General features: G+C 71.2%; 57 protein-coding genes and 1 tRNA gene (2 of these 58 running past the window's edge). 18 read left to right on the top strand and 40 right to left on the bottom strand.

Features of this window, described 5'->3' with window-relative positions; all coding sequences use genetic code 11:
* Together kdpA and kdpF are read right to left on the bottom strand one after the other, a co-directional pair.
* Positions 1–25, bottom strand: the 5' end (the start) of a protein-coding gene (gene kdpA, locus ISP_RS10120) for a potassium-transporting ATPase subunit KdpA (protein WP_013223785.1). 1,637 nt of this gene lie to the left of the window's left edge; the window shows 25 of its 1,662 coding nt (coding positions 1–25); the start codon lies at positions 23–25; the stop codon falls past the left edge of the window.
* 37 nt (positions 26–62) lie between these two features.
* Entirely contained in the window at positions 63–164 is a 102-nt protein-coding gene (gene kdpF / locus ISP_RS10115; protein ID WP_014466724.1) for a K(+)-transporting ATPase subunit F, read from the bottom strand.
* A gap of 402 nt (positions 165–566) precedes the next feature.
* On the opposite strand from kdpF, the gene asnB reads away from it, so the two are divergent.
* Positions 567–2,408, top strand: a complete 1,842-nt coding sequence (asnB, locus tag ISP_RS10110) for an asparagine synthase (glutamine-hydrolyzing) (protein WP_013223784.1) — start codon at positions 567–569, stop codon at positions 2,406–2,408.
* A 22-nt stretch (positions 2,409–2,430) separates the two neighbouring features.
* On the opposite strand, the gene ISP_RS10105 is transcribed toward asnB, so the two are convergent.
* A complete protein-coding gene (locus tag ISP_RS10105; protein ID WP_176742135.1) occupies positions 2,431–3,429 on the bottom strand; it encodes a Gfo/Idh/MocA family protein in 999 nt (332 codons plus the stop codon).
* A gap of 81 nt (positions 3,430–3,510) precedes the next feature.
* Positions 3,511–4,548, bottom strand: a complete 1,038-nt coding sequence (locus tag ISP_RS10100; RefSeq protein WP_013223782.1) for a LacI family DNA-binding transcriptional regulator — start codon at positions 4,546–4,548, stop codon at positions 3,511–3,513.
* 111 nt (positions 4,549–4,659) lie between these two features.
* Here ISP_RS10100 and ISP_RS10095 point away from each other — a divergent pair, with 111 nt between their 5' ends.
* From ISP_RS10095 to iolD, 8 genes are read left to right on the top strand one after another with little or no spacing between them, the layout of a single operon-like run.
* Positions 4,660–5,538, top strand: a complete 879-nt coding sequence (locus ISP_RS10095; RefSeq protein ID WP_013223781.1) for a TIM barrel protein — start codon at positions 4,660–4,662, stop codon at positions 5,536–5,538.
* Between the two features lie 23 nt (positions 5,539–5,561).
* On the top strand, positions 5,562–6,560 hold the full coding sequence (locus ISP_RS10090) for a sugar ABC transporter substrate-binding protein (RefSeq protein ID WP_013223780.1): 999 nt from the start codon (positions 5,562–5,564) through the stop codon (positions 6,558–6,560).
* Positions 6,557–7,600, top strand: coding sequence for an ABC transporter permease (locus tag ISP_RS10085; RefSeq protein ID WP_013223779.1), 1,044 nt, complete (start codon positions 6,557–6,559; stop codon positions 7,598–7,600). The genes ISP_RS10090 and ISP_RS10085 overlap by 4 nt, the downstream gene beginning before the upstream one ends.
* Positions 7,597–8,376: an ATP-binding cassette domain-containing protein gene (locus tag ISP_RS10080; RefSeq protein ID WP_013223778.1), complete on the top strand. Its 780-nt coding sequence runs from the start codon at positions 7,597–7,599 to the stop codon at positions 8,374–8,376. Before ISP_RS10085 ends, ISP_RS10080 begins: the two co-directional genes overlap by 4 nt.
* A complete protein-coding gene (gene iolC, locus ISP_RS10075; protein ID WP_013223777.1) occupies positions 8,373–9,302 on the top strand; it encodes a 5-dehydro-2-deoxygluconokinase in 930 nt (309 codons plus the stop codon). Before ISP_RS10080 ends, iolC begins: the two co-directional genes overlap by 4 nt.
* Positions 9,299–10,195, top strand: coding sequence for a Cgl0159 family (beta/alpha)8-fold protein (locus tag ISP_RS10070; RefSeq protein WP_013223776.1), 897 nt, complete (start codon positions 9,299–9,301; stop codon positions 10,193–10,195). Before iolC ends, ISP_RS10070 begins: the two co-directional genes overlap by 4 nt.
* Positions 10,192–11,082, top strand: coding sequence for a 5-deoxy-glucuronate isomerase (gene iolB / locus ISP_RS10065; protein ID WP_013223775.1), 891 nt, complete (start codon positions 10,192–10,194; stop codon positions 11,080–11,082). The genes ISP_RS10070 and iolB overlap by 4 nt, the downstream gene beginning before the upstream one ends.
* Before the next feature lie 38 nt (positions 11,083–11,120).
* A complete protein-coding gene (gene iolD, locus ISP_RS10060) occupies positions 11,121–12,983 on the top strand; it encodes a 3D-(3,5/4)-trihydroxycyclohexane-1,2-dione acylhydrolase (decyclizing) (RefSeq protein WP_013223774.1) in 1,863 nt (620 codons plus the stop codon).
* Here iolD and ISP_RS10055 read toward each other — a convergent pair.
* From ISP_RS10055 to ISP_RS10040, 4 genes are all read right to left on the bottom strand, one after another.
* Positions 12,968–13,921, bottom strand: a complete 954-nt coding sequence (locus ISP_RS10055; RefSeq protein ID WP_013223773.1) for a TolB family protein — start codon at positions 13,919–13,921, stop codon at positions 12,968–12,970. The genes iolD and ISP_RS10055 overlap by 16 nt on opposite strands.
* Entirely contained in the window at positions 13,918–15,150 is a 1,233-nt protein-coding gene (locus ISP_RS10050; RefSeq protein ID WP_013223772.1) for an MFS transporter, read from the bottom strand. Before ISP_RS10050 ends, ISP_RS10055 begins: the two co-directional genes overlap by 4 nt.
* Before the next feature lie 8 nt (positions 15,151–15,158).
* Complete coding sequence (locus ISP_RS10045; protein ID WP_013223771.1) at positions 15,159–16,715, bottom strand: discoidin domain-containing protein; 1,557 nt, start codon at positions 16,713–16,715, stop codon at positions 15,159–15,161.
* A gap of 288 nt (positions 16,716–17,003) precedes the next feature.
* Entirely contained in the window at positions 17,004–17,579 is a 576-nt protein-coding gene (locus ISP_RS10040; RefSeq protein WP_013223770.1) for a TetR/AcrR family transcriptional regulator, read from the bottom strand.
* Positions 17,580–17,678: 99 nt separating this feature from the next.
* Between ISP_RS10040 and ISP_RS10035 the strand changes: the two genes are divergently transcribed.
* Positions 17,679–18,728 (top strand): aldo/keto reductase, encoded by a 1,050-nt coding sequence (locus ISP_RS10035; protein ID WP_013223769.1) that lies wholly within the window; start codon positions 17,679–17,681, stop codon positions 18,726–18,728.
* Positions 18,729–18,871: 143 nt separating this feature from the next.
* Here the strand turns inward: ISP_RS10035 and ISP_RS10030 are convergent, their stop codons facing one another.
* The 25 genes from ISP_RS10030 to ISP_RS09910 form a co-directional block, all read right to left on the bottom strand.
* Positions 18,872–19,939 (bottom strand): NAD(P)-binding domain-containing protein, encoded by a 1,068-nt coding sequence (locus tag ISP_RS10030; protein ID WP_013223768.1) that lies wholly within the window; start codon positions 19,937–19,939, stop codon positions 18,872–18,874.
* Between the two features lie 406 nt (positions 19,940–20,345).
* Complete coding sequence (locus ISP_RS10025) at positions 20,346–21,569, bottom strand: GGDEF domain-containing protein (protein ID WP_013223767.1); 1,224 nt, start codon at positions 21,567–21,569, stop codon at positions 20,346–20,348.
* Between the two features lie 516 nt (positions 21,570–22,085).
* Positions 22,086–23,000, bottom strand: a complete 915-nt coding sequence (locus ISP_RS10020) for an SRPBCC family protein (RefSeq protein ID WP_013223766.1) — start codon at positions 22,998–23,000, stop codon at positions 22,086–22,088.
* 98 nt (positions 23,001–23,098) lie between these two features.
* Positions 23,099–23,953, bottom strand: coding sequence for an FAD binding domain-containing protein (locus ISP_RS10015; RefSeq protein ID WP_013223765.1), 855 nt, complete (start codon positions 23,951–23,953; stop codon positions 23,099–23,101).
* Complete coding sequence (locus tag ISP_RS10010; protein WP_013223764.1) at positions 23,950–26,391, bottom strand: xanthine dehydrogenase family protein molybdopterin-binding subunit; 2,442 nt, start codon at positions 26,389–26,391, stop codon at positions 23,950–23,952. The genes ISP_RS10015 and ISP_RS10010 overlap by 4 nt, the downstream gene beginning before the upstream one ends.
* A complete protein-coding gene (locus ISP_RS10005) occupies positions 26,391–26,915 on the bottom strand; it encodes a (2Fe-2S)-binding protein (protein WP_013223763.1) in 525 nt (174 codons plus the stop codon). The genes ISP_RS10010 and ISP_RS10005 overlap by 1 nt, the downstream gene beginning before the upstream one ends.
* Positions 26,916–27,119: 204 nt before the next feature.
* The gene (locus ISP_RS10000) at positions 27,120–28,232 is read right to left on the bottom strand and encodes an XdhC family protein (RefSeq protein ID WP_013223762.1); all 1,113 of its coding nucleotides are present in this window, start codon (positions 28,230–28,232) and stop codon (positions 27,120–27,122) included.
* Positions 28,225–29,337 carry a vWA domain-containing protein gene (locus ISP_RS09995; RefSeq protein WP_013223761.1) on the bottom strand — a complete coding sequence of 371 codons (1,113 nt, stop codon included), beginning with the start codon at positions 29,335–29,337 and terminating at the stop codon, positions 28,225–28,227. The genes ISP_RS10000 and ISP_RS09995 overlap by 8 nt, the downstream gene beginning before the upstream one ends.
* Before the next feature lie 33 nt (positions 29,338–29,370).
* Positions 29,371–29,505 (bottom strand) — tRNA-OTHER (locus ISP_RS09990).
* 313 nt (positions 29,506–29,818) lie between these two features.
* Positions 29,819–31,588 (bottom strand): hypothetical protein, encoded by a 1,770-nt coding sequence (locus ISP_RS09985; protein ID WP_013223760.1) that lies wholly within the window; start codon positions 31,586–31,588, stop codon positions 29,819–29,821.
* Positions 31,589–31,636: 48 nt separating this feature from the next.
* Positions 31,637–32,506 (bottom strand): AAA family ATPase, encoded by an 870-nt coding sequence (locus tag ISP_RS09980; RefSeq protein ID WP_013223759.1) that lies wholly within the window; start codon positions 32,504–32,506, stop codon positions 31,637–31,639.
* A gap of 18 nt (positions 32,507–32,524) precedes the next feature.
* Entirely contained in the window at positions 32,525–33,106 is a 582-nt protein-coding gene (locus ISP_RS09975) for a nucleotidyltransferase family protein (protein ID WP_013223758.1), read from the bottom strand.
* An 87-nt stretch (positions 33,107–33,193) separates the two neighbouring features.
* Positions 33,194–34,027, bottom strand: a complete 834-nt coding sequence (locus tag ISP_RS09970; RefSeq protein WP_013223757.1) for an IclR family transcriptional regulator domain-containing protein — start codon at positions 34,025–34,027, stop codon at positions 33,194–33,196.
* Between the two features lie 9 nt (positions 34,028–34,036).
* Positions 34,037–34,438: a 4-carboxymuconolactone decarboxylase gene (pcaC, locus tag ISP_RS09965; RefSeq protein WP_013223756.1), complete on the bottom strand. Its 402-nt coding sequence runs from the start codon at positions 34,436–34,438 to the stop codon at positions 34,037–34,039.
* Positions 34,435–35,217, bottom strand: a complete 783-nt coding sequence (gene pcaD / locus ISP_RS09960; protein ID WP_013223755.1) for a 3-oxoadipate enol-lactonase — start codon at positions 35,215–35,217, stop codon at positions 34,435–34,437. Before pcaD ends, pcaC begins: the two co-directional genes overlap by 4 nt.
* Positions 35,217–35,771 (bottom strand): protocatechuate 3,4-dioxygenase subunit alpha, encoded by a 555-nt coding sequence (pcaG, locus tag ISP_RS09955; protein WP_013223754.1) that lies wholly within the window; start codon positions 35,769–35,771, stop codon positions 35,217–35,219. Before pcaG ends, pcaD begins: the two co-directional genes overlap by 1 nt.
* Positions 35,771–36,508: a protocatechuate 3,4-dioxygenase subunit beta gene (gene pcaH / locus ISP_RS09950; RefSeq protein WP_013223753.1), complete on the bottom strand. Its 738-nt coding sequence runs from the start codon at positions 36,506–36,508 to the stop codon at positions 35,771–35,773. Before pcaH ends, pcaG begins: the two co-directional genes overlap by 1 nt.
* 10 nt (positions 36,509–36,518) lie before the next feature.
* Entirely contained in the window at positions 36,519–37,700 is a 1,182-nt protein-coding gene (locus tag ISP_RS09945; RefSeq protein WP_013223752.1) for a thiolase family protein, read from the bottom strand.
* Positions 37,697–38,455 (bottom strand): CoA-transferase subunit beta, encoded by a 759-nt coding sequence (locus ISP_RS09940; protein WP_013223751.1) that lies wholly within the window; start codon positions 38,453–38,455, stop codon positions 37,697–37,699. The genes ISP_RS09945 and ISP_RS09940 overlap by 4 nt, the downstream gene beginning before the upstream one ends.
* On the bottom strand, positions 38,452–39,261 hold the full coding sequence (locus ISP_RS09935) for a CoA transferase subunit A (protein ID WP_013223750.1): 810 nt from the start codon (positions 39,259–39,261) through the stop codon (positions 38,452–38,454). Before ISP_RS09935 ends, ISP_RS09940 begins: the two co-directional genes overlap by 4 nt.
* A 173-nt stretch (positions 39,262–39,434) precedes the next feature.
* On the bottom strand, positions 39,435–40,589 hold the full coding sequence (locus ISP_RS09930) for a glycoside hydrolase family 27 protein (protein ID WP_013223749.1): 1,155 nt from the start codon (positions 40,587–40,589) through the stop codon (positions 39,435–39,437).
* 176 nt (positions 40,590–40,765) lie between these two features.
* Positions 40,766–41,599 (bottom strand): carbohydrate ABC transporter permease, encoded by an 834-nt coding sequence (locus ISP_RS09925; RefSeq protein WP_013223748.1) that lies wholly within the window; start codon positions 41,597–41,599, stop codon positions 40,766–40,768.
* On the bottom strand, positions 41,599–42,555 hold the full coding sequence (locus ISP_RS09920; protein WP_013223747.1) for a carbohydrate ABC transporter permease: 957 nt from the start codon (positions 42,553–42,555) through the stop codon (positions 41,599–41,601). The genes ISP_RS09925 and ISP_RS09920 overlap by 1 nt, the downstream gene beginning before the upstream one ends.
* Entirely contained in the window at positions 42,552–43,814 is a 1,263-nt protein-coding gene (locus ISP_RS09915) for an ABC transporter substrate-binding protein (protein WP_013223746.1), read from the bottom strand. Before ISP_RS09915 ends, ISP_RS09920 begins: the two co-directional genes overlap by 4 nt.
* Positions 43,815–43,833: 19 nt before the next feature.
* Positions 43,834–45,003, bottom strand: a complete 1,170-nt coding sequence (locus ISP_RS09910; protein WP_230468749.1) for an ROK family protein — start codon at positions 45,001–45,003, stop codon at positions 43,834–43,836.
* A 76-nt stretch (positions 45,004–45,079) separates the two neighbouring features.
* Between ISP_RS09910 and ISP_RS09905 the strand changes: the two genes are divergently transcribed.
* The 3 genes from ISP_RS09905 to ISP_RS09895 are packed head-to-tail and all read left to right on the top strand — an operon-like array spanning position 45,080 to position 49,269.
* Complete coding sequence (locus ISP_RS09905) at positions 45,080–47,176, top strand: alpha-galactosidase (RefSeq protein WP_013223744.1); 2,097 nt, start codon at positions 45,080–45,082, stop codon at positions 47,174–47,176.
* A gap of 30 nt (positions 47,177–47,206) precedes the next feature.
* Positions 47,207–48,151: a 2-hydroxyacid dehydrogenase gene (locus tag ISP_RS09900; RefSeq protein WP_013223743.1), complete on the top strand. Its 945-nt coding sequence runs from the start codon at positions 47,207–47,209 to the stop codon at positions 48,149–48,151.
* Positions 48,148–49,269, top strand: a complete 1,122-nt coding sequence (locus ISP_RS09895; protein WP_013223742.1) for a glycerate kinase — start codon at positions 48,148–48,150, stop codon at positions 49,267–49,269. The genes ISP_RS09900 and ISP_RS09895 overlap by 4 nt, the downstream gene beginning before the upstream one ends.
* Positions 49,270–49,579: 310 nt before the next feature.
* On the opposite strand, the gene ISP_RS09890 is transcribed toward ISP_RS09895, so the two are convergent.
* Both ISP_RS09890 and ISP_RS09885 read right to left on the bottom strand, forming a co-directional pair.
* Complete coding sequence (locus ISP_RS09890) at positions 49,580–49,873, bottom strand: iron-sulfur cluster biosynthesis family protein (protein WP_013223741.1); 294 nt, start codon at positions 49,871–49,873, stop codon at positions 49,580–49,582.
* Between the two features lie 76 nt (positions 49,874–49,949).
* On the bottom strand, positions 49,950–50,360 hold the full coding sequence (locus ISP_RS09885; protein WP_013223740.1) for a hypothetical protein: 411 nt from the start codon (positions 50,358–50,360) through the stop codon (positions 49,950–49,952).
* A 149-nt stretch (positions 50,361–50,509) separates the two neighbouring features.
* Here ISP_RS09885 and ISP_RS09880 point away from each other — a divergent pair, with 149 nt between their 5' ends.
* From ISP_RS09880 to shbA, 4 genes are all read left to right on the top strand, one after another.
* Positions 50,510–50,989, top strand: a complete 480-nt coding sequence (locus tag ISP_RS09880; protein ID WP_013223739.1) for a GtrA family protein — start codon at positions 50,510–50,512, stop codon at positions 50,987–50,989.
* A gap of 11 nt (positions 50,990–51,000) precedes the next feature.
* Positions 51,001–51,354, top strand: a complete 354-nt coding sequence (locus ISP_RS09875; protein ID WP_013223738.1) for a YidH family protein — start codon at positions 51,001–51,003, stop codon at positions 51,352–51,354.
* 171 nt (positions 51,355–51,525) lie between these two features.
* Entirely contained in the window at positions 51,526–51,822 is a 297-nt protein-coding gene (locus tag ISP_RS09870) for a DUF202 domain-containing protein (protein WP_013223737.1), read from the top strand.
* A 253-nt stretch (positions 51,823–52,075) separates the two neighbouring features.
* Complete coding sequence (gene shbA / locus ISP_RS09865; protein ID WP_049878092.1) at positions 52,076–52,732, top strand: RNA polymerase sigma factor ShbA; 657 nt, start codon at positions 52,076–52,078, stop codon at positions 52,730–52,732.
* 35 nt (positions 52,733–52,767) lie between these two features.
* Here shbA and ISP_RS09860 read toward each other — a convergent pair whose 3' ends face one another.
* The 3 genes from ISP_RS09860 to ISP_RS09850 are packed head-to-tail and all read right to left on the bottom strand — an operon-like array spanning position 52,768 to position 54,733.
* Positions 52,768–53,619 (bottom strand): amidohydrolase family protein, encoded by an 852-nt coding sequence (locus ISP_RS09860; protein WP_013223735.1) that lies wholly within the window; start codon positions 53,617–53,619, stop codon positions 52,768–52,770.
* On the bottom strand, positions 53,616–54,584 hold the full coding sequence (locus tag ISP_RS09855) for an aldo/keto reductase (protein ID WP_013223734.1): 969 nt from the start codon (positions 54,582–54,584) through the stop codon (positions 53,616–53,618). The genes ISP_RS09860 and ISP_RS09855 overlap by 4 nt, the downstream gene beginning before the upstream one ends.
* Before the next feature lie 5 nt (positions 54,585–54,589).
* Complete coding sequence (locus ISP_RS09850; RefSeq protein ID WP_155258923.1) at positions 54,590–54,733, bottom strand: hypothetical protein; 144 nt, start codon at positions 54,731–54,733, stop codon at positions 54,590–54,592.
* Between the two features lie 81 nt (positions 54,734–54,814).
* Here ISP_RS09850 and ISP_RS09845 point away from each other — a divergent pair, with 81 nt between their 5' ends.
* Complete coding sequence (locus ISP_RS09845; RefSeq protein ID WP_013223733.1) at positions 54,815–55,561, top strand: FadR/GntR family transcriptional regulator; 747 nt, start codon at positions 54,815–54,817, stop codon at positions 55,559–55,561.
* Between the two features lie 42 nt (positions 55,562–55,603).
* Here the strand turns inward: ISP_RS09845 and ISP_RS09840 are convergent, their stop codons facing one another.
* Together ISP_RS09840 and ISP_RS09835 are read right to left on the bottom strand one after the other, a co-directional pair.
* Positions 55,604–56,617, bottom strand: coding sequence for an ABC transporter permease (locus ISP_RS09840; protein ID WP_013223732.1), 1,014 nt, complete (start codon positions 56,615–56,617; stop codon positions 55,604–55,606).
* Positions 56,614–56,882, bottom strand: partial view of a sugar ABC transporter ATP-binding protein gene (locus ISP_RS09835; RefSeq protein ID WP_013223731.1) — the end only. The gene runs 1,255 nt beyond the window's last position; only the last 269 of its 1,524 coding nucleotides appear in the window; the start codon falls outside the window, past its right edge — the gene reads right to left on this strand; the stop codon is at positions 56,614–56,616. The genes ISP_RS09840 and ISP_RS09835 overlap by 4 nt, the downstream gene beginning before the upstream one ends.

Here is a 56,882-nt window from a genome sequence, read left to right as displayed (position 1 = left end):
TGAGCCCGGCCGCGGTGTCGGTCATTTCAGCCCCTCCGCGGGAAGAAGTACGTCGGGGCGCATCAGAATTTCTCCGGCCTGATCAAGGCGACGAACAGGTAGACGAGCAGGCCGAGCGCCAGCAGGCCGCCGACGACATCGGCCGGGGTTCCGGCGCCGCTCACAGCTTTTCCAAGCCGCGCAGCACCAGCGCCAGCACCACGAAAACGCCGATCAGCAGAACGGTGTAGAGCAAGTCGGCCACAGGCACCTCTCAGGACGGGTCACCGGGTTCGGTGACCGGGGACGACGTCACTGTGCGGTCCGGGGAGGCCGCCACCACGGCAGGCTGATGGCGCCTTGATGCGTTCCTGACGCGCATTTACGCCGCCTTGACGGCCGGTGGCGGCGGTCACGCGAGCGTTTGCCCACTTCTCACCGCAGGTAGTTGGTCAGTGACTCACACCACAAACGGTGACCAAACAGGTGCGGAACGTGCAATTCGGGCAGACAAGATCTTCAGGCCGTGTTACACCTGTGTTACCGATAGTTGTATCGGCTAAGCATTCTTCGGGAGGGGTTTCGTTATGTGCGGTATCGCCGGCTGGGTTTCCTACGACGCCGACCTCACCCGCCGCCAGGACGTCATCGACGCCATGACGGCCACGATGGCCTGCCGCGGACCGGACGACTCGGGGACGTGGGTGCGCCGGCACGTCGCGCTCGGCCACCGGCGGCTGGCCATCATCGACCTGCCCGGCGGCCGTCAGCCGATGACCGTCTCGACGCCGAACGGCGACATCGCGATGGTCTACAGCGGCGAGGCCTACAACTTCACCGAGCTGAAGGACGAGCTGACGAAGCTCGGTCACACCTGGGAAACCGACAGCGACACCGAAGTGGTGCTGCACGGCTACCTGCAGTGGGGCGACGCGGTCGTCGACCACCTCAACGGCATGTACGCCTTCGCGATCTGGGACGAGCGCGACGACCGGCTCGTGATGATCCGCGACCGGATGGGCATCAAGCCGTTCTACTACTACCCGACGCCCGACGGCGTGCTGTTCGGCTCCGAGCCGAAGGCGATCCTGGCGAACCCGCTGGCCGCGAAGGTCGTCGACACGGACGGGCTGCGCGAGCTGATGGCGTTCACCAAGCGGCCCGGCTGGTCGCTGTGGAAGGGCATGGAGGAGGTCCGGCCGGGCACGATCGTCACGGTGTCCCGCGAAGGCGTCCGGACCCGCACGTACTGGAAGCTGGACGCGAAGCAGCACACCGACGACCAGGAGACCACGGTCGCCCGCGTACGCGAGCTGATGACCGACATCGTGAACCGGCAGCTCGTCGCCGACGTCCCCCGCTGCGTGCTGCTGTCGGGCGGCTTGGACTCGAGCGCCGTCACCGGCCTGGCCGCGGCCCGGCTCGCTTCGCAAGGTGAGCAGCTGCGGACGTTCTCGGTCGACTTCCTCGGCCAGGAAGAGAACTTCAAGCCGGACGAGATGCGCGATACCGCGGACTCGCCGTTCGTGCGTGACGTCGCTTCGCTGGTGGGGTCCGCGCACCAGGACGTCGTGCTGAACCCGGCCGAGCTGACCGACCCGGAGGTCCGGCGCGCGGTGCTGCGGGCCCGGGACATCCCCGCGGGGCTCGGTGACATGGACACGTCGCTGTACCTGCTGTTCAAGGCGATCCGCGGCGAGTCGACGGTGGCCTTGTCGGGCGAGTCGGCCGACGAGGTGTTCGGCGGCTACCGCTGGTTCTTCGACGAGGCGTCGGTCAACGCGGACATGTTCCCGTGGATCGCCTTCCGCAGCGCGATGATGACCGACCGCACGTCCATCTACACGCCCGAGCTGATGCGCACGATGGATCTGGAGTCCTACCTGGGCGACCAGTACCGCTCGGCGGTCGACGAGGTCGAGCACCTGGACGGCGAGTCCGCGGTCGAGGCGCGGATGCGGACGATCTGCCACCTGCACCTGACCCGGTTCGTGCGGATGCTGCTGGACCGCAAGGACCGCGCGTCGATGGCGGTGGGCCTGGAGGTCCGGGTGCCGTTCTGCGACCACCGGCTGGTCGAGTACGTCTACAACACGCCGTGGTCGCTGAAGACGTTCGACGGCCGCGAGAAGAGCCTCCTGCGGCACGCGACCAAGCACGTGCTGCCTTCGTCGGTCGCGCAGCGGGTGAAGAGCCCGTACCCGTCGACACAGGACCCGGGCTACGCGGCGGCGTTGCAGCAGCAGGCCAAGGAGGTCCTGGCCGAGCCGGGCCACGCGGTGTTCGGGCTGGTCGACCGGTCGTGGGCGCACCGGGTGTCCGAAGTGGACTCGGCGACCATGGCCCCGGCGGACCGGATCGGCCTGGACCGGCTGCTCGACCTGTACCACTGGATCGAGATGTACTCCCCGGAGCTGCAGCTCGACTGACGGCCGCCGGCGTCCGGTGAAGCTAGCGGCGGACCTCCGCCAGCTTCACCGGACGCCGTTCCCGCCTCGACACCTCGCACGCCTCGGCGATGTAGAACGCCTCAAGCGCATCCGCCGCCCCACAGGGCGAAGGGGCCCGGCCCGCGACGACGTCCAGGAACGCTCGCAGCTCCGTCGTGTACGCCGGGCGGAACCGCTCCATGAAGCCCGGGTACGCCGGCCCGGGCAACGGTGCCACCCCCGGCTCCACCGACCGCAGCGGGGCCCGGTCGTCCAGGCCGACCACCACGCCCGACACCGAACCGAGCACGTCGAGGCGCACGTCGTACCCCGCGCCGTTGTAGCGGGTCAGCGACACCGTCGCCAGCGTGCCGTCGTCCAGGGTCAGCGTCGCCGCCGCCGTGTCGACGTCGCCCGCGTCGCGGAAGAACTGCTCGCCGCGGTTTGCCCCGATCGCGTACACCTCGTCGACCTCGCGGCCGCTCACCCAGCGGATGATGTCGAAGTCGTGCACGCCGCAGTCGCGGAACAAGCCACCCGAGTGGGCCACGTACTCCGCCGGCGGGGGCGCCGGGTCGAACGTCGTCGCGCGCAAGGTGTGCAACCAGCCCAGTTCGCCGGACGCGACCGCCGCCCGGGCCGCGGCGTAGCCCGCGTCGAAGCGGCGCTGGAAGCCGATCTGGACCGGGACGTCCGAGGCGCCGATGCGGTCGATCACCGCCAGGGTGCCCGGGATGTCCGCGGCCACCGGTTTCTCGCAGAACACCGGAAGGCCCGCGTCGACCGCCGCGATGATCAGGCCGGGGTGCGCGTCCGTCGCCGCCGTGACGACCAGCCCGTCGAGACCCGCGGCGAACAGCTCGTCGAGGGACGCCGATTCGACGCCGAGCTTCGCGGCGGCGGAGGCGGCTCGCGCGGTGTCGACGTCGGCCACGACGACCGATTCGACCTCGTCGAAGCCCTTCAGCGTCTCCGCGTGCGCGGTGCCGATCCGGCCGGTGCCCGCCAATCCCAACCTCATCGTGGTGTTCCTCCTGTCGCAGACTGTGCTGATGGTTTCCGATCCGGCCACAGTCACGGCCGAATGACTTCGCAGCAACGGTTACGTGCCGCTCGGGGGGCGGCCTGCTTTTGGCCGGATCAGAAACTCGGCGGTGGTCGCGCGGACCACCAGGGACGGGTGCAGCAGGTGCCGGACCGGCTCCGTGCGCTCCCCGCGGACGCGCTCGATCAGCGCTTCGAAGGCCAGCCGCCCCATTTCGGTGCGTGGCTGGTCCACAGTGGTCAGTGAGAGGTGCCGCAGCGCGGCGAGCGACGTGTTGTCGTAGCCGACGACCGAGACGTCTTCGGGCACGCGCAAACCCGCCTCTTCGAGGGCCGAAATCGCGCCGACGGCGTTGAAGTCGTTGCCCGCCACCAGCCCGGTCGGCAGGTCGAGCCGCGAATACGTCGCCAGCAGTTCGCGCACGGCCTTCTCGCCGCCGGTGTCGGTGTGCTCGCTGCGGACGACGATCGGCTCCAGCCCGTGCCGCCGCATCGCCGACTGGAACCCGCGGCGCCGCTGGGCCGCCCCGGCCGCGCCGCCGCCGTCGAGGTGGGCGATGCGCCGGTGGCCGAGGCCGACCAGGTGGTCGACGGCCAGCGCGGACCCCGCCTCGCCGTCGTCGTTCACCGTGTCCACTGTGGACGACCGAATCGTCCGCGAGACCAGCACGACCGGGCACTGCTTGGCCGCGAGCTGGATCGACGCCGCCGGGACGACCGGCGAAAGCAGGATGATCCCCGCCGGGCGGAAGGAAAGCAGGTTGTGCAGGGCGTTCCACTCGCGCGTGGGACTGCGGCCGCCCGTGTTGAGGATCAGGTCGAAGCCCGCCGCCTGGGCGGCCGCGTCGAGCCCCTCGACGACGTCGGCGAAGAAGGCGTTGCGCAGGTCGTTGACCATCACGCCGAGCACGGTGGACGTCCGGCTGGCCAGCGACCGCGCCATCACGTGCGGCTGGTAGCCGAGTTCTTCGGCCGCGCGCAGCACCGCCGCGCGCCGCGCGTCGGAGACCTTCGGCGAATTGTTCATCACCAGCGAGACCAGTGCGCGGGAAACTCCCGCCCGTGCGGCGACGTCCTCCATGGTCGGTCGCACCACGCGCACCTCCCCTGATCTCGGAAAACTCGGCCTTGACTTGCTGTGACGGACGCTACAAGATTAGAGCGCTCTAATCAATAGAGCGCTCCAACGGACCAACGGAGGCCCCTTGTGACAGCGACGATCCGCGTGGCCGCCGCCCCGATCTCGTGGGGCGTCTGCGAAGTGCCGGGCTGGGGCCGGGTGCTGGACGCGGCGACCGTGCTCGGCGAGATGGCGGCGCTCGGCGTCCAGGCCACCGAGCTGGGGCCGCCCGGGTACCTCCCCCGCGACCCCGCCGCGCTGCGCGAGCTGCTGGCCGGCTACGACCTGACCCTCGTCGGCGGCTTCCTGGCCGTCGTCCTCCACGAAAACCAGCAGCAAGCACTGCGCGAAGCCGGAGAATCGGCCGCGCTCTTCGCCGCCTGCGGGGGTGATGTCCTCGTCCTCGCCGCCGCGACCGGCCTCGAGGGCTACGACGACCGTCCGCGGCTCAGCGACGCCGAATGGGCGACGCTGATCGACACCGCCGGCAAGATCCGCCATGTCGCCGCCGCCCACGGCCTGCGCACGGTGCTGCACCCGCACGTCGGGACGCACGTGGAGCAGCAGGCCGAGGTCGAGCGCTTCCTCGCCGATTCCGATCTCGGGTTGTGCCTCGACACCGGGCACCTGATGATCGGCGGGACGGATCCGGTGGAGCTGGCGAAGCGGTATCCCGAACGGGTGGGGCACGTGCATCTCAAGGACGTCCGGGAAGATCTGGCGGGCGAGGTCCGCGCGGGCCGGCTCGCCTACACCGACGCGGTCGGGCGGGGCATGTACACCCCGCTCGGCGAGGGCGACGTGGACGTGGCGGCGATGGTGCGCTCCGTCCAGGCCGCCGGCTACGACGGCTGGTACGTCCTCGAACAGGACACCGCCCTCGGCGACGGCAGCCCCGACGACGTACCCCGGCGGGACACCGAGCGCAGCCTGGCCCACCTCGCGAAGATCACCGACTCCCTCTGAAACCTGGTCCCGAAGGAGTGACTGTGTTTACTTTCAAGAAGCTGGCCGGTGTGGCGGCGATCGCCGCCGCCGGGCTGATCCTCTCCGCCTGCAGCGGCCCGAGCGCCGACAACTCGAAGAGCAGCTCCGGCAGCAGCCCCTCGGCGGCGGCCCCCAGCACGGGCGGCCCGCTGAAGGTCGCCGTCGTCACCCACGGCAGCGCCGGCGACGCTTTCTGGAACGTGGTGAAGAACGGCGCCGAGCAGGCGAGCAAGGATCTGAACGTCGGCGTCGACTACTTCTCCGACGGCGACCCGGGCAACCAGGCCCGGCTGATCGACAACGCGGTCGCGCAGAAGGTCGGCGGCCTGGTCGTCTCGATGGCCAACCCGCAGGCGCTGCAGACGTCGATCCAGAACGCGGTGAAGGCCGGCATCCCGGTCGTCACCATCAACTCCGGCGAGGACTTCAGCGCCCAGTTCGGCGCGATCGCCCACGTCGGGCAGAGCGAAGGCCTCGCGGGCCAGGGCGCCGGCCAGCGGCTCAAGGCGGCCGGCAAGACGAAGCTGCTGTGCGTCATCCACGAGGCCGGCAACATCGGCCAGAACCAGCGCTGCGACGGCGCGAAGCAGACCTTCGGCAACGTCACGACGCTGCAGGTCGACATCTCCAACCCGACCGACGCGCAGGCCCGGATCCGCGGCGCGTTGCAGTCCGACCCGTCGATCGACGCCGTGCTGGCGCTGAACTCGCAGGTCGCGGCCCGCGCCGTCGCCGCGGCGAAGGAAGCGAGCTCCAAGGCCCAGGTGGCCACGTTCGACCTGAACGCCGACGTCGTCGCCGCGATCAAGGACGGCAGCATCCTCTTCGCCGTCGACCAGCAGCAGTACGAGCAGGGCTACCTGCCGATCGTGTTCCTGAAGCTGTACAAGGAGAACGGCAACACCATCGGCGGCGGCAAGCCGGTGCAGACCGGCCCGGGCTTCGTCGACAAGACCAACATCGACACCATCGCCCCGTACGCGCAGCGCGGCACGCGATGACCGCAGCCATCCAAGCGCAGCCCGACGAGCGCGTCGCGAAGAAGAGCCTGACCGACCGCCTGGTGGTGCGCCCCGAAATCGGCGCGCTCCTCGGCGCGGTGCTGGTGTTCGTCTTCTTCTCCGTCGTCACCGGCCAGTTCCTCAGCCCGCTGGGCGTGGCGACCTGGCTCGACGACTCCTCGACGCTGGGCATCATGGCCGTCGTGGTCGCGCTGCTCATGGTCGGCGGCGAGTTCGACCTGTCCGCGGGCGTGATGACGGCGTCGACGTCGCTGGTCACCGCGATCCTGGCGACGCAGGCGGGCTGGAACGTCTGGCTCGCGCTGCTGGCGTCGCTGGCGTTCGCGCTCGGCGTCGGCGCGTTCAACGGCTGGCTGGTGATGAAGACCGGGCTGCCCAGCTTCATCGTCACGCTGGGGTCGTTCCTGGCCCTGCAGGGGCTCAACCTCGGCGTGACGCGGCTGGTCACCAACACCGTCCAGGTGTCGGGCATGCGCTCGACCAGCGGCTACGAGTCGGCCGGCGGGCTGTTCGCGTCCACGTTCGACGTCGGCGGCACGGAGTTCCAGTCGTCGATCATCTGGTGGATCGTCGTCACGGCGATCGCCGCGTGGCTGCTGGTGCGGACCCGGTTCGGCAACTGGATCTTCGCGGTCGGCGGGTCGCAGGTGTCGGCCCGCTCGGTCGGCGTGCCGGTGGTGCGCACGAAGATCCTGCTGTTCATGGGCACCGCGCTCGGCGCGTGGCTGGTCGGCTCGATCAACATCCTGCGCTTCGCCAGCGTGCAGGCCAACCAGGGCATCGGGCTGGAGTTCCAGTACATCATCGCCGCGGTGATCGGCGGCTGCCTGCTCACCGGCGGGTTCGGCTCGGCGGTGGGCGCGGCGATCGGCGCGCTGATCTTCGGCATGGCCCGCCAGGGCATCGTGTTCGCGCAGTGGAACAGCGACTGGTTCATGCTGTTCCTCGGCGTCATGCTGCTGGCCGCGGTCCTGGTCAACAACGCCTTCCGGCGCCGCGCGGAGAGGGTACGCCGATGAGCTTGCTCGAAGTCAGGGACATCGGGAAGACCTACGGCAGCGTCATCGCGCTGCGTGAGGTGTCCACTGTGGTCAATGCGGGCGAAGTCACCTGCGTGCTCGGCGACAACGGCGCCGGGAAGTCGACGCTGATCAAGATCCTGGCCGGGGTGCACCAGCACGACCGGGGCGAGTTCCTCGTCGAAGGCGAGCCGGTGCGGTTCACCTCGCCGCGCGAGGCCCTCGATCGCGGCATCGCGACCGTGTACCAGGATCTCGCCGTCGTGCCGCTGATGAGCGTCTGGCGCAACTTCTTCCTCGGCTCCGAGCCGACGACCGGGTTCGGCCCGTTCAAGATGCTCGACCGCAAGAAGGGCCGGGAGACGACGAAGAAGGCGTTGTCCGACATGGGCATCGACCTGCGGGACGTCGAGCAGCCGGTCGGGACGCTCTCAGGTGGTGAACGCCAGTGCGTCGCCATCGCGCGTGCGGTGTACTTCGGCGCGAAGGTGCTGATCCTGGACGAGCCGACGGCCGCGTTGGGTGTCAAGCAGGCCGGGGTCGTGCTGAAGTACGTCGCCCAAGCGCGGGATCGCGGGCTCGGCGTCGTGCTGATCACGCACAACCCGCACCACGCCTACCCCGTCGCCGATCGGTTCCTGCTGCTCAAGCGGGGCGCGCCGCTCGGGTCGTACGAGAAGAAGGACATCGACATCAACGAGCTGACCCGGCAGATGGCGGGCGGCGCGGAACTCGAAGCCCTCGAACACGAGCTGCGGCAGGTGGAGAAGGCGTGACGCTCGAAGCGCTCACGATCGGCCGGGTCGGGGTCGACCTGTACCCGGAACAGAGCGGCGTGCCGCTGGCCGGGGTCAGCACGTTCGCCAAGTCGCTCGGCGGGACCGCGACCAACGTCGCGGTCGCCGCCGCGCGGCTCGGCCGGCGCACGGCCGTGCTCACCAAGGTCGGCCCGGACGGCTTCGGCGACTACGTGCGCCAAGCCCTCGACGGCTTCGGCGTCTCCCCGGACTTCGTGGGCACTTCGCCGGACCTGCAGACACCGGTGGTGTTCTGCGAGCTCAACCCACCCGCGGACCCGCCACTGTTGTTCTACCGCTCCCCCATCGCGCCCGACCTCACGCTCACCGACGACGACGTGCCCTGGGACGTCGTCGCGTCGGTGCCGCTGCTGTGGGTGACCGGCACCGGCGTCTCCGCGGAGCCGGCGCGGGCGACCCAGCGGAAGATCCTCGAAGCCCGGGGCCGCCGGGAGCACACCGTCCTGGACCTGGACTACCGGCCGATGTTCTGGCCGGACGTCGACAGCGCACGGACCGAGATCGGCGGGATGCTCGACCACGTCACGGTCGCGGTCGGGAACCGCGCCGAGGTGGAGGTCGCCGTCGGTGCCGCGGACCCGGACACCGCCGCGGACCGGATGCTGGACCGGGGACTGCACCTGGCGGTGATCAAGAAGGGTGCCGAAGGGGTGCTCGTGGCGACGCCGGAGGGCCGCTGGACGGTGTCGCCGCAGCGCATCGAGGTCGTCTGCGGGCTCGGCGCGGGCGACGGCTTCGGCGGGGCACTGATCCACGGCCTGCTGTCCGGCTGGGATCCGGTGCGGATCGCGGAGTACGCGAACGCGGCGGGCGCGCTCGTCGCGTCGCGGCTGGCCTGCGCCGACGCCATGCCGACCGCCGGGGAGATCGAGGAGCTGCTGTGACCGCGGTGCTGAGCGACGAGCGCTGGAAGGACCTGCTGCACACCCGCGCGACGAACCCGGGAGCGATCCGGCAGGCGTACGCGACCCGCAAACGACGTCCGCAGCTGCTGTCCGACCAGGGCACGCTGTTCCTGGTCGCCGCCGACCACCCGGCCCGCGGTGCGCTGGGGGTCGGCGAGGACCCCCTCGCCATGGCCGACCGGCGGACGCTGCTGGACCGGCTGCTCGTCGCGCTGGCGAACCCGGCCGTCGACGGCATCCTCGGCACTCCGGACATCATCGAGGAGCTGCTGCTGCTCGGCGCGCTGCACGAAAAGGTCGTCTTCGGGTCGATGAACCGCGGCGGCCTGGCCGGCGCGGACTGGGAGATCGACGACCGGTTCACCGGCTACGACGCCCGGACGCTGGTCGACTGCGGCCTCGACGGCGGCAAGATGCTGCTCCGGCTCGTCGCCTCCGACCCCGGCACGGTCCCGACGCTGCAGGCCTGCGCCGACGCCGTCACCGAGCTGGCCGCGTACGGCCTGGTCGCGATGATCGAGCCCCTCCCCTACGCCCGTTCCGAAGGCGAGCTCGTGCTGCAGACGGACCCGCTGTCGCTGGCGCGGGCCGTCACCGTCGCGTCCGGCCTCGGGACGACGTCGGCGCACACCTGGCTGAAGCTGCCGTCCACCGACTCGGCCGCCGTCCTGGGCGCCACGACGCTGCCGGTGGTGGTGCTCGGCGGCATGCCCTCGGGCGACCCGGCCGCCGACCTGGCCTCGTGGGGCCGGACGCTGCGCCACGACGTCGTGCGCGGCCTGGTCGTCGGCCGCACCCTGCTCTACCCGCCCGGCGGTGACGTCGAGGCCGCTGTGGAAGCCGCCGCAAAGGTACTGGAGGCCGCGAAGTGAGCAAGCTGCACCGTCCACTCGGGACACTGTCCGACGACGCCGACCCAGTCCGGCTGACCCCGGACACCGCGGGGTGGCGGTACTCCGGGCTGCGGGTGCTCTCGCTGGCCCCCGGCGAAGTGCGGATCCTGCACACCGGCGAGTTCGAGGCCTTCGTGCTGCCCCTTTCCGGTTCCGCGACCGTCCGGGTGGACGGGCAGGTCTTCGAGCTCCGCGGCCGCGACTCGGTCTTCACGCGCGTGACGGACTTCGCGTACGTGCCGCGGGAGGCCGAAGTCGAGTTGTCGACAACGGACGGTCTCGAGGTCGCGCTGCCGATGGCGCGCTGCACCCGCCGTCTCGACGCGAAGTACGGCCCGGCCGAAGACGTGCCGGTGGAGGTCCGCGGCGCCGGGCAGGCCACGCGGCAGGTGACCAACTTCGGCGTGCCCGGGGTGTGGGACCACGCCGACAAGCTCAACGCGTGCGAGCTGATCACGCCGGGTGGCAACTGGTCGTCGTACCCGCCGCACAAGCACGACGAAGCGACCGAGTGCGAGGTCGTCAACGAGGAGATCTACTACTTCCGCATCGCCGGCCGCGACGGCGTCACGCCGTCCCGCGAAGGCTTCGGCCTGCACCGGACGTACACCGCCGACGGCGAGCTGGACGAGGACGTCGCCGTGCGCGACCACGACGTCTTCCTCATCCCGCGCGGCTACCACGGGCCGTGCGTGGCCGCGCCGGGCTACCCGATGTACTACCTGAACGTCCTGGCCGGACCGGCCGAAGAGCGGTCCATGGCGTTCTGCGACGACCCCGCGCACAGCTGGGTCCGCGACACGTGGGCGGCGCAGGACCTCGACCCGCGGTGCCCCGTCACGAGTCACGAAGGGCTTGTTCAGTGAACAACTTCAGGGGTCCGGGGGCAGAGCCCCCGGCCGGGGTGCGGGGGCCGGGCCCCCGCAAAACACAGCAGCTGACGACGGCTCAAGCGCTGGTCCGCTGGCTCCTCGCCCAGCATTCGGAAACCCTCGACGGCGCGGAAGTCCCGCTGTTCCCCGGCGTGTTCGCGATCTTCGGGCACGGCAACGTCCTCGGCCTCGGCACCGCGCTGGAGGAGCACCGCGGAGACATCCCGGTCTGGCGCGGGCACACCGAACAGGGCATGGCGCTCGCGGCGGTCGGGTACGCGAAGGCCACGCACCGGCGGCAGGTCGGCGTCGTGACGTCGTCGATCGGGCCGGGCGCGCTGAACATGGTGACCGCGGCGGGCGTCGCCCACGCGAACCGGCTGCCGGTGCTGCTGCTGCCGGGCGACACGTTCACCAACCGGGCGCCGGACCCGGTGCTGCAGCAGATCGAGCCGTTCGGCGACGCGACCGCCACGGTGAACGACGCCTTCCGCGCGGTCTCGCGCTACTTCGACCGGATCAGCAGGCCCGAGCAGCTGATCTCGACGTTGCCGCAGGTCGCGCGGGTGCTCACGGACCCGGCCGACGCCGGGCCGGTGACCCTCGCGCTGCCGCAGGACGTCCAGGCCGAAACGTACGACTTCCCCGACGCGCTGTTCGAGCCGGTGACGCACCGGCCGCCGCGCCCGCGCCCGGACCGCCGTTCGGTCACCGAGGCGGCCGGGGTCCTGCGTGCCGCCCGCCGCCCGCTGCTGGTGCTCGGCGGGGGCGTCCGGTACTCCGGCGCGGGGCAGCGCGCGCTCGACTTCGCCGAGCGGCACGGGATCCCGCTCGTGGAGACCACGGCGGGCCGGACGCTGGTGCCGCACGGGCATCCGCTGCACGCGGGTCCGCTGGGCATCACCGGCTCGACGTCGGCGAACGTCGTCGCGGCTTCGGCCGACGTCGTGCTCGCGGTGGGGACGCGGCTGCAGGACTTCACGACGGCGTCCTGGACGGTCTTCTCCCCCGACGTCCGGCTGGTGTCGCTCAACGCGGCCCGGTTCGACGCGGTGAAGCGCGGCGCGCTGTCGGTCGTCGGGGACGCCGACGCGGGCCTGACGGACCTCGCCGCCCAGCTGGAGAGCTGGCGGGTGGACCCATCGTGGACGTCACGGGCCGCGGCCGAACGGGCTTCCTGGGACGCGCACATCGACTCGCTGCGCTCTCCTTCGGGTGAGCTGCCGTCGTACGCGCAGGTCGTCGGGGTGGTCAACGACCTTTCGGCGGCCGACGACTACGTCATGACGGCGTCGGGCGGGCTGCCCGGCGAGCTCATCGGCGGCTGGCGCGGGTCCGGCTCGGTCTCGATGGACGTCGAATACGGGTTCTCCTGCATGGGCTACGAGCTGTCGGGCGCGTGGGGTGCGGCGATCGCCCACCCGGGCCTGGTGACGACCCTGCTGGGTGACGGCTCGTACCTGATGCTGAACTCGGAGCTGTTCTCGGCCGCGTTCGCCGGCCACCCGTTCGTCGCCGTGGTCTGCGACAACGACGGGTACGCGGTGATCGCGCGGCTGCAGGAAGGTCAGGGCGGAAAGCCGTTCAACAACTTCTACGCCGACTGCACGACTTCGCACGTTTCGCCGCCGCGAGTCGACTTCGCTCGCCATGCCGAGTCACTGGGGTGCGTGGTGTTCACGGCGTCCGATGTGGACTCCCTTCGGGCAGCGTACGCCCAGGCGCGCGAAGCGGCCTTGTCGGAGCAGCGTCCGGCGGTGGTCGTGGTGAAGACGCAGCCGTCGAGCTGGACCGAAGCCGGGGCTTGGTGGGAGGTCGGCGTGCCCGAGCACTTGGCCGGGCGGGACGAGTACGAGCGTGGGAAGGGCGGGCAGGTGCGCTACCTCGGGTCCTGAGTGACGGCCGGCGACGCGGCGCCGTCTATCAGGCGCCGCGGCGCTCCGGAGCCGTTCGACGGAACCGCCCAGACTGCGTTCTCGCGCCCGTAGAGGATCGTGCGGTCGTCCTGCCAGAGCGCCTGGTCGTCGACGCTGCGGGTCTCGGCGAGCTCGGTCTCCCGCATGCTCGCGAGGTCGAGGACGAACAGCCGCCAGCCGCCGTCGCCGACCTTCTTCTTGAACGCGATCCGCTTGCCGTCCGGGGACAGTGAAGGGCATTCGACGTTCTCGCGCAGGGTTTTCCCGCGGTAACGCCGGTAGTCGGCTTCGACGAGGTACGTCTTGCCCTTGCTGCCGAGGGTGGCGTAGAAGCGGTTTCCGTCGGCGGCGAAGGTGATGCCCCAATAGTTGACGTCGGCCGCGAAGTAACGGTTGTCGCCGACGAACACCGGCAGCTCCTCGATCGTTTTGACCAGCCGTCCGGTGTCGACCTCGTAGAGCCCGGCGCGGGTCGAGAAGCCGGTCTGCGCGTAGGAATCGCCGGTGACGAACAGCGTCCAGTCGACGCGCTTGCCGTCCGGTGAGACGCGCGCGCGGCTCGGCGTGCCGGGGACGGTTTCGGTGTGGCGGACGGCGAGGTGGTCGTCGAGGACGAGGACGTCGGTGATCGCCGGGAGCGTCCCGGGCCGGGCCGCCAGGCACACCGCCGTCTGCTTCGCCACCGCGAACCGGTCGCACTTCAGGCCGCTGAGCTGCGGTTTCGCCGTTGTTTCGTCGAGCGGGACGGCGCCGACGCGACCGGTGGCGGTGTCGCGGAACAGCAGTTGCCCGGACGCCAGGGTCACCGCGGCGGCGGGTTCGGCGGCCGCGGTGCCGTGCCGCGCGCTGAGGGTGTACGTGACGGCCGCGGCGAGCAGGAGGGCCGTGCCGGTGAGGGCGAGGACGAGTTTCTTCACGGGCGCACCGGTTTCGCGAAGGCGGCGGCGAGGGCGACGGCGGCCAGGCAGACCGCGGCGACGAGCACCGCGGGCCGCAGGTCCCACAGGGTCCACGCCAGTCCGAAGAGGACGGAGGAGCACATCCGGGCCACGGCCTGGCCCGTCTGCACCACGGCCAGCCCGGTGGCGCGCAGGTCGGCCGGGATGAGCGGGCCGGCGGCGGCCATCAGGACGCCGTCGGTGGCCGCGTAGAACACCCCGTGCAGGCCGAGCGCGACGACGGCGAGCCAGAGCCCCGCCTGCGGGCCGCAGAGCAGCACCAGGGCCAGGCACAGTGCCGCGTGCCCGCCGAGGAAGACCGGCCAGCGGCCGGCGCGGTCGGCGAGCTTGCCGAGCGGCACGGCCAGCAGCAGGTAGACCCCGGCGGTGCCCAGTGGCAGCAGCGGGAAGTACGTCGCCGCGATCTCCCAGCGCCGCTGCAGGACGAGGTAGACGAACGAGTCGCCGACCGTCACCAGGCCCAGCAGCGCTGCCCAGAGCGTCACCCGCCGGAAGTCCTGCTGCCGGAGGAGACCGAGCGCGGCTCGGGCGGACACCGCCGCGCGATCGACGCTGCCGGGCCGCTCGCGCACGAACAGGGCCAGCAGCAGCACGGCGATGGCCGCGATGCAGAAGCTGGTGACGAACACGCTCGAGTAGCTGCCGAGGCTCACGGCGAGCACCGCCATCGCCACCAGCGGGCCGAGGAACGCGCCGACGGTGTCCATCGCCCGGTGCACCCCGAACGACCGGCCGAGGCTCGCCGGCTCGCTGCTGAGCGAGATCAGCGCGTCGCGGGGGCCGGTGCGCAGCCCTTTGCCGGTGCGGTCGGCGGCGAGGACCAGGCCGATGGCCGCGACCGATGAACCGGCCGCGACCAGGCCGAGCTTGCCCACCGCGGACAAGCCGTACCCGAACCCGGCGACGGCTTTGAGCCGCCGCCACCGGTCGGCGAGGTGCCCGCCGAGCACCCGCACGAGCGCGGTGGCGCCCGCGTAGAGCCCGTCGAGCAGCCCGAACTGCAGGGGGTTCAGGCCGAGGCCGAGCACCAGGTAGAGCGGGAGGACGGCGGTGACCATCTCCGACGAGACGTCGGTGACCAGGCTGACCATCCCCAGCGCCACCACGTTGGCGGACACCCGCTTGAGCGCCGGTTTGCGGTCGGTTCCGGAGGCCAGGTCCGAGGTACGGCTTGCCGCGATGTACATGCCCGCGCCTACCGGTGGCAGGTGTAGGCCGGGCTGCTGTCGAGGACCTTGCCGTCGACGCCGATGAGCTGCGTCTGGAACGAGGTGTCCGTCATCGACAGCTTCAGGACGCCGAAGGTCTTCAGCAGCTTGGCGGTCGTCGGGTGCGCCGGGCTCAGGTCGTAGAGGTCGGCGCCCCCGCTGCCGCCGACGATCTCGACCGGGCCGTTCGCGTCGGCCTTGCCGTCGGCGTTCTGCGGCACGAACCGCTCGTAGTCGTGGTCGTGCCCGTTGAGGACGAGGTCGACCTTGTCGGCCACCATCAAGTTCCACAGCTCGATGCTGTCCTTGTTGTCACCGTGGTCACCGGAGCTCCACCGCGGGTGGTGGTAGTACGCGGCGACGCAGCCCTTCGTGTTGTTGGCAAGATCCTGCTTGAGCCAGGTGATCTGGGGCGGCTCGGCGAATTCGTCATGGGTGACGAAGTCGTTGGAGTCGAGGGCGATGAAGTGCCAGTTGCCCATTTCCCAGCTGTAGTAGCGCTGGCCCTGCGGCTTGGCGATGGCGCCGAAGTACTGGTCGTAGCCGGTGAACTGCGAGTAGGACTCGTGGTTGCCCGGGCTCGGGTGGGTGATGTTCTTGAACTTGCCCCAGGTCTTGTCGTAGTAGTTCTTGAAGTCCGACAGGGTGGGCTCGTCGTACTGGTTGTCGCCCATGGTGATCACGGCCGCGGGGTTGAGGTTCTCGACGAGCTTCGCGGTCTTGGGGTGGACGCAGCTTGAGCTGCTCGCGGTGCACTTTTCGGCGATGTCACCGGCCGCGGCGAGGACGAATCCCGCGCTCCCGGCCGCGGTCGTGACCGTGATCGGCGTACTTGCGGGTGAGGTGTTCCCCGCGGTGTCGCGCGCGCGGACCGCGTAGGTGTAGCTCGTGTTCGGGGTGAGCCCGGTGTCGGTGTAGGACGTCGTCGCGCTGGTGGCGACGGCCGTGCCGTTGCGGAGGACGTCGTAGCCGGTGACGCCGACGTTGTCGGTGGCGGCACCCCAGCTCAGGGGGACGCTCGTGGCGGTCGCCGTGCCGGCGGTGAGGCCGGCCGGGGTGGTCGGGGCCTGCGTGTCGCCGGAAGAGTCGTTGGTGCCGAAGACCTGCATCTCCCAGAAGGAGTAGCCGTAGCTCGTGGCGCGGGTGAGGCCGACGAAGCGCACGAAGCGGCCGCGGGCGGTCAGGCCGCCGAGGTCGTCGATCTTGCCGTCCCCGGTGTCGACGGTGGCGGCCGTGGTGAACGACGTGCCGTCGTCGGAGACCTCGATGCGGTACTTCTTGGCGTAGGCGGCTTCCCAGTTCAGGACGACGCGGTGGATGCTCGCGGACTGGCCGAGGTCGATCCGCAGCCACTGCGGGTCGGCGCCTTCGGCGCTGGCCCAGCGGGTGGTGGTGCTGCCGTCGACGGCTTTGGCACCGGTGTACGACGAGCTTTCGGTCGTCGAGGTGGCCACGGGCTTTCCCTGCGACAGCAGGACATCGGCGGCCTGGGTGGTGGCGGCCGCGGCGATCGCGGACGGCAACAGCACCACGGCGGCGAGCACCGGGGTGAGTCGGGCTAAGGGACGTAGTCGGGTGGACGGCACGTCGCGCTCCTTACGGGCCTGGCGGTGGCTGGCGGGCTGCGGCGTCGGGTTAACGGAGGTCAAACAGTTAGGAAAGTTTCCTAACTAATCGGACCTTAACGAGGAGGTGATCCGGCTGACAAGACTTGTCTTGTCCTTGAATCGGTCAAGAGGGTGAGTTTTTCACGATCTTCGCTGATCAGCGCGCGTGCCGGTCAGCGGGCTACTGCCCCGCGCCCCGGGACCCCGCCGCTTTCGTCGCGCGGCTCAGCTCGACCGGGGCGGTGACTGCAGGCCTTCGAAGACGGCGGCGATCAACCGGCGTCCCTGAGCCGCGCCGTCTTCGTTGTTCGCGACCCGCCACAGGAAACTCATGAGCATGATGATGTCGGCGGGGTCGTGCCCGGGCGCGATGGTGCCCTCGGCCACGCAGGCGTCGACGAGCTTCTTGACCGCCGCGGTGGTCGGCGCCCACGAAGCGCTGATCAGCTCCTGGGCGGCCGCGCCGTGCAGCGCGTCCCCGAGGCCGTGCTTGATGCGGATGTAGGCCGAGAGCGTCTCGAACCACTCGATGAAGGCGGCCTTCGCGGACGAATGCCGGGCCAGCACCTCGTCGGCGGTGGTCGTCAGGCGTTCGATGTCGTGCTGATACGCCCCGAGGATGAGGTCTTCGCGGGTCGGGAAGTGGCGGTAGAGGGTGCCGGCGCCGACCCCGGCGCGCTTCGCGACCTCGCTCAGCGGGACCTGCGGGTTCTGCGCGAACAGCTCGTGCGCAGCCTCGATGATCGCAACCCGGTTGCGCGCGGCGGCCTTGCGCTGGGTGCCGTACGTGCCCTCGGTCATGCCCCGATCATGCCTCATCTTTGACATGCGGAGAATCCTCCGCTAGTTTTGTCGTCAGATCCGGAGAATCCTCCGTAAGTTACCCGTCAGGAGAATCCCATGCGTTACGTGAAGCTCGGCGCCACCGGCTTGGACGTCTCGCCCGTCGCGATCGGCGCGATGAGCTACGGCGAGCCCGACCGCGGCCACCCCGTCTGGTCCCTCGGCGAGGAACAGGCCCGGCCGCTGATCAAGCACGCGCTCGAGGCGGGCATCAACTTCTTCGACACCGCGAACATGTACTCGAACGGGTCCAGCGAGGAGATCCTCGGCCGCGCGCTCAAGGACTTCGCCGACCGCGACGACGTGGTGATCGCCACCAAGCTGCGCCACCCGATGCGCCCCGGCCCGAACGGGAAAGGGTTGTCCCGCAAGGCGATCATGGCCGAGATCGACCACAGCCTCCGGCGACTCGGCACCGACTACGTCGACCTCTACCAGATCCACCGCAACGACCACGCGACACCGCTGGAGGAGACTCTCGAAGCACTCAGCCACCTGGTGACGGCCGGCAAGGTGCGCTACCTGGGTGCGTCGTCGATGTTCGCCTGGGAGTTCGCCAAGGCCCTGCACCTGCAGAAGCAACACGGCTGGGCGCGGTTCGTGTCCATGCAGGACCACTACAACCTGCTGGCCCGCGAGGAAGAACGCGAGATGATCCCGCTGTGCCTGGACGAGGGCGTCGGCACGATCGTCTGGAGCCCCCTGGCCCGCGGCCGGCTGGCCCGCGCCTGGGACGACGCGAAGTCGACGGCGCGTTCCGGCACCGACGGTGCTTACGCGGACCTGCTGTATTCGCCGACGGAAGAGGCGTCGAACCGCGCGATCGTCGAGGCGGTCGGAAAGGTGGCGGCGGCCCACGGCGTGAGCCGCGCGGCCATCGCCCTGGCCTGGCTGCACCGGCAGCCGGTCGTCACGGCTCCGCTGGTCGGCGCCGGTTCCGTCCAGCAGATCGACGACGCGATTGCGTCTCTGGACGTCGAATTGACCGACGAGGACGTGCGCGCTCTTACGGCGCCGTACACGCCCAGGTACGACTGGCAGGGTGTCTCGAACGAGGCGACCATGGCGGCGATCCGGGCTCGCGTTCCAGGCATGGCCTTGGCGTGACACCGGCGTCCTTTTCGTTGTCCCGCAACGGAAAGGTTCCCTTCCGGAAGATCACCCGATTCAGCGATGGCATTCGAACGGATGTTCGGTAGCTTGGGTTCATGGCTCCTGCAACTCGAACCTTCGCCTCCCGGCGAAGACCCTCACCGCTCCGAAGTCAGCAGTTTCCGGATCTCCGTCACGGCGGCGCGGCCGGCCCGGTTGGCCCCGATCGTGCTCGCCGAGGGCCCGTACCCCACCAGGTGCAGGCGGGGCTCCGGCACCACCCGGGTGCCGTCCATCCGGATGCCGCCACCGGGTTCGCGGACGTGCAGCGGCGCGAGGTGGTCGATCGCCGCGCGGAAGCCGGTGGCCCAGAGGATCACGTCGGCGTCGAAGTGCGAGCCGTCCGCCCAGGCGACCCCGCCGGGCGTGATGCGCTCGAACATCGGCCGCCGGTCGAGGATCCCGGCGGCGCGGGCGGCCCGCACCTCCGGCGTCACGGCGAGGTCGGTGACGCTGACGACGCTTTCCGGCGGCAGGCCCGCGCGCACCCGCTCGTCGACCCTGGCGACGGCGTTGCGTCCCCAGTTCTCGCCGAAGGGCTCGTCCCGCCACACGGGCGGCCGGCGGGTGACCCACGCCGTGGCGCGGGCGAGCGGCGCGAACTCCATGAGCAGCTGGACGGCGGACGACCCACCCCCGACCACGACCACCCGCCGGTCGCGGAAGTCTTCGGGTCCGGTGTAGTCGGCGGTGTGCAGCTGCCGCCCGGCGAAGGTTTCCTGGCCGGGATAGTGCGGCCAGAAGGGACGGTCCCAGGTCCCGGTGGCACTGATGACGGCTCGCGCGGTCCAGGACTCGGCGGGGCTCGAGACGACCAGCCGCTCCCCGGCCCGCGTCACGAACTGAACGTCGACGGGCCGGAGCACGGGGAGATCGTAAACGCTTTCGAAGCGCGCAAAGTATTCGGAGACGACCTCGGAGGCGGGCCGCGTCACGTCCGGAGTGCCGAAGGCCATGCCGGGAAGGTCGTGGATGCCGTGCACCTTCCCGAGAACGAGCGACGGCCACCGGTACTGCCAGGCACCCCCGGCCCGCTTCCCGTGGTCGAGCACGACAAACCCGGTCCGGTTGGCGAACCCGGCCCGCCGCAGGTGGTAGGCAGCGGACAACCCGGCTTGCCCGGCCCCGACGACCACAACGTCCGTCTCGTGATCCGCGCCGCTCATAGGGGGTGCAACACTTCGCGCGAAGAGGTATTTCGCGTGCTGAATCACAGCGGCGCCCCGGCTGGGGCAGTTACTCGCCGCTCCCGTCACGAGCCGCTCTTCGGCTGGTCCCCGCCCCCAGCCAGACTTCTGCCAAGCTCCCACCCCGAGCCACTCTCCGACCGAGCCCCCACCCCGCGCCACTCTCCGGCCAAGCCGCCACCCGGCCGCTGTCCGGCCGCCCCCTACCCGCGCCACACTTCAGCCGACCCCAACCGGCCTACCCTCCGGCAAGCCCGCACCCCAGCCAGCCTCCGGCCGAGCCGCACTTACCTCGAGTGGCGCCCGCCTTCCGCCCCGCAAGGCACGGCGCCCGCCGACCCCACCGGCGGAAGCCGACCTCCGGCGCTTCCCGCGCCAGAACGCCTCAGACCGCGACCCGGTTCCGGCCGGCCTCCTTGGCCCGATACAGCGCCGCGTCGGCAGCGCGGAGCACGTCATCGAGGCTGGGCCCGGCGTCCGGGTGCCGCGCGACCCCGATCGATACCGAAAGGCCACTCACCCGGACCGTCCCCGTACCCGTCGAGATCACCACGTTCAGCTCGCCCACCGCCACCCGCACCCGCTCGGCGATCGCCAGCACGTCCGCGCGGCCGATGCCCGGCAGCAGCACCACGAACTCCTCACCGCCGAACCGGCCCACCGTGTCGCCCTGGCGCACCGATCCGGAGATCGCCACCGCGACCGCCGCCAGCACGTCGTCGCCGGTCAGGTGACCGTAGGTGTCGTTGATGCGCTTGAAGTGGTCCAGGTCGATCATCAGCACCGCGAAGCCGCCCGTGGCGCCGCGGCGCTGCACACGGGCGTGCTCGCGCGTCGCTGATTCGTGCCAGCCCGCGGTGTTGAGCAGCCCGGTCTTCTCGTCCGTGACGGCCGCGACCTGCAGCTGCTGCTTCAACAGCAGATACCGGTGCAGCAGCAGCAACGGCGCCACGACGAACACCACCAGCACCGGCTGCTCAACCAACGCGAGTGCGGCGAGCCCGCCCAGGCAGAGGGTCGCCAGCTCGAAGGCGTTGTCCTCCCACGTGCCGATCAGGTCGGCCACCGAGCGCTGGCTGGTGTACAGGTAGATGCCGGCCGCCACCAGGCCGACGTTCACCAGCTCGAACACCGCGGCCGCCAGGCAGAGCGCGAACAACCCGCGCGGCGTCTGCAGCGGCGTCGCGTGCAAACCGGACACCGCAAGAACGGAGGAAGCAGCGAAACAGGAGAGCATCGCCCACGCCGTGCTCGCCACGAAGCGGTGGGCAGGCCGCGTACGGACCTGTCGCCACACTCGCACCCACAGGTGTGTGTAGAGCACGACGGCGAGCAGCGCCACCCACGCCGGCGGGAGCAGGACGACACCGGCGAGGTACCAGACGGAGGTGACGTTGATGTGCATCTGCCCGCTCATCCACCGCCGCACCCGCTCGATGCGGCGCGACATCTCGGCCTGAGCCACGCCGAGGGCGACGAGCACGGCAAACCACCCCGGACGCACGGGGCCGCCGAATCCGCTGGCCAGCGCCGCCCCGGTCGCGGCGACGGCGAGCAGTTCGCAGCCGAGGGCGTAGGTGATCCAGCGGGTCTTCGCACCACCCCACATCGCCCATCGCGCGGGCCAGCCCGGCCAGGCGGAAAGCGCTTCCCGGCGCCCGGCGGCCTGGGCTCTCAAGAGCCGAGGCCACAGACGCGACGAACCGGCATCGTGACGTACCCCTTGCGCGAAGTTCGGCCGACCAGGTAGCCCAGCGTAGCCGTTCCGGCGACCGGCGTGGCCAATCCGGGGGAATTGCCGGCAACGCACCGGCGCAAAGACTTGCCTAAAGTAGATCAACGCAGGTCAGCGCCGCACCGGCAGCTCCCATCGGGGGCAAATCCACCCCGCCCGGCCCTGTGCGCAACGCGAACGCCAACCACCAGACCGCCCACCGCAGCGACGACACCACCGGCGGGAAATCGCGGCCCACACCCCTGCCGACAACCACACCGGCACAGTTCAGCGGCTCACCAACACGGCACTCCACCCGTACCGCCGTCGCTGGCTACTTGCGCCGAGCAGACCGGCGCAGCTCAACGGCTCAGCGGGGCCCGCCGACTCGTGCCGTCCACACGAGCCGGCTCACTTGCGGAGCGCTCGGACGATTGCCACCAGGCCGGCCACCGCCGCGATCGCGGCCAGTACCGGGGCCACCCGCTTGAGCACCGACTTGCCCGCGTAGTCGAGCAGGTCGATCGCTTCGGTCTCCGGGGGTGCCGGGACGCTGTGCAACGCCGGGCGGTCCGCCGGCTTGGGCTTCGGCTCCGTGTTGATCTCCGGGGTGGTCGGCGCCGGCTTGACCGCCGGCTGCGGCTTGGCCACCGGCTCGGACGTGGCCGTCGGCGCCCCCTGCTCGGCCACCGGCTTCGCGGCCGGCGCGGCCACCGGCTGGGCGGCCGCAGGCTGGGCGGCCGCCGCCGCGGCAGGGGCTGCCGCCGCACTCCCCGGCGCTGGGGCGTTCCCGGCTCGGGCACCCTGCGCCGCGGTCTCCGTCGCCGGCGCATCCCCCGCCGAAGCCCTCTGCGCGGCAGGGGCAGCCGACGCAGCGCCCTCCGGCGGGGCCAGCTTGCCCGACAAACAGCCCGCGAACGTGTCGAGGATCTTGCCACCCACCTCGCTGATCAACCCGCGGCCGAACTGGGCCGGCTTGCCCGTGATCGCCAGGTCGGTGGCCACCGATCCGTGGGTTCCGCCGTCCGCCTCCGTCAACGTCAGCGTCACCGTTGCCGCCGCCGTGCCGGCTCCGCGGGAATCCTTGCCCGAAGCCTTGATCGTCACCTTGCGGGCGGCTTCGTCCTTCTCGAGGAACTCACCGTTCCCCTTGTACAGCAAAGAAATCGGGCCCAGCTTGACCTTCACCGTTCCGCTGAACTTGTCGCCCTCGACCTTGGTCAGCGTCGCGCCCGGCATGCAGGGGGCGACGCGCTCGGGGTCGACGACCGCCTGCCAGACCTCGCCGATCGGAGCCGGGACGGTGAATTCGTGGTCGAGCCGCACGGGCCGACCTCCTTTCTGCCGAACCTGGGGTGTCCGCACCCCACCCTAGCCGCCCCGGGGCCGCGGCTCGCCGACCGAGCGCGGCCCCGGGGCGCGCGTCAGGAGCCGGCCGCCGCCGCGATCGCGCGGCCCGTCAGCACCTCCGCGAGGTGACGGCGGTATTCGACGTCGGCGTTGCTGTCGACCGGCGGATTCGTGCCCTCCGCCGCGTGCGATGCCGCCGCCGCGATCGAGTCCGCCGAGGCGTGGACGCCGACCAGCGCCGCCTCGACACCGGCTGCCCGGACCGGTGTCGAACCCATGTTCGTCAGCGCGACACGAGCTTCCTCGATGACGCCGGCCTCGGTGCGGACGGTGACCGCGACCGCGACCATCGACCACGCCTGGGCGACGCGGTTGAACTTCTCGTAGTGCACCCGCCACCCCGTTTGCTTGGGGATGCGGATCTCGACCAGCAGCTCGTCCGAGGCCAGCGCGGTGGTGAACAGGTCGCGGAAGAAGTCCGCGGCCGGCACCGTCCGGCGCCCCGACGGCCCGGCCACCACCAGCGAAGCCTCCAGCGCCAGCACCGGCGCCAGCAGGTCACCGGCCGGGTCGGCGTGGGCGATCGCGCCGCCGAGCGTGCCGCGGTGGCGGATCTGCGGGTCGGCCACCGTGTCCGTCGCCTCTTTGAGCAGCGCCGCGTGCGAAGCCACCAAGGCGTCCCGTTGGACGTCGTAGTGCGTCGTCATCGCGCCGATCACCAGTGTGTCGCCGTCCTCGCGGACGCCGCGCAGTTCGGCGATGCGCCCGAGGTCGATCAGCGTGGTCGGCGCCGCGAGCCGCATCCGCAGCACCGGCAGCAGGCTCTGCCCGCCGGCCAGCACCTTGGCGTCCTCGCCCGCCGAGGCCAGCGCCTGCACCGCTTCGTCCACTGTGGACGGGCGGACGTAGTCGAAGGGAGCCGGGATCACTGCGCACCTCCGGTGGCGTCGATGGAACCGAGACCGCCGCCCGCTTCGCCGCGGCCGGGGCCGCCCGCGTCGGTGGTGCCGTGCTGGATGGCGTGCCACACCCGCATCGGCGTCAACGGCATCTCGATGTCGTCGACGCCGAAGTGCCGGACGGCGTCGATCACCGCGTTGACCACCGCCGGGGTGGACGCGATGGTGCCCGCCTCGCCGACGCCCTTGGCGCCGAGCGGGTTCGTCGTCGACGGGGTTTCCGTGCGGTCGGTGGTGAACGACGGCAGGTCGGCCGCCGACGGCAGCAGGTAGTCGGCGAACGTGCCGGTGGTGAGCGTGCCGCTCTCATCGTGCTCGGTGCCCTCGAACAGCGCCTGCGCGATGCCCTGCGCGAGCCCGCCGTGCACCTGGCCCTCGACGATCAGCGGGTTCACCGCGACCCCGACGTCGTCGACGCAGACGTACGAGCGCAGCTTGATCCGGCCGGTCTCGGTGTCCACTTCGGCGGCGCACAGGTGCGTGCCGTGCGGGAACGAGAAGTTCTCCGGGTCGAACGTGGCGTCCGAGTCGAGCGACGGCTCGACCCCGTCCGGGAGGTTGTGCGCCGCGAACACCGCGAGCGCGACGTCGCCCATGGTCGTGGACGTCCCGGTGCCCTTCACCGTGAACTTGCCGCCGGCGAACTCGAGGTCGTCCTCGGCGCATTCGAGCAGGTGCGCCGCGATCGGCTTGGCCTTGGCGATCACCTTCTCCGCGGCCTTGATGACGGCGATCCCGCCGACCACCAGCGAGCGCGAGCCGTAGGTGTCCATGCCCTTGTGCGACGACTGCGTGTCGCCGTGCAGGATCTCGACGTCCTCGAACGCGACACCCAGCTGGTCGGCGACGATCTGGCTCCACGCCGTCTCGTGGCCCTGGCCGTGCGCGGACGCGCCGGTGGTGACCTCGACCTTGCCGGTGGGCAGCATCCGGATCGAGGCGTACTCCCAGCCGCCGGCGCCGTAGTCGAGCGAGCCGAGCACCCGGGACGGCGCGAGGCCGCACATCTCGGTGAACGTCGAGATGCCGATGCCGAGCTGGACCTTGTCCTTCGACGCGCGGCGCTTTTCCTGCTCGGCGCGCAGGCCGTCGTAGTCGAAGAGCTGCTTGGCCTTCTCGGTGGCGGCCTCGTAGTTGCCGGAGTCGTAGGTCAGCCCGCACACGGTCGTGAACGGGAATTCCTCGTGCTTGATCCAATTCTTTTCGCGCAGTTCCATCGGATCCATGCCGAGCTCGACGGCGAGCTCGTCCATGATCCGCTCGATCGCGAACGTCGCCTCCGGGCGGCCGGCGCCGCGGTAGGCGTCGGTCAGTGTCGTCGTCGTGTACACGTTGGTGCACGCGAAGTGGTACGCCGGGATCTTGTAGATCGCGTTGAACATGAACGCGCCGAGGATCGGGACGCCCGGCCCGACGAGGCCGTTGTACGCGCCGAGGTTGGCGAGCAGCTCGACCTTGAGGCCGGTGACCTGGCCGTCGCGGGTCGCGGAAATGGTGATGTCCTGGATCTGGTCGCGGCCGTGGTGCGCGGCCAGCATCGTCTCCGACCGCGTCTCGTTCCACTTGACCGGCTTGCCGAGCTTCTGCGCGACGAGCAGCGACATCATCTCTTCCGGCAGGACGCCGATCTTGCCGCCGAAGCCGCCGCCGACGTCCGGGGCGATCACGCGCAGCTTGTGCTCGGGGATGCCGAGCGTCAGCGCCGACATCACGCGCAGGATGTGCGGCACCTGCGTGGCCGACCACATGGTGATCTGCGTGCTGGTCGGATCGACGACGCAGGCACGCGGCTCCATGAACGCCGGGACGAGCCGCTGTTGGCGGAAGCGGCGCTTGAGCACGACCTCCGACGAGCTGATCGCGTCCTCGACGTTGCCGCCGGTGCCGGCCTCCGCGGAGTCGAACTTCCAGACCGCGCTCGTGTTGGTGCCCAGGTCCTCGTGGACCAGCGGGGCGCCGTCGGCGATGGCCGCTTCCATGTCGAGGACGACCGGCAGCTCGTCGTATTCGACGTCGATCTCCTCGAGCGCGTCGTGCGCTTCGGCCGACGACCGCGCGACGACGACCGCGACGCCTTCACCGGCGAAGTTGACCGTGTCGGAGGCGAGCACCGGACGGCGCGGCGCCTTCATGTCCGGCGTGATCGGCCACGCGCAGGGCATGCCGACCGAGCCGTCCGGGTCGAGGTCCTTCGCGGTGTAGACGGCGATGACGCCCGGCGCGCTCTTCGCCGCCGACGTGTCGATGGAGACGATCTTGGCGTGCGCGAACGGGCTGCGCAGGACCGCCATGTGCAGCAGGCCGGGCAGCGTGATGTTGTCGGTCCAGCGGGTGCGGCCGGTGATCAGCCGCTCGTCCTCCTTGCGGCGGCGGGACTTCCCGACCTCCGGTTCGATCGTGGCGGTCATCAGTCACCACCCACGCCGACGTGCTTGTTCTCGGCGATCCGCTCGGCTTCGGGCCCGGCTCCGGGGCTCATCTGCTGCGCGGCGTCGCGGACCGCGCGGACGATGTTCTGGTAGCCGGTGCAGCGGCAGAGGTTGCCTTCGAGGCCCTCGCGGACGGCCTGCTCGTCCGGGTCGGGGTTGTCGGCCAGCAGGTCGATCGACTGCATGATCATCCCCGGCGTGCAGAACCCGCACTGCAGGGCGTGGTTGTCGTGAAACGCCTGCTGGACCGGGTGCAGCTTGCCGTCGCGGGCGAGGCCCTCGACGGTGGTGACCTCGCAGCCGTCGGCCTGCACGGCCAGCACGGAGCAGGACTTCACGCTGTGCCCGTCGAGGTGGACGGTGCAGGCGCCGCAGTTGCTGGTGTCGCAGCCGACGACGGTGCCGACCTTGCCGAGCCGCTCTCGCAGGTGGTGCACGAGGAGGGTGCGGGGTTCGACTTCGTCGGTGTACTTCGTCCCGTCGACGGTGACGGTGATGCGCATCAGGCCTCCAAAAGCCGGTTCGGGAACGGCCCGCCCGACAGTGATCGGGCTCACAAACCCGAGCGTGCTACGCGACCTTCGCGCCGACAAGCCCTGATGTCACACGTTCAACTACCCGTTCCGCAGATGCGCGTCGATGCGCGGGCGCAACTCCGTAGGTGCGGAAGTCCGGATGGGTGAACTTTGTGCACCCGGTCGGGGTATTCAGCCGTGAATGCGTCCCGAGAGCTCGGCGAGGCGCTTACCGCCGCCGCCCCACCGCAGCGCGATGATCTCCGCCGCGATCGACACGGCCGTCTCCTCCGGCGTGCGCGCGCCCAGATCGAGCCCGATCGGCGACGACAGCCTTTCCAGCTCCGCCTCGGTGATCCCCGCTTCCCGCAGGCGCGCGAACCGGTCGTCGTGGGTCTTGCGGGACCCCATCGCGCCGACGTACCCGACGTCCAGGCGCAGCGCGACCTCCAGCAGCGGCACGTCGAACTTCGGGTCGTGGGTCAGCACCGCGATCGCCGTGCGCCGGTCGATCCGGCCGGCGTCCGCCTCGGCCTGCAGGTAGCGGTGCGGCCAGTCGACGACGACGTCGTGCGCGTCCGGGAACCGGCTGGTGGTGGCGAACACCGGCCGCGCGTCGCAGACCGTGACCTGGTAGCCGAGGTAGGCGCCCATGCGCGCCATCGCGGCGGCGAAGTCGATCGCGCCGAAGACCAGGAGCCTGGGCGGCGGCTCGAAGGAGTTGACGAACACCGCCATGCCCTCGCCGCGGCGCTGCCCGTCCGGGCCGTAGTGCAGCGTGCCGGTGCGGCCGCTGGCCAGCAGGCCGCGCGCGTCGTCGGCCACCGCGTCGTCCATCCGCGACGAGCCGAGCGAGCCCGCGATGCGATCCGGCCAGACGATCATGTGCTCGCCGACCAGGCCCTCGCGTTCGTGCTCGATGATCGTGACGACCGCGACCGGCTCGCCGCCGCGCACCGAGGCGACGACGTCGCCGAGCTCCGGCATCGAGTCGCGGTCGACGTGCTCGACGTAGATGTCGATGATCCCGCCGCAGGTCAGGCCGACCGCGAAGGCGTCGTCGTCGGTGACGCCGTAGCGCTGCAGCACCGGCTTGCGCTCGGCGACGACCTCCTGCGCGAGCTCGTAGACCGCGCCTTCGACGCAGCCGCCGGACACGCTGCCGGCGACCGTGCCGTCCGGCGCGACGACCATCGCGGCGCCCGGCGCGCGCGGCGCCGACGAGAAGGTGGCGACCACGGTGCCGAGCCCGACGGTCTCGCCGGCGGACCAGCGGCGGAACACGTCGTCCAGTACGTCACGCATCGGAAATCTCCCCGAGCAGTCGTTCCAAGGTGGCCAGGCTGTGCCCGGCCAGGAGCCGGTCGATGTGGGGCAGCGCGGCCACGATGCCCGACTGGACCGGAGCGTACCCCGCGCGGCCGGCGTGCGGATTCACCCAGAATACGGCGTGCGCGAGCCGCCGCAGCTGCGCGAGCTGCTCGCCGAGCAGGCCGGTGTCGCCGCGTTCCCAGCCGTCGGAGAACACGGTGACCACGGCGCGGCGCGCCACCCCGCGCCGGCCCCAGCGGTCGAGGAACGCCTGGAGCGTCTCGCCGAGCCGGGTCCCGCCGGCGAAGTCCGGCACGGCCGAGCCCGCCGCGAGCATCGCGCGTTCCGGGTCGCGCTGCCGCAGCTGGCGCGACACCCGGGTCAGCCGCGTGCCGAGCGTGAACACCTCGACGGACGGCGGCGCGGCCCGCGTCAGGACGTGGGCGAACCGCAGCAGGGCGTCGGCGTACGGGCTCATCGAACCGGAGACGTCGATGAGCAGCACCACCCGCCGCGGCCGGCTGCCGCGGCGGGCGTGCACGAGCTTGAGGGGTTCGCCGCCGCTGGCCAGCATGGCGCGCAGCGTGCGCGAGGGATCGAGGCGGCCACGCCGGGACGGCGTCCGCCGGGCGGCCGGGCGCCGCGGGAGCGCGGGCTTCAGGGTGGCCAGCAGCTCGCGGAGGTGCTCGCGTTCGGCGGTGGTCAGCTCGGCGAGGTCGCGATGGCGGAGGACTTCGTGGGCACTGGCGGCGACTTTCAGCTTGTCAGAGCCTTCGCCGCCCTCGGTATCCGTGCCTTCCGCGGCGGCCAGCGGGGCGATCCTGGCCTTCTTCGGCGCAGCGGACGTCGCACGCTTCGGAGTGCTGGTCTCGATGGAAAACCACTGGCTGAAGGCTTCTTCGTAGCACGGGAGGTCGTCGGGGCTCGAGCAGAGCGTCAGCCGTCCCGCCCAGTACAGCCGGGTGGGCTCGGCGACGTCGATCTCGGCGACGGCGGTGAGGTAGGCCTGCACGCGATGGGCGTCGCAGGCGACACCGGCTTCGCGCAACGCGGCGGCGAACCCGGCGTACCCGGCGACGGGATCGGCGGCAGTGGTCACCCGTCCATTGTGCGCTCGTTTGCCCAGCTGTTGTGTCCCGGCGAGGAGTCGAACCTCGGACCTCGGCGTGCTCGTCTGGCTGGGGCCCAGCCCCAGACCCCGGCCAGGGGGCGAGCCCCCTGGACCCCCGTGGCAATGCCGCGCTCTGTCCTGCTGAGCTACCGGGACAAGGGCGGTCTGCGCACGCACCCCTCCCCGGGCAGGCGCGCAGACCGCGCTCTTCGCCGCGGCCGACCCAAGGTAGCGGCGGGTGGGCGCGAAGAGCTCTTCGGAAAGAAAAGGGAATTTCAGCGAACGACGCGGGAGATCGCGCCGCGGGAGTTCCGGTCTTGCCGTCTGGTCACGATCTCCTCCTCTCGGTGGGGCGTGCTGTGCTGGTGAAAAGAAGGATGCCCGAGTCCGCCGGGAGCGGCAACGCAATTAAAAACGCCCGCCTCGCTGGTCCTTTGTGGACCATCGAGGCGGGCGCCGGGTGTCGCGGTCAGGCAGCGGCCTTGAAGCCGGGCTGGATGTTCGCGCAGCCCCGCAGCCCCGCCCCCTTGTTCAGCTCCAGGAGCGGCGGCAGGGTCTTCTGGGTGTAGGCCTTGAGTTCCGCGAGCTTCGCGTCGTCGATCAGGTCACGCCGGACGTGGTAGCTGACCCAGTTGCGCGAATCGACGGTCAGGTTGCCGATCGGCGGGTTGACGAAGATCGTCGCGTATTCGCGCTCGAACCGCGAGTCCTGGTCGAAGCCCAGCGTGGTGATCCACGAACCGATGAACGTGATCAGCTCGGGCTTGGCCTGGTTGAAGACGAGGTTGCGGACGCCGGTCACATCCGACTCGTGCAGGTAGTCGGCGACCTGCTTGTCGCCGAGGCCGGCCAGGTCGAGCACCCGGATGCGGCTGCCCAGCGACGTCCCGCCGAGGTCGATCAGGCCGACCCGGGCGGAGTCGGGCAGCTTCAGGATGTCCGCGAGGCCGTTGATGGTCCGGGCGTCGCGCTCGGCGACGATGCACATCGCCGTCTTGACGTTGGCGCGGTAGGAGGTGCCCTGGTCGTAGAGCCCGCTCACCGAGCTGACCAGCGCCACCACGAGCAGGCAGGCGAGCACGATCCGGCCGCGCAGGCGGGCCGCGGCCAGCGCCTCGACGACCACGATCGCGCCGCCGAACGCGCCGAGCGTCCAGACCGGGGTGGCGAACCGCAGCTGCCCCATCCAGTCGAACTCGAGCACGATGTAGGCGACCACGGTGAGGCCGAACGGCACCAGCAGGGCGATCAGCCCGGTGCGCAGGCGCGACGGGCGGACCAGCAGCAGCACCAGGCACGCGACCGCGACCGCGACGATCAGCCAGCCGACGTAGGAGACGATCTCGCCGGGCCGGGCGAGGTCCTCGACCGTCGGCGGCTCCTGCCCCTTCGCGACGGCGGTGTTGGGGACCAGGCGGCCGAATTCGACCCAGCGGAAGACCAGGTAGGCGCCGTACGGGACGGCGAAGCCGACAACGGAGAGAACGACCGCGCGGACGCTGCGGCCGAGCAGTTCCCGCTTGAGGAACAGCAGGACGACGATCGGGTACGCGCCGGCGTAGATGATCCCGTCGGGCCGGGTCAGCGCGGCGAGCATGGCGATCAGCCCGGTGCCGACGGCGACCTGGGTGTCGAGGAGCCGGCCGCTGTGGGAGGCGCGCAGGATCAGCACCGCGAGGGCCGCGACCGTGAGCGCGTAGAAGGAGTTCTCCAGCCCGGAGAAGCACCAGATGACGAACGACGGGATCGCGGCGAGCGCGGCCCCGGCGACGAAGGTGATCAGGGCCGGGCGGCGGCTGAGCACCTTCGCGCCGGCGTAGAACAGCACGAGGACGCCCAGGCAGCAGGCCAGTGCGAGCGCCTTCGGGAAGAGGATCTGGTCGGAGACGCCGAAGAGCGTGCCGTGGTCGAACAGGCCGACGAGCTTGCCGAGGGCGAGCAGGATCATCCAGGTCGGGTTGGAGTACCCCTCGACCGGCGCGGCGCCGGGCTGGAGCACCGGCCCGAAGCCGTCGGCGACGTTGCGCGAGTACGCGAACGTGATGGCCGAGTCGTCGATCAGCCAGTGACCGTAGAGCGAGGCGTGCACGGCGATCAGCGCGGTGCCACCGAGGACCGCGGCCACCGCGGCGAGCTTCCCCGGCCAGCCCCGCCCGGCGGTCGCCGGCCCGGCCGGCCCCGGCCGATCGGGCTCAGTTTCCGACGGCGGCCTGGTCTCCGTCGTCTCCGCCACGCTCATCCGCAGGTTCTCCCTCGCTTCGACCCACCCGGCCCCCGACCCGGGCGGTCAGGCGAACAAGGCGTCGAGTTTCGCCCTGACCCGGTCGAGGTCTTCGCTGTATTTCAGGACGGCTCCGAGCGTTCGTGCCGCCGTTGCCGCGTCCAGCTCGTCACGCTGAAGAGTCAATAGAGCGCGCGCCCAATCAAGCGACTCCGCTACTCCCGGCGGTTTCAGCAGGTCCATTTCCCGGAGCCGATGCACCGCTTCAGCGATTTGCCGAGCCAGAGCTTCACTTACCCGCGGGATCCTACGGCGGAGGATTTCCACCTCCCGCACCAGGTCCGGGTGTTCCAGCCAGTGGTAGAGGCAGCGGCGTTTGAGCGCGTCGTGCACCTCGCGGGTCCGGTTGGAGGTGAGGACCACCAGCGGCGGATGCTCGGCGCGGACCTCGCCGTACTCGGGGATGGTCACGGCGTGTTCGTCGAGCAGCTGCAGGAGAAAGGCTTCGAACTCGTCGTCGGCGCGGTCGATCTCGTCGATCAGCAGGACGCACGGGGTGGTGATCAGGGCCTGCAGCAGGGGCCGGGCCAGCAGGAACCGCTCGGTGTAGAGCGAGCGCTCCGCGGCCTCGACGTCGAGGCGCCCCTCGCCGGCCGCCTCGAGCGCGCGCAGGTGCAGGAGCTGGCGCGGGAAGTCCCATTCGTAGAGGGCCTGGGCGGCGTCGATGCCTTCGTGGCACTGGAGGCGGATGAGCGGCCGCTCCAGTGCGGTGGCCAGGGCCATGGCCAGTGACGTCTTGCCGGTGCCGGGCTCGCCCTCGCAGAAGAGCGGGCGGCCCATCCGCAGGGCGAGGAAGCCGGCGGTCGCAAGCCCGTCATCGGCGAGGTAACCGGTCGCATCGAGGGCGGCGGCGAGTTCTTCGGGCGAGTCCGTCACGCTGTCGATCGTAGGTCGTCACGCGGGGCCCGCCAGATCACCGGGGCGGTCGACGTCCCGGCCGATGCCGAGGTCACCGCACTCGATCAAGGTGAGATCGGCGCGGGTGGCGAGCCAGTCCCGGGCACCGCGGTCCCCCCGCGCGGTGTCGGCGATCTCCCCCCACCAGCGGCGGCCGAGCAGCACGGGGTGGCCGGGAACGCCGTCGTAGGCCGCCCGGGCGACGGTTTCGGCGGAGGCGCGGGCGGCGACCCGGGCGAGGATGTCGGGGCCCACCCACGGGAGATCGACGAGGTGCACGAGCGCGGCGACGGAGTGCTCGGTGCTGTCGAGGGCGGCCAGGCCGGCGCGCAGGGAGGCGCCCATGCCGGTCGCCCAATCTTCGGCTTCGACGGCTAGAGCGGGATCGGGCAGGAGGGCCCGCACTTCATCGGCGGAGGCCCCGACGACGACCCGAACGGGAGCACACCCGGCGGCGGTCAGCGTGCGGAGAGCACGGAGGACGAGCGGCTCCCCGTCGACTTCGACGAGGGCTTTCGGTCCCCCGAACCGGCGCCCGGCACCGGCGGCGAGCAGCAGCCCGGCAACCGGACTGGTCATGAGGACGCCCCTGCCGGGGCGACGGTCAGGACGGTGGCGGCCGCTGGTGCCGGTTGCTCGGCCATCGGCACCGTTCGGGGCGGCGGCTCAGCCACGGGCGTGGTCCGGGGCGCCGACCGCCAGGTCCGCTTCGATGGCCCGGGCCGTCTCCAGCAGGGACGGCAGCAGGTCCTTCTGCACCGACTCCGCCGTGGTGCGGCTTGCGTGGGTCGACAAGTTCACCGCTGCCACCACCCGGCCCGTGCGGCCGCGGATCGGGGCTGCCACCGACCGGAGGCCTTCCTCCAGCTCCTGGTCCACCATCGCCCAGCCCTGGGCGGCCACCTTGGCCAGCTCCGTGCGCAGCCGATCGGGGGCCGTCACCGTGTGGTCCGTCAGGCGGTCCAGGCTCGCCACCAGGAAGTACTCCTCCAGCTGCGCCTCGGTGAGCCCCGCGAGCAGGACGTGGCCCATCGATGTCGCGTGCGCCGGGAAGCGGGTGCCCACGTTGATGCTCACCGTCATGATCCGGGAGACCGCCACCCGCGCCACGTACACGATGTCGGTGCCCTCCAGTACCGAGACCGAGCTCGACTCGTGGACGCCCGCGGACAGGTGCTCCAGGTGCGGCTGGGCCACCTCCGGCAGCGTCATGCTCGACAAGTACGCGTAACCCAGCTCCAGCACCCGGGCCGTCAGCGAGAAGTACTTGCCGTCGGTGCGGACGTAGCCCAGGTCGGCCAGGGTCAGGAGGAACCGTCTCGCCGCCGCGCGGGTGAGGCCCGTCGCGCGGGCCACGTCGCTCAACGTCAGCTCGGACGCGCCCGCGTGGAATGCCTTGATCACGGCCAGCCCGCGCTCCAGCGACTGCACGTGGTGGGCACCGCGGTGCGCCGGTTCGCTGTCCAGCCGGACGTCCAACGGCGGCCTCGTCACGTCCATGCCGGCACCCTATCCGGCGTCGGCGGGCCGGGCGCTCGGCTCGCCGAGCTCGGCCAGGGTGCGCTGGGCGATGGCGAACGCCGCGTTCGCCGCCGGCGCTCCGGCGTAGACCGCCGTGTGCAGCAGGACCTCGCTGATCTCCGCCGCCGTCAGGCCGTTGCGGACCGCCGCCCGGACGTGCATCGCCAGCTCGTTGTGCGCCTGCAGCGCCGTCAGCGCCGCCAGCGTCACGCAGCTGCGCGTGCGGCGGTCCAGGCCGTCGCGGGCCCACACCGAACCCCACGCACCCTCGGTGATGTAGTCCTGGAACGGGCGGCTGAAGTCCGTGGTGCCCGCGACCGCGCCGTCGACGTGCTCGTCGCCGAGCACCTCGCGCCGCACCTTCATGCCCTGCTCGTGGCGGTCCGTCACGCTCGCTCCAAGTGGTCCAGGATCAGCCGGGTGAACTCCGCCGGCTGCTCGAAGCTGCCCAGGTGCGCGGCGTTCGCCACGACCTCCAGCCGCGCGCCGGGGATGCCCTCGGCGATCGGCCGGGCGTGCTCGTCCGGCGAAGTGGCCGGGTCGTCCGCCCCCGCGATGACCAGGGTGGGCGCGGTGATCTTCGGGAGCAGCTCCAGCAGGTCCATCCGCTCGATCACGCCGCAGCAGGCCGCGTAGCCCTCGGCCGGAACCGCCGCGATCATCGCCCGGAGGAATTCGGCGCGGTCCGGGTGCCGCTCGATGAACCCCGGGGTCAGCCAGCGTTTCACGGCCGCCTCGGCCACCGCCGCGGTGCCCTCGGCGCGGACCGTGCGGGCGCGCTCCGCCCACATCGACGGTGGACCGAGCTTCGCGGACGTGCAGCACAGGACCAGGCTCGCGATCCGGTCCGGCGCGTGGACGCCGAGCCACATCCCCGTCATGCCGCCGAGTGACAGGCCGACCAGGTGCGCCCGCTCGACGCCGAGCTCGTCGAGCAGCGCGAGGACGTCGGCGCCCAGGTCTTCGAGCTCGTACGGACCCGGCGGGACCGGCGACGCACCGTGCCCTCTCGCGTCGTAGCGGACGACCCGGAACCCGCGCTCCACCAGCGGCGCGACCTGGGGCTCCCACATCCGCAGGTCGCTGCCGAGCGACCCGCCGAACACGACCACCGGCCCGTCACCGGGTCCGTCCACAACGCGGTGCAGCTTCACGGCACTCACCGGCATCACACCCGGAAGAAGACGGTCTCGCCGTCCCCCTGCAGCCGCACGTCGAAGCGGTAGCCGTCGCCGGTCTTCGCCGCGATCAGCGTGCCGCGCCGCTCCTCCGGCACCGTCGCCAGCACCGGGTCGCCGGAGTTGTCCTGGTCCTCGAAGTAGATCCGCGTGACGACCCGGTGGAGCAGGCCGCGCGCGAACACCGAGACGTCGATGTGCCGGGCCTGTGTGGTGCCGCCCTCACCCGGCAGAACGCCCGGGAGAACGGTGAGGATCCCGTAGGTGCCGTCGGTCTCCGTCGGGCAGCGGCCGAAGCCGCGGAACTCGGTGTTCGCCGCGCCGCGCGGGTCGTCCGGGTGGCAGAAGCCGCCGTCCGGGTCGGCCTGCCACGTCTCGATCATGGCGTCCGGGACCGGGTCGCCGTTGCCGTCGTAGACGGTCCCGCGGATCCAGAACGCGCCCGGCGTGCCCTCGGGCACGACGTGCGGGCCGTCGGGCCAGGGCAGCCCGATCGACAGGTACGGGCCGACGGTCTGCGAAGGGGTGGGCAGCAGCCTGGTCATCAGTCTTCGTCCTCCTCTTCCTCTTCGAACACCGACGCGTCGCGCCCGCGCAACACGATGTCGAACTGGAACCCGAGCGCCCACTCGGCCTGCGTGATGTCGTGGTCGTAGCGCGAGACCATCCGCTGCCGGGCCTTCTCGTCCGGGATCGAGTTGAAGATCGGGTCCTGGGAGAACAGCGGGTCGTCCGGGAAGTACATCTGGGTGACCAGCCGCTGGGTGAACGCCGAGCCGAACACCGAGAAGTGGATGTGCGCCGGGCGCCAGGCGTTGTCGTGGTTCTTCCACGGGTAGGCGCCGGGCTTGATGGTGGTGAAGGTGTAGCGGCCGTCGCTGTCGGTCAGGGTGCGGCCGACGCCGTCGAAGTTCGGATCGAGCGGGGACGGCCAGCGGTCGCCGGTGTGCCGGTAGCGGCCGCCCGCGTTCGCCTGCCAGATCTCCACCAGGGAGTCACGCACCGGACGGCCTTCGCCGTCGAGGAGGCGCCCGGTGACGATGATGCGCTGGCCCTGCGGTTCGCCCGCGTGCTGCCGGGTGAGGTCGTTGTCGTGCTCACCGAGGCGGCCGGGCCCGAGCAGCGGGCCGGTGACCTCGGTCAGCATCTGTGGCAGCAGGACGAGGTCCTGCTTCGGGTGCCGCAGCGCCGTGGAGCCGTAGCCGCTGAAGTCGAGGGGCGGGTGGGTGCCTTCGGGGTCTTCCCCGTAGCGCGGCAGCCTGAATTCGGTCGGAGTAGCCACGTTCTCTCCCTTACCGGCCTTCGAGGACGACGGCCAGCCCCTGGCCGACGCCGATGCAGATGGCGGCGAGTCCCCAGCCCCCGCCGCGGCGGTGCAGGTCGTGCGCCAGGGTGCCGAGGATCCGGCCGCCGGACGCGCCGAGCGGGTGCCCGATGGCGATCGCGCCGCCGTGGGTGTTCACGATCTCCGGGTCGAGGTCCTTCCAGTCGCGCAGGCAGGCCAGGGACTGCGCGGCGAACGCCTCGTTGAGCTCGACCGCGGCCAGGTCTTCCCAGCCGATGCCGGCGCGTTCGAGGGCGATCTCCGCCGCGCGCACCGGGCCGATGCCGAAGACGTCCGGATCGACGCCCGCCGCGCCGCGGCCGGCGATCCGGGCGAGCGGGGCCTTGTCCAAGCGGCTCGCGGCGGCTTCGTCGCCGAGGAGCAGGGCCGAGGCGCCGTCGTTCAGCGGGGAGGCGTTGCCCGCGGTGACGGTGCCGTTCTCCTTGCGGAACACGGGCTTCAGCTTGGCGAGCTTCTCGGGGCTGGAGTCCGGGCGGATGCCTTCGTCGCGGGCCAGGTCGACGCCCTCGACCGGGACGACCAGGTCGTCGTAGAAGCCCTCCTCCCACGCCTTGGCGGCGTTGACGTGGCTGCGGGCGGCGAAGGCGTCCTGCTCGTCGCGGCCGATGCCGTAGCGCTCGGCGAGCTGTTCGGTGGACTCGCCGAGGGAGATCGTCCACTGCGACGGCATCGCCGGGTTGACCATGCGCCAGCCGAGCGCGGTGTTGTACAGCGTCTGGTTGCCCGTCGGGAAGGCCTTCTCCGGCTTCGGCATGACCAGCGGTGAGCGGGTCATGGACTCGACGCCGCCGGCGACGACGAGGGAGGCGTCGCCGACCTGGATCGCGCGGCTGGCCTGGATGGCCGCGTCGAGCCCGGAGCCGCAGAGGCGGTTGACCGTGCTGCCCGGGACGGTCGTGGGCCAGCCGGCGAGGAGGGCGGCCATCCGGGCGACGTTGCGGTTGTCCTCACCCGCGCCATTCGCGTCGCCGAGGGTGACCTCATCCACTGTGGACGGATCGAGATCGTTCCGCTGCTGCAGCGCGCGCAGGACTCCGGCGGCGAGGTCGTCCGGGCGGACGCCGGCCAGCGCGCCGCCGTAGCGGCCGAACGGGGTGCGGATCGCGTCGAGGATGTAGACGTCGGTCATGCGCTTGCCTTCTCCAGGTCTCGCAGGAGGGTCAGCTCCTGCTCCGTGGGGGCCGGGGTGGTCTCGAGGTCGTCGGACACCTTCAGTTTCCACCCCGTGGCCGCGATGGCGCTGTCGAGGTCCACGCCGGGGTGGAGCTGCGTCAACGTCAGCTCCGCCGTCTCCGGGTCGGGGCGCAGCAGGCCGAGATCCGTCACCACCAGCGTCGGGCCTCGGCCGGGGAGGCCCAGCTTCTCGCGGTCGCCCTTTCCGGTTCCGTGGCCGAACGACGTCACGAAGTCGACCTTCTCCACGAAGGCCCGCGGGTTCTGGCGCAGCACGATGAACACCTCGCCACACGATGCCGCGATCTCCGGGGCGCCGCCCGCTCCCGGCAGCCTGACCTTCGGGTCGTGGTAGTCCGAGCCGATCACCGTCGTGTTGATGTTGCCGAACTTGTCCAGCTGGGCCGCGCCCAGGAAGCCCACGTCGATGCGGCCGGGCTGGAGCCAGTAGTTGAACACCTCCGGCACGCTGATCACCGCGTCCGCCGTGTCGGCCAGCTCGCCATCACCGATCGACAGCGGCAGGCGGGACGGCTTCGCGCCCAGGCAACCGGATTCGTAGATCAGCGTCAGGTTCGGCGCGTGCGCGCGGCGGGCGAGGTTCGCCGCCTTGCTCGGCAGGCCGATGCCGACGAAGCAGGACATGCCGTCGCCGAGGGCGCGGGCCGCCGCGACGCTCATCATCTCGTCGGCGGAGTACCGGTTGCTCATGCCTTCACCCCGGTCAGCTCGTTCAGCCACTTCGTGAACTCTTCGCGGTCGCGCCCGATCTTGTCCCACGCCTGGTACGCCGCGTTGTCCCGCTCGTAGTACCCCGCCGCGTACGACGGCTTCGCGCCACCCGGGACCTCGGCCACCGCCGTGACCACCCACGCCGGGAGCACGACCGCGCCCGGGCGGGGTGCCAGCTCGTCGACGATCTCCTCGACCGTCACCAGAGACCGCTTAGCCGCCAGCACCGCTTCCTTCTGGACACCGGTGATGCCCCACATCTGGACGTTGCCGGAGCGGTCGGCGCGCTGGGCGTGGATGATCGAGACGTCCGGGTTCAGCGCCGGGACCGCCGTCAGCTTCTCGCCGGTGAACGGGCACGTGATCGGCTTGATCGTCTCGGTCTGCGCCGGGAGGTCGGTGCCCGTGTAGCCGCGCAGCACCGCGAACGGCAGGCCGGACGCGCCGGCGACGTAACGGTTCGCCATGCCCGCGTGGCTGTGTTCCTCGATCTCCAGCGGCACCGGCCACTCGTGCTGGACGGCGTCGCGGAAGCGGTGCAGCGAGCCGACGCCCGGGTTGCCACCCCAGGAAAAGATCAGCTTGCGCGCGCAGCCCGCACCGATGAGCTGGTCGTACACGATGTCCGGGGTCATCCGCACCAGCGTGAGATCCCGGCGGCGCTGCCGGATGATCTCCTGCCCGGCCGCGACCGGGATGAGGTGCGTGAACCCTTCGAGCGCGACGGTGTCGCCGTCGTGCACCAGCCGGGCCACGGCCTCCTCCAGCGACAGCAGCTCCGCCATCACACCCTCCACACCGTTCGGAGTGTTCGCATCACGCACACTCGTTCTGCACCCGAACATAGCACGCGACCGGTGGCCCGACCAGACGTCTTCCACCCAATGGATGACGCCCGCACGTCGAAGGGGACTTTTCTCGCGTGCGCAGCGAGAAAAGTCCCCTTCGGGCGGAAAAGTCAGCCGATCCGGATCAGCCGCGAGCCGTGGGGCGGCACGGCGGAAGCCGTCCACGAGCCCCGGAACCGCCCGAGGTCCCGGCGCGCGACGACGTCACGCACCAGTCGCGCCCCGGGCGTCCCGAGGTCCACCGTGATGTCCGCCGGCGTGGCACCCAGGTCGTAGACGGCGGCATACCACCGGCCGTCCGGCGCCTGCTTCCGCCACACCTGGAGGTTCCCGCCGGTCACCCGGGCCGGGTACGAACCGGTCTGGTCGACCACGATGACCTCGGGATTCGTCAGGATCGACACCGCGGAAGCGTCCAGAAACCAGATGTCTCCCCCGACGTACAGCGGTGACGACGCCATGGACCAAAACGTCATCACGCTCTGTCGCTCGACGTCGGAAATCCCGTCCTGGATGCCCGACCCGGTGTTGTTGCCGATCGGCATCGAGTCCAGGTCCGGCCGGTACTGCGGCCCGAACACCCCCAGCCAGTCCGGCAGGTCCGCCCACCGCGCCTTGACCGAGCTGTCCCAAGTGGACACCGTCTCGCAGTAGCACTCGACGTCGGTGTCGACGCGCACGCCGTTGGCGTAGGGAGCCAGCGCGGGCCCGATGGACCGAGGCACCGGCCACGCGCCGGCCGTCAGCCACATCGGCCGCCGCGAGTGGTCGATCGCCGCAGACCACGCCTTGATGTCGGCGACGTTGTCCGCGGTCGTGCCGTCGACCTTGACGAAGTCCACACCCCAGGACGCGAAGCGGGCGGCGATCGAGTCGTAGTACTTCTGCGCGCACGGGTTCGTGAAGTCCACCTTCCAGTTGCCGCCCCAGCCGTTCGACGGCGTCAGCGGCCGGTACGCGATGTCCTGCGCGTGGCACGACGTCCCCAGGATCGGTGCGTTCTTGTCGTAGACCTCCTTCTCGAGGCCCGTGACCGCGTACAGGCCGAGCTTCAGCCCGAGCCCGTGCACGTAAGAGGCCAACGCCGGAATCCCGGACGGGAACCGCACCGGATCCGGGTCGGGGATGCCGTTGACGTCGGTGTGGAACACCCAGGACAGCGAAGCGTTCCAGCCCGAGTCGATGTCGACGTAGGTGTAGCCCGCGGCCTTGAGCTTGCCCGCGAGAGCGGTCGCCGCGTCGCGATGTGCGACTCGTTCAGCCACGAAGTGCCGTAACCCGCGCGGGTCGACGACTCGAGGCTCCAGCTGCTCCAGCCCATGAACGGCTTCACGAACGACGTCCGCGCGTCGGCCGGTGGAACGACCAGCGAGGAAAGCCCGAGCACAACGAGGAAAACGGAAAGGAGGCGCTTCACTGAACACTCCTCGATAGGGGGGACCTACTCCTTGAGCCCGCTCGCCGCGATCCCGCGGACGATGAACCGCTGGGCGACCAGGAACATCGCGACCAGCGGCGCGATGGTGACCAGAGCGCCGGCGAACAGCGCCGGCAGGTTGACCGACTGGGCGGTCAGGAACGTCGAAAGCGCGATCTGCGCGGTCCACGACGACGGGTCCTGCCCGATCACCAGCGGCCACAGGAACGCGTTCCAGCTTTCGATGAACATCAACGCCCCGAGCGACGCGATCATGCTCCCCGAGTTCGGCAGGACCAGGCGCCGGTAGACGCCGAGGTAGCCGAGCCCGTCCAGCCGCCCGGCCTCCTCGAGCTCGACGGGGAACCGCAGGTAGAAGTTGCGGAACAGGATCACCGTGAACGCGCTGAACAGGTTCGGCGCGATGATGCCCCACTCCGTGTTCACCCCGCCCATCGAACCGACGACGACGAACGTCGGCACGAACGTCACCGACTGCGGGATCATCAGCGTGACCAGCACGTAGGTGAAGACGAAACGCCGCCCCGGCACGTTGATGCGGGCCAGCGCGTAGCCCGCCATCGATCCGAAGAGCGTGCCGACCGGCGCCGTGACGATCGCGACCAGGAACGAGTTCCCGAGCGAGTGCGCCATCGGCACCGAGGTGTCGGCGAACAGGTCGCCGAAGTTGACCCACGACAGCGGGTCCGGCAGCCACGACCAGTCCGGCGAGCCGACCTGTTGCCGCGTCATCAGCGCGTTGCGCAGCATGATGTAGAACGGCAGCAGGAAGATCACCGAAAGCACCGACGCGAAGACGTACTTCGGCGCTTTCCGGTAACCCGGCAGGACGGCCATCAGTCCTTCTTCCCGAAGCCGACGAACCGGCCCTGCAGCAGCGTGATCACGACGATGAGCACGGTCAGCAGGAACGCGCCCGCCGAACCGACGCCGTAGTTCTGGTCGCCGAGCGCGGAGTCGTAGAGGTAGACGAGCGGCGGCTTCACCGGCGCGGTCGCCGTGCCGGAAAGCCCGGTGCCGAACAGGTTGTAGAACTCGTCGAACGCCTGGAACGCGGCGATCAGGATCAGCAGCAGCACCGCCACGGACGTGTTCCGCAGCTGCGGCAACGTGAGGTAGCGGAAGGCCTGCCACTTCGTCGTGCCGTCGAGTTCGCCCGCTTCGTACAAGGACGGCGAGATCGCCTGCAGCCCCGCGAGGAACAGGATCATGTACAGCCCGACCTGCAGCCACAGCCGCAGCGACACGACCGCGACCCAGTACACCGGCGGGCTCGTCGTCGACAGCCACGGCACGGGGTCGGCGCCGAACAGGCCGCCGACGACGTTCGCGACGCCGGACGGCAGCCCGTTGAACAGCGCCATCTTCCACACCAGCGCCGCGACGACGTAGGACACCGCGGCCGGGATGAGGAACACCGTCCGGAAGAACGCCCGGCCGCGGCGGATGCTGTTGATCAGCACCGCGAGACCGAGCGACGCGATGAAGGTGATCGGCACGATGAAGACCGTGAAGATCGCGATCGTCGACAGCGACGTCAGGAAGGCGTCGTCGCCGAGCAGGAACGCGTAGTTGCCGAAGCCGATCCAGTTCCCGAGCGTGATGGTGCCGCGGGCGTCGTTGAAGCTGAGCAGGAAGCTCCAGCCGATGGCGACGTACTTGAACAGCCCCAGCCCGAGCACGACCGGTCCGGTGAGCACCGCGAACGCGCCGATCGCGCGCCAGTCGCGACGCCGGCGCCGCTTCTTCGCCGGCGTCACCGGGACCGCCGGGGCCGCCACCACGGCCGTCATGCCAGCTGCTTGTCGACTTCGGCCTGTGCCTTCTTCGCCGCGTCGCCGAGTTCGGCGGCCGGGTCGGCCTGCCCGTTCGCGATCTTCGTCGCGGCCTGCAGGAACAGCGTCGCCGACGCCTTGTTCCACAGGCCCGCGTAGGACTTGCCGAACTGCTGCGAGATCGTCACGGCGTCCTTCGCCGGCCCGCTGGAGAACTCGGTCGTCCGCGCCGCGACCTGTTTGCGGGCCGGGATGTGGAAGCCGTACTTGACGCACCAGTCCTGCTGCAGACCGGCGTTCTTGATCCACAGCCAGTCGATGTACTTCTTGACGGCATCGAGGTTCTGGGACTTCGCATTCGCCAGCTGGTACCAGCCGCCGACGCGGGCGACCTGCTTGCCCGCGTCCCCGAACTTCGGCCACGCCACGACGCCGAAGTCGTCACCCAGCGCCTTCTTGATGTCCGGCAGCGACCACAGGCCGCCCCACTGCATCGCGGTCGCGCCGTTGGCGAACGCGCCCGGGTCGGACCAATCGGTCGGGTAGCCCTGGAGCAGGCCGCCGGTGTCGTGCAGCTGCTTGAGCCCGCCGATCGCGGCGATCGCCTCGGGCGAGGCGAACGCGACCTTCTTGCCGCTCGAGTCGAAGAAGTCGCCGCCGGACGACCAGAGCAGGAGCGTCGCCGCTTCGCCGACACCGTCGGTGCCGACGTACAGGCCCTTCTGCTTGCCGGTGGTCAGCTTCCGGGTCGCCTCGAGGAGCTCGGCGAACGTCCGCGGCGGCTGGACGCCCGCCGCCTGCAGTGCGCTTTTGCGGTAGTACAGCATCATGACGTCGTCGATCATCTTGACGCCGTAGACCTTGCCCTCGACGGTCGCGGTGTCCAGCGCGGCCGGGCTGAAGTCGGCCTTGACCGGGCCGACGACGTCGTCGAGCGGCGCGAGCAGGCCGTTCTTGACGTTCTGGTACCGGAAGTCGCCCAGCTCGAACAGGTCCGGGGCCTGCGCGGTGAGCATCGCCGAGTTCAGCTTGGTCTCGTAGTCGCCGGCGATCCAGCTGACGTTGACCGCGATATCCGGGTTGGCCTTGGTGAACTCCTGCGCGTACCGCTGGACCGCTTGCTGCGTCCCGGATTCGCCGTACGCGTGGTACCACTGCTGCAGCGTGGTCTTCGCCCCCGAAGCGGCGTTCTTGTTCAGCGGGTCCGAAGTGCAGCCCGCGAGGGCCGCTCCCCCGGCGAAGAGGACGGAACCCACCAGGAAGCTTCTGCGATTCATGGGGCTCACGAGGTTCTCCTTAGACGCTGTCGGACACGAACAGGCTTTGCACGGCGACGGCGGCGGCACCACGGGCCCACTCCTCGAACGGCAGCGGCCGGATGACCAGGCCGCAGCGGGCGGCGCTGGCGAACGCCTGGACCGCGAAGGTCCGGCGGATCTGCTCCTCGAACAGGTCGTAGGTGGCGACGCCCTCCCCCGAGACCACCACCCGTTCCGGGCCGAACAGGTTGACCAGCGCGGCCAGCCCGAGGCCGATCGCGTGGCCCGCGGCGGCGAAGACCTCCCGCAGCGGCTCATCGCCGCCCCGGGCGCGCATCACGGCGTCGTCCATCGACAGCGCGGGTTCGCCGGTGACCTGCCGGGCGCGCGTCAGAATCGCTTCGGTGGACGCGATCGCCTCGACGCAGCCCCGCCCGCCGCAGTGGCACGACGGCCCGCCGTCGGCGACCGGGACGTGCCCGATTTCGCCGGCGACGCCGTGGGCGCCGCGGACCAGACCGCCGTTGACCACGAGTGCGCTGCCGATCCCCGTCCCCACGGTGACCAGCGCGAACGACGACGCCCCGACCCCTTCGCCGAACCACTGCTCGGCGACGGCGAGGGCCTTGACGTCGTTTTCGAGGGTCACGGTCAGCCCGGTGGCCTCCTCGAGGAGTTCGGCCAGGGGAACGTCCCGCCAGCCGAGGAACGGGGAGTACCGGACGACGCCGGAGGCGCGGTCGACGTCGCCCGACACCGCGACGCCCAGGCAGTAGGCGCGCTCGCGGAGGTCGCCGGACAGCAGCTCCCCGGCGAGATCGGCCAGTGCGCGGACGACGTGATCGACGTCATGGCTGGTCAGCGCGTGGTGGGCGCTGGCCCGGACGTCGGCGCGCAGGTCGGTGACCACGCCGATCAGGTCGTCACCGGTGATCTTGACGCCGACGAAGTACTCGCGGTCCGGGCGGATGGCCAGGGGGTTCGCCGGGCGGCCGGCGCCGGGGGCGGTGCGACCTCCGGAGGCGAGTTCTTCGAGGTAGCCGGCCTCGATGAAGGGCCGGGCGGCCTTGGTGACCGCGGCGGAGGAGAGCCCGGTGCGGCGGGCGACGTCGACCCGCGAAACCGGCCCTTCGGTCAGGACCGTGGTGAACACGGTCGCGGCCGCGGGGCTGGTGATCGGCGCCCTTGCCGGTGCACTGCGAGGCATGGCCGGAAGGGTAGAGAGATTTAATTAACTTCGTCAAGAATTTATTTCTGCGCTGGTCAGCTCTACGCTGTCGGGCATGTCGCTCGTCGAACACGCCCCCGCGCACCGGCTCTGGCTGCTGCGCACCCCCGAGAGCTCGTACGCCTTCCGGCTGGACGCCGACGACCGCCCGCGGCACGTCCACTGGGGCCCGCCGCTGACGCTGGCCCAGGCCACGCAGGTCGCCGCGCGCCGCAACCCGGCCGACAGCAGCTTCGACGAGCCCGGCGACGAGCGGCAGGAACTCCCGGCCGAGGGCGGCGCGTTCTTCGGCGTCGCGGCACTGGCCGTCCGGTACTCCGACGGCACTTCGGCGCTCGAGTGGTGCTACGACGGCTTCGCGCTCGAAGACGACACGCTCGTCGTGCGGCTCGCCGACCGGTACTACCCGCTGGAGCTGTCCCTGCACTACCGCGTCCGCGGCGACGTCGTCGAACGCTGGACATCGCTGCGGCACACCGGTTCGGAAGAGCCGATTGCGTTGCTGCGCACGGATTCCGCGTCGTGGACGCTCCCCCGGCGCGACGACGTGCGGCTGAGCCGGACGTCCGGCGCGTGGAGCGCCGAATACGGCGTGCTGCGGGAACCGCTGCCGGTCGGCGAAACCACGCTCACCAGCCGTCGCGGCGCCTCCAGCCACCAGGTCAACCCGTGGGTGATGCTCGACGCGGGCGACGCGACGGAGACCGACGGCGAGGTGTGGAGCAGTGCGCTGGCGTGGAGCGGGAGCTGGCGGATCACCGTGGAGCGCACGCACACCGGCCGCGTCACGTGGACCGGCGGGTTCGGGCACGAGCACGTCGCCTGGCGGCTGCAGCCGGGCGAAACGTGGGAGACGCCGGTGTTCGCCGGGCTCTACGCGGCGGACGGCTTCGGCGGCACGAGCCGGCGCTGGCACGCCTACGTCCGCGAGTTCGTCCAGCCGCACCCGGGCGAGCTGCGGCCGGTCGTCTACAACTCCTGGGAAGCGACCGGCTGGGACGTCGACGAGCGAACCGAATCCGAGCTGGCGGCCGCGGCGGCTCGCGTCGGAGCCGAGCTGTTCGTCATGGACGACGGCTGGTTCGGCGCGCGCACCGGCGACTCGGCCGGGCTCGGCGACTGGATCGCCAACGAGCAGCGCTTCCCGGACGGACTGGGGCCGCTGGTCGACGCGGTCCACGCACACGGGATGCGGTTCGGGTTGTGGGTCGAGCCGGAGATGGTCAACCCGGACAGCGACCTCTACCGCGCGCACCCGGACTGGGTGCTGCACATGGCGAACCGCTCCCGGACGACGTTGCGCAACCAGCTGGTGCTGAACTTCGCCCGGCCGGACGTGGCGGACTGGGCGCACAAGTGGCTCGACCGCCTGGTCGGCGAGCACGGCATCGACTACCTCAAGTGGGACATGAACCGCGCGTTCACCGAGGCGGGCTGGCCCGAGGCGGGCCCGGACGCGCAGCGGCTGTGGGTCGGCCACGTGCGGGCGGTGTACGCGATCCTGGACCGGCTGCGCACCGACCACCCGGACCTGCGGATCCAGGGGTGCGCGGGCGGCGGCGGGCGCACCGACCTGGGGATTCTCGCGCGTACCGACGAAATCTGGGCCTCGGACAACACCGATGCCGCCGACCGGATCACGATCCAGCACGGCTACGGCCAGCTCTATCCTGCGGGCACGATGTCGGCCTGGGTGACCGACAGCCCGAACCCGGCCACGCAGCGGGAGGCGCCGCTGAGCTTCCGGTTCCACGTGGCGATGGCGGGCGTGCTCGGCCTGGGCGGTGACCTGCCGCGCTGGACGCCGGACGAACTCGCCGAAGCGGCGTCGCTCGTGGCGCTGTACAAGGAGATCCGGCCCGTCGTGCAGCACGGCACGCTGTATCGCCTGGCGGATCCGGCGACCTCGGCGTTGACGGCGGTGCAGTACGTGCTCGGCGGCTCCGTCGTCGTCATCTTCTGGCGGCGGCCGACGGAGTTCGCGCGGCCGTTCACCCCGCCGCGGCCGGCGGCCCTGGATCCTGCCGGGCTCTATCGCGACCAGGACGGCGTCGTGCACCACGGGGCGGTGTTGCTGAGCCACGGGTTGGCCGTCGATCTTCCCGGCAGCGGGTACGCGAGCGCGGTGGTGCGGCTGACGCGTGTCGACTGAATTGTCGGTGCCGTGACCTAGGCTGTCGACGTGGCCAAGATCGCGGTGACCCGATGGATACCCGACGACGCGGTGAAGCTCCTCGCCGAGGCAGGCGAGGTGGAGGTGTCACCCGCCGATCGGCCGTTGACACGCGCCGAACTGCACGAGTTCGTCGGCGGTGCGTCGGCCGTGGTCGGGATGCTGCACGACCGGCTCGACGGCGCGCTGGCCGACGCCGCCGGTCCCGGGCTGAAGGTGGTCGCGAACGTCGCCGTGGGGTACGACAACGTCGACGTCCCGGCGCTGGCTTCCCGTGGGGTGGTCGTCACGAACACGCCGGGCGTGCTCACCGACGCCACCGCCGACCTCGCCTTCGGGCTGCTGCTCGCCGTCACGCGGCGCCTCGGCGAAGGGGAACGGCTGCTGCGCTCGCGCACGCCGTGGTCGTTCCACCTCGGCTTCCTGCTCGGCTCCGGGCTGCAGGGCAAGACGCTGGGCATCGTCGGGTTCGGGCAGATCGGGCGGGCGATGGCGAAGCGGGCGTCGGCGTTCGGGATGCCGATCGTCTACTCAGGACGGTCGAAGCAGGACACCGACGCCGAGTTCGTTTCGTTCGAAGAACTGCTGGCACGCGCGGACGTCGTCTCGCTGCACTGCCCGCTGACGCCCGAGACGCGGCACCTCATCGACGCCGCCGCGTTGCGGGCCATGAAACCCGGCGCGTACCTGGTGAACACGACCCGCGGCCCGGTCGTCGACGAAGCCGCGCTGGCCGACGCGCTGGAAGCCGGCGAGATCGCCGGGGCCGCGCTCGACGTGTTCGAAAAGGAACCCGAGGTCGAACCGCGGCTGCTCGGCCGGGACGACGTCGTGCTCAGCCCGCACCTGGGCTCGGCGACGGTCGAGACCCGCACCGCGATGGCCGTGCTGGCCGCGCGCAACGTCGCGGCGGTGCTCGCCGGGCGTCCCCCGCTGACGGAGGTGAAGCCGTGACCCGTGTCGTCATCGCGCCCGACAAGTTCAAGGGCAGTCTCACCGCGGTCGAGGCCGCGGAGGCGATCGCGCTCGGCGTGCGCGATGCCTTGCCGGACGCGGAAATCGTCACCTGCCCGGTCGCCGACGGCGGCGAAGGCACCCTGGACGTCTTGGAGGCCGCGGGCGCGCGGATCGTGCGGATGGCGGTCCGCGGGCCGCTCGAGGAGCCGGTTCAGGCGCGGTACGCGGTGCTGGACGGCACGGCGTACATCGAATCGGCGCGCGCGTGCGGCATCGAATTCGTCGAACCTTCGCCGGCGACCGCACTGGCCGCGCACACGTGGGGTGTCGGCGAGCTGCTGGCGGACGCGCTGATCCACGGCGCGAAGCGGCTCGTGCTCACGGTCGGCGGCACGGCCAGCACCGACGGCGGGGCCGGGATGCTGGGAGCGCTGGGCGCCGGCGTGCTCGACGCGTTCGGCGCGCCGGTCGGCCTGGGCGGCGGGACGCTGACGCGGGTGGCGTCGACGGAGCTGACGCCGGCGCGGGAACGGCTGGGCGGCGTGCACGTGGCGGTCGCGACCGACGTGACGAACCCGCTGCTGGGCCCGGACGGCGCGGCGGCGGTGTTCGGGCCGCAGAAGGGGGCCGGGCCTTCGGAGGTGGCGCTACTCGACGAGGGTTTGGGGCGGTGGGCCCACGCACTGCAGGTGGGCGGCGCGCCGGACGTCTCGCGGGTGCCGGGATCGGGCGCCGGGGGCGGGGTGGCGGCGGCGGCGATCGCGCTCGGGGCGGGTGTCGAGTCCGGGTTCGACCTCATCGCCGGGCTGACCGGGGTCGATCAGGCGCTGGACGGCGCGGACCTCGTGATCACCGGCGAGGGATCGCTGGACGAGCAGAGCTTGAACGGCAAGGCCCCGGCGGGCATCGCCGACCGGGCGCGGGCGCGCGGGGTGCCGCTGCTGGCGCTGGCGGGCCGGATCCAGCTCGACGCGGCGGGACTGGCGCGGCTGGGGGTGGTGGGGAGCAGCGCGCTGATCGATCACGCACCTTCGCTGGACCACGCTCGGGAGCATGCGGCGGAGTTGCTGCGGGGCCGGGCTGCGGAGCTGGTTCGCGCTTGGCGGAAGGAGTAGCGAGGGGGCTTCGGGAGGCAAATGGGGCGCGAGGAAGGCCGCACGCGAAAGTGACTGCCGCCTGGCCCGGCGGCGGGCGAGACGCGGGTCAGGGGCATCGCGAGGTTGTTTCGCGCATCGCGCGGAAATTGCTGCCGCTCGGCTGGCCGAAGCGCATCTCGCGGGGCTGGTTGGCGAATGGCGGGCTCGGCAGCCGCGGATGATTCGCTCCGGGCCGAAGCGGGTGGCCGCGCACAAAAGCACACCGGCGTCGAGGCCGCGAGCGGACGGGCCTTCCGCATCCGAGGGGCGAAAGGCCCGTCCGCCCCGGTCAGCTCGTGTGCTGGGGCAGCACGGCGAACGCCACGCCGCCCGCGTCGTCCTCCTGGACGTCGAGCACCTTGTCGTCCAGCAGCGCGGCCGCCTGGGGCTCGAGGAACACCTTCGGGCCTTCCTCCTCCCCCAGCACGCTGTCGCCCTCGGCCGGCTCGGGAGCCACCGACAGCGCCAGCTGGGCGCTTTCGCCGTCTGCGTTCTGGACCGCCAGGCGGAGCCCGGCCTCGCCCTCCCCCTGGCTCGTCAGGGCGGTGATCGCCTCGGCGGCGGCTTCGGTCACGGTCAGCATTTTTCTGCCTTCCCTTCGTCGCGGTCGATGCAGCCCCACGCTAGGGGCGGCCGAACGGGCGTGCAGTCTGAGCGGATCAGCCCTGCCGCGCCGCGCGAATGGCGTCCGCCACCGATTCGCCGGCGTAGTCCGGCCGAGCGTCCACCCCCGGGCTGGAATGGCGACGCGCCACGGCCTCCTCCGGGGCCACCGGCTCGAAGTCCGGCGGTGCGTCCTCGATCGTCTCGTCGAGCTCCGCCGCCGGCGTCGCCGCGAGCGGGCGCTCCGGGACCTGCTCCGGCTCGGCGTCCGGCACCTCTTCGGCCAGGCGCTGGTCCATCGGCTCGCCTTCGCGCATCTCCCGGGGCGTGGTGCCGTAGCGGTTCGCGGCACTCCAGTGCTCGGGCGGCTCGATGCCCTCTTCGAGCGAGTCCACGCGCAGTTCGTCCTCGTCCAGCGCCTCGCTGGGGCTCAAGCTCTGCGGTTCGGCCGGGTCACGGTCACTCACTGGCCCTCCTGGCGCATCGGAAAGTTGTCGTCGGCAAGTGACCTACCCCGGCCGGCGGGGCGGCGAAACCCGGCGGTGTCACCGGGATCACATTTCTTCAACCGGTTTAACACATTCACAAGTTTGTGAACGCGGGGTAGGTTGGGATCATGGCCACCACCAGGTGCGCACCGGGGCACCGGCTGCTCGCCACCGATCCGGACCGGCACCACGAGCTCGGCACCCACGCCGCGTGGTACGTCGTGGCCGGCGTAGTGACAACCGGCGTCCAGGCCGCTCTGTTCCTCCTGCTGCGCGACGAGCTCGGCTCCCAGGTGGCGAACCTGGTCGCGATCGCGCTCACCACGGTCGGGAACACCGAATTCCACCGCCGCGTCACCTTCGCCGGCCGCCCGAGCAACGCCGGGAAGCGGCACCTGCAGGACCTGCTCACCTTCGCCTTCTACGCCCTGTACGGCTCGGCCGTGCTGGCCGTCCTCGACGCCTTCGTCGACCGGCCGACGTCGTGGGAGGAAACCGGCACGCTGCTGCTGGCCAGCGTGGTCGGCGGGTTCGTGCGCTTCGCCGTGCTGCGCTGGTGGGTCTTCGCGCACCGCACCGGACCGGCCGCGGCCGCGCACACCGGCTAGCGTCTGGGGGCGTGGCCTCGGACGACATCAAGCCCCACTCGGGCGGCACCGAACCGGACTACCGCTTCACGCTGGCCAACGAACGCACCTTCCTCGCCTGGCTCCGCACGGCCCTCGGCCTGCTCGCGGGCGGCGTCGCCGTGCACCAGCTGGTGCCGGCGCCGGCCGCGGCGAGCGCGGTGCTCGCCGGGCTGTGCGTCGCGCTGGCCGCCGTCCTCGCCGCGACCGCGTACCCGCGGTGGCGGCGGGTGCAGATCGCGATGCGGGCCGGGGAACCCCTGCCGCGCAGCTGGATGACCCTGGCGCTGACGGGCGGCCTGCTGGCGCTCATCGTCGCCGCGGCCGTGCTGCTGGTGGTCTCGTGAGTGACACGGAAGGCTGCGGACGGTGACGGCCGCGAAAACCGGTCCGTCCGCCCGGCCGGCCCGCCGAGCCGGACGATCCGCCGCGGAGGACCGGCGCCGCCGGACGCGAATACCGCCGGTTCGCGATTATCGTGACGTCAAAAGTACCGCCAAGCAGCGGGAGCTCCGGCCGTGACCACCCCCGGAGGCGCTCAGGCGGAGCGTACCGGGCTCGCCTGGCGGCGGACCGCACTCTCGTCCGCCGCCTGCACGGTACTGCTGCTGCACGCCGCCGCCCAGCGCCATTGGGGTGGCTCCCTGGTCCCCGCGTTGCTCGCCGCGGGGACATCTGCCCTGCTGGCGGCCATCGGGATGCACCGCGAACGGGCCTTGCGCGCCGCCGAACCGGGGCCGCCGAGCCGCGTCCTGCCCGCGATCGCGTCGCTGGCCGTGACCGTGACCGCCGCTTCCGTGGTCGTCTTCCACTGACGGGTGAAGTCGGCACATCCTGAAACCGATTAATCGCAATGTGCGGGTCCGGGTCGCGGGAACATCACGGTCCCTACTGCTAACGGGGTATTGGTCGTTGAAATCTGGACTGACCCGCCTGGAGGTGCTTACGATTACCCTGCGTCGCACGGACCGCAGATGCGCCTCGATCATCCGGAGCGTCTGCGATGGATCAGTTACGGAGTGTTGAACCCCCGGCAGCGACGGTCGAGGGTCGGCCGGGGAGACGACCATGACAGCACCGCCGAGGACCACCGAACAATCCGCTTCCAGTGATCGCGATTATCGCACCCCCGAGTCATTGCCCCGCCCGGGCGGACGGCTCACCAAGGAGGACCTCGACCCCCTCGTCAAGGACGCGGGCGAGGGCAACCCGGCCGCGATCCACTCGCTGCTGCAGATGATCGAGCCGGTGGTGGTCCGCTACTGCCGCGCGCGCATGGGCGGCCGTGACCTGTCCTACCTCTCGGCCGACGACGTCGCCCAGGAAGTCTGCCTGGCCGTGCTCAAGGCGCTGCCCGACTACCAGGACCGCGGCGGCTCTTTCCTGTACCTGGTCCACGCGATCGCGGCCAACAAGGTCGCCGACGCCTACCGCGCCGTCGCCCGCGACCGCTCCGAGCCCGTCCCCGAGCTCCCGGAGCGCCCGCTGGTGGCCGGCAACGAGCCGGAGAGCCACGCGCTGCACCTCGACCTGGGCGCCCGTCTCGGCCGGCTGCTCGCCTCCCTGCCCCGGGTGCAGCAGGAGATCCTGACCCTGCGCATCGCCGTCGGTTTCTCGGCGACCGAAACCGCCGAAGCCCTGGGGATCTCCGCGGGCAACGTCCGGGTGACGCAGCACCGGGCGCTGACCCGGCTGCGCGGCATGATCCGCGACGAGGAGTTCTGACAGACCACTTGAGCGGCGGGCGGGGGAACCTCCGTTTACCCCCTGGAGGAGGTGACCCCGCCCGCATCCAGCCCGTAGGTCGTGCGGGCGTTGTGCTCGAAGACGGCCAGGCGCTCGGCGTCCGACAGCGAGCCCGTCAGGGCGATCGCCGCGTCGAGGACCACCTCGTAGGACGCCGCCAGTTCGCAGACCGGCCAGTCCGAGCCGAACAGCAGGCGCGCCGGGCCGAACACCTCCAGCACGTGGTCGACGTACCGGCGCAGGTGCCCGACCTCCCAGCCCGACCAGTCGGCCTCGGTGACCAGCCCGGACAGCTTGCACACGACGTTCTCGCGCGCCGCCAGCGCGGCCACGCCGGACGCCCACAGCTCCCAGTCCCCCGCCGCGATCGGGGGCTTCGCCGCGTGGTCGAGAACCAGGCGCAGCTGGGGCAGCCGCAACGCCACCTCGGCCGCGGCCGGCAGCTGCGCGGGGCGGACCAGCAGGTCGAACGCCAATCCCGCCGCCGCCACGGTGCTCAGCCCGGCGACCACCTCCGGCCGCAGCAGCCAGTCGTCGTCCGGCTCGCCCTCCACCTGGTGCCGGATCCCGGCCAGCGGGCCCTCGAGGGCGGCCAAGCGGTCGGCGACGTCCGGAGCCGTGAGGTCCACCCAGCCGACCACGCCCGCGATCACGGGCTCCGCCGCCGCGGTCGCGAGGAACTCCGCCGTCTCCTCTTCCGAGGACACCGTCTGGACCAGGACGGTCGCGTGCACGCCCGCCGCCTTCGTCACCGCGCGCAGGTCGTCGACCGTGTACGGGCGGCGGATCGGGTCCATGGCCTCCCCGGCCATCCACGGGTACTCGCGCCGCGTGGGGTCCCACAGGTGGTGGTGCGCGTCGATCATGAGACTCCTTCGGCGATGACGACGTCGGCGCGCAGCAGTCCCGCGTCGGCCAGCTCGGTCCACAGGGCCGGTGGCACGACCGCCCGGGCCCGGCGCGCGTTCACACCCACCTGCTCCGGATCATGCGCTCCGACGACCACCGACGCGACCACAGGATGCGCCATCGGCAGCGCCAGCGCCGCTTCGGGCAGCTCGACGCCGTGCCGCGCGCAGATCTCCGCGATCCGCCCGGCCCGCTCGACCAGCTCCGCGGGCGCTTCGGCGTAGTCGTAGACCCGGCCCGGTTCGGCGGTCGCCAGTATCCCGCCGTTGAACGCGCCCCCGACCACCACGCGGACGTCCCGCGCGGCGCACAGCGGGAACAGCTCGTCCAGCGCGGGCTGGTCGAGCAGCGTGTAGCGGCCGGCCACCAGCAGGACGTCCAGGTCGGTGCGGCGGACGAACTCGGCCAGCATCGGCGCCTGGTTCATCCCGGCCCCGAACGCGCCGATCACGCCCTGGTCCCGCAGCTCGCGCAACGCCGGGAACGCCCCCGAAACCGCCTCCTCGAAGTGGTCATCGGGGTCGTGGACGTAGACGATGTCGACACGGTCCAGCCCCAGCCGGGTCAGGCTGTCTTCGAGCGACCGCAGAACGCCGTCGCGGCTGAAGTCCCACCGGCGCTTGTACGCGGCCGGCACGGCGAAGCCCTGGTCGTCCCGGGCGCCGGCGCCGTCCGGGTTCGGCTCCAGCACGCGGCCGACCTTCGTCGAGAGCACGTACTCGTCCCGCGGGTACGTGCTCAGCGCCGCGCCCAGCCGGGCCTCCGACAGGCCGAGGCCGTAGTGCGGCGCGGTGTCGAAGTAGCGGACGCCCTCGTCCCACGCGCGCCGGACGGTCGCGGCCGCCGTCTCGTCGCTGATCGCGTGGTACAGGTTGCCCAGCTGCGCGCAGCCGAGCCCCAGCGGGGACAGGGAGAGTTCCAACGCCGTCACTCCTCCACCGGCAGTTCCATCACCTTGCAGCCGTCGACTTCGAGGACGTGGAACAGGCCGGGTCCGTTACGCCGGATCCTCCGGGAGGGGACGCCGGCGTCGCGCGGAGCCACCCGTTGTGGTGGGCGCTGGTGGGTCATCGCCCCTTCCCCGGCCGGGACATGGCACGCTGGGGAGCACCACCGAAACATCCGAGGTCTGTTGCAGGGAGGGCGGACGCGATGCCCGTCACCGATGTCGCGATCGACAAGATCAAGGACATGATCATCACCGGCGAGCTGGCGCCGGGCGACCGGCTGCCGAAGGAGGCCGAGCTGGCCCAGCGGCTCGGGCTGTCGCGCAGCTCCCTGCGGGAGGCCGTCAAGGCGTTGTGCCTGATCAGGGTGCTCGACGTGCGCCAGGGCGACGGCACGTACGTCACCAGCCTCGAGCCCAACCTGCTGCTCGACGCCATGACGTTCGTGGTCGACTTCCACCGCGACGACACCGTGCTCGACTTCCTGGCCGTGCGCCGGATCCTCGAGCCCGCCGCGACCGCGCTGGCCGCGCTGCACATGAGCGACGCCGACATCGCGGAGCTGGGCACGCTGCTCAGCGAGCTGGAGGACTCGCCGACCGTGGAAGCGCTGGTCGCCAACGACCTGCAGTTCCACCGCAAGATCGCCGACGGCTCCGGCAACCCCGTGCTCTGCTCGCTGCTCGACAGCCTCTCCGGGCCGACCGCCCGTGCCCGGATCTGGCGCGGCCTCACCCAGGAGGGTGCGGTCGCGAAGACCCGCGAACAGCACACGGCGATCTACGAGGCCATCGCCGCGCGCGAGCCGGAACTGGCCCGCTCGTGGGCGACCGTGCACGTCGCGGGAGTCGAGCAGTGGCTGCGCAACGCCCTGGGCACCGCGGACGACCCGACGGCGCTCGATCCGGCAGGGCCGGACCCGGACGCCGAGCCGGCCGCGGAAGCCTCGTAGCACACGCACTCCTGAGAACGTCGGATCTTCACGGGGTGAGCGTCAGGTCTGGGGCTTTCCGCCCGCGTACCGGGCGATGATCAGCGCGACCAGGATGATGGCGCCGTAGATCGCCCCCTGCCACTCCGCCGTGACGTGCGCGTAGTTGAGCAGGCTGGCCACCGACGACAGCAGCAGGACGCCGGTGAGGGCGCCGACCAGGGTGCCCTTGCCGCCGTCGAGCGAGACACCGCCGATCACCGCCGCCGCGAACACCTGCAGGATCATGCCCGATCCCTGGTTCGCGCCCAAGGCCCCGACGTAACCGGTGTAGGCGAGCCCGCCGATCGCGGCGAGGACCCCGGCGACGACGAACACCGCCCACGCGATCCGGTCGACGCGGACACCCGCCGCCCGCGCGGCCTCGCGGTTGCCGCCGATCGCGTACAGCGCGCGGCCGACGCGGTGGTAGCGCAGCACCCAGCCGGCGACCGCGAACAGCAGCGCCGCCAGCCACACCGACATCGGCAGGCCGAGGAACGTCGTGGTCGCCAGGTCGGTGAACGAGTCCGGCAGGTTGAACAGCGTCTTGCCCTTGGTCGAGCCGACCTGGACACCGCGCAGGACGGTGAGCATGGCCAGGGTGACGATGAAGGCGTTCAGCTTCAGCTTCACGATCAGGAAGCCGTTGACGAACCCGACCAGCGCCCCGCACAGCGGGATCACCAGCAGCCCGATCGCGGCGGGCAGCTCGACGCCGAAGCCCGCGGAGGCCGCCGGGATCACGACCATCGCACCCAGCGCGGGCGCCAGGCCCATCGTCGATTCCAGCGACAGGTCGAACTTCCCGGTGATCAGCACCAGCGACTCGCCCAGCACGACCAGCGACAGCGCCGCCGACGCGGTCAGGATGCTGACGATGTTGCTCCAGCCGACGAACGTGTCGTCGACCAGGCCGCCGATGACGAACACCACGACCAGCGCGGGCAGCAGGGCGAGTTCACGCAGCCAGACGGCTTTGCGGCGGCGCGGTGGCGCGGGGAGCTCCGTCTGCGGAGAGGTCATCACGTCGGTCACGAAAGCTCGACTCCTTCGATGTCGGCCACGAGGTCGCCGTCGGACCACCCGGCCTGGTGCTCGGCGACCACGGCCCCGGCGCGCAGCACCAGGACCCGGTCGCTCAGGCGCAGGTCGTCCAGCTCGTCGCTGACGATCAGCACCGCCTTGCCCTCGGCGCGCACCCGGTCGACGACCGCGAGCAGCGCCTCTTTCGACTTCACGTCCACCCCGGCCGTCGGGTTGATCAGCACGACCACCCGCGGATCGCCGATCAAGGCCCGCG

It is taken from the genome of Amycolatopsis mediterranei (genome assembly GCF_026017845.1).
In the GTDB taxonomy this organism is placed as follows: Bacteria; Actinomycetota; Actinomycetes; order Mycobacteriales; family Pseudonocardiaceae; genus Amycolatopsis; species Amycolatopsis mediterranei.
This window is presented reverse-complemented; position numbering and strand designations above follow the sequence as displayed.

Coding starts and splice junctions, on each gene's coding strand:
- ISP_RS10035 (WP_013223769.1), top strand. CDS start 17,679: ATGCGTTACGTGAAGCTCGGCGCCACCGGCTTGGACGTCTCGCCCGTC.
- ISP_RS10080 (WP_013223778.1), top strand. CDS start 7,597: ATGAGCTTGCTCGAAGTCAGGGACATCGGGAAGACCTACGGCAGCGTC.
- ISP_RS09915 (WP_013223746.1), bottom strand. CDS start 43,814: ATGAATCGCAGAAGCTTCCTGGTGGGTTCCGTCCTCTTCGCCGGGGGA.
- pcaG (WP_013223754.1), bottom strand. CDS start 35,771: ATGACCAGGCTGCTGCCCACCCCTTCGCAGACCGTCGGCCCGTACCTG.
- shbA (WP_049878092.1), top strand. CDS start 52,076: ATGACAGCACCGCCGAGGACCACCGAACAATCCGCTTCCAGTGATCGC.
- pcaD (WP_013223755.1), bottom strand. CDS start 35,217: ATGCCGGTGAGTGCCGTGAAGCTGCACCGCGTTGTGGACGGACCCGGT.
- ISP_RS09880 (WP_013223739.1), top strand. CDS start 50,510: ATGGCCACCACCAGGTGCGCACCGGGGCACCGGCTGCTCGCCACCGAT.
- ISP_RS09935 (WP_013223750.1), bottom strand. CDS start 39,261: ATGGCGGAGCTGCTGTCGCTGGAGGAGGCCGTGGCCCGGCTGGTGCAC.
- ISP_RS09910 (WP_230468749.1), bottom strand. CDS start 45,003: ATGCCTCGCAGTGCACCGGCAAGGGCGCCGATCACCAGCCCCGCGGCC.
- asnB (WP_013223784.1), top strand. CDS start 567: ATGTGCGGTATCGCCGGCTGGGTTTCCTACGACGCCGACCTCACCCGC.
- ISP_RS09985 (WP_013223760.1), bottom strand. CDS start 31,588: ATGAGCGTGGCGGAGACGACGGAGACCAGGCCGCCGTCGGAAACTGAG.
- ISP_RS09970 (WP_013223757.1), bottom strand. CDS start 34,027: ATGGACGTGACGAGGCCGCCGTTGGACGTCCGGCTGGACAGCGAACCG.
- ISP_RS09890 (WP_013223741.1), bottom strand. CDS start 49,873: ATGCTGACCGTGACCGAAGCCGCCGCCGAGGCGATCACCGCCCTGACG.
- ISP_RS10005 (WP_013223763.1), bottom strand. CDS start 26,915: ATGCGCATCACCGTCACCGTCGACGGGACGAAGTACACCGACGAAGTC.
- ISP_RS09850 (WP_155258923.1), bottom strand. CDS start 54,733: ATGACCCACCAGCGCCCACCACAACGGGTGGCTCCGCGCGACGCCGGC.
- ISP_RS09920 (WP_013223747.1), bottom strand. CDS start 42,555: ATGACGGCCGTGGTGGCGGCCCCGGCGGTCCCGGTGACGCCGGCGAAG.
- ISP_RS09975 (WP_013223758.1), bottom strand. CDS start 33,106: ATGACCAGTCCGGTTGCCGGGCTGCTGCTCGCCGCCGGTGCCGGGCGC.
- ISP_RS09905 (WP_013223744.1), top strand. CDS start 45,080: ATGTCGCTCGTCGAACACGCCCCCGCGCACCGGCTCTGGCTGCTGCGC.
- ISP_RS10010 (WP_013223764.1), bottom strand. CDS start 26,391: ATGACCGCCACGATCGAACCGGAGGTCGGGAAGTCCCGCCGCCGCAAG.
- ISP_RS09940 (WP_013223751.1), bottom strand. CDS start 38,455: ATGAGCAACCGGTACTCCGCCGACGAGATGATGAGCGTCGCGGCGGCC.
- ISP_RS10105 (WP_176742135.1), bottom strand. CDS start 3,429: ATGAGGTTGGGATTGGCGGGCACCGGCCGGATCGGCACCGCGCACGCG.
- ISP_RS09945 (WP_013223752.1), bottom strand. CDS start 37,700: ATGACCGACGTCTACATCCTCGACGCGATCCGCACCCCGTTCGGCCGC.
- ISP_RS10025 (WP_013223767.1), bottom strand. CDS start 21,569: ATGTGGGGTGGTGCGAAGACCCGCTGGATCACCTACGCCCTCGGCTGC.
- ISP_RS09845 (WP_013223733.1), top strand. CDS start 54,815: ATGCCCGTCACCGATGTCGCGATCGACAAGATCAAGGACATGATCATC.
- ISP_RS10085 (WP_013223779.1), top strand. CDS start 6,557: ATGACCGCAGCCATCCAAGCGCAGCCCGACGAGCGCGTCGCGAAGAAG.
- ISP_RS09860 (WP_013223735.1), bottom strand. CDS start 53,619: ATGATCGACGCGCACCACCACCTGTGGGACCCCACGCGGCGCGAGTAC.
- ISP_RS10000 (WP_013223762.1), bottom strand. CDS start 28,232: ATGCGTGACGTACTGGACGACGTGTTCCGCCGCTGGTCCGCCGGCGAG.
- ISP_RS09925 (WP_013223748.1), bottom strand. CDS start 41,599: ATGGCCGTCCTGCCGGGTTACCGGAAAGCGCCGAAGTACGTCTTCGCG.
- ISP_RS10030 (WP_013223768.1), bottom strand. CDS start 19,939: ATGAGCGGCGCGGATCACGAGACGGACGTTGTGGTCGTCGGGGCCGGG.
- ISP_RS10050 (WP_013223772.1), bottom strand. CDS start 15,150: ATGTACATCGCGGCAAGCCGTACCTCGGACCTGGCCTCCGGAACCGAC.
- ISP_RS10040 (WP_013223770.1), bottom strand. CDS start 17,579: ATGACCGAGGGCACGTACGGCACCCAGCGCAAGGCCGCCGCGCGCAAC.